Here is a 57,671-nt window from a genome sequence, read left to right on the forward strand (position 1 = left end):
CGGGAGAGGTCCTCGGCCTGGTCGGTGAGTCGGGCAGCGGGAAGTCCACCGTCGGAAAGTGCATCCTGCGCCTGACCGAGCCCACCTCGGGGACCATCCACCTCGTGGGCCGCGACATCACGCACCTGTCCCGCCGGGCGCTGCGCCCGCTCCGGCGTGATGTCCACATCGTGTTCCAGGACCCCTACTCCTCCCTCAACCCACGTTTCACGATCGGGCAGATCGTCGGCGAGCCGCTGCGGCGGCACGGCATCGCCCGGGGCGGCGAGGCGTCGAGGCAGGTCGCGGCGATGCTGGAGCGGGTCGGGCTGAGCGCCGAGACGCTGAACCGCTTCCCCCACGAGCTGTCCGGCGGGCAGCGCCAGCGGGTGAGCCTCGCCCGGGCCCTGATCCTGGAGCCCAAGCTGGTGGTGGCCGACGAGCCGGTGTCGGCGCTGGATGTCTCCGTACAGGCCTCGGTGCTCAACCTGATCACCGACCTGCAGCGGGACATGGGTTTCTCCTGTCTGTTCATCACCCATGACCTTTCGGTCGTGGAGTTCCTGGCCGATCGGATCGCCGTCATGTATCTCGGGCGGATCGTGGAGACGGGGCCGACCGCGGAGATCTTCGCCGAACCGCGGCATCCGTACACCCAGGCGCTGCTGTCGGCCGCGCCGATCCCGGACCCGGTCAAGCAGAGACAGCGGCGTCGCGTCGTGCTCGGAGGCGAGGTGCCGAGCCCGCTCGACCCGCCGCCCGGCTGCCGCTTCCACACACGCTGCCCGGTCGCGGTCGACCGGTGCCGTACGGAGGTACCCGAACTCCGGGACCTTCGCCTCGGCGATCACCCGGTAGCCTGCCACCTCGTCACACCCGACCACGTGCCCGACGCCACCGCCACCGCGAAATGAGGCCGGCGGAATCGCGGCAGAGGTCTTTGAATACCATTGAATTGAGAGGATCCGACGTGTTCACGACCAGACCCGAGCTGACAGGTGACTTCGGAATGGTGGCCAGTACCCACTGGCTGGCCTCGGCTACCGGGATGAGCGTGCTGGAGCGCGGCGGAAACGCCTTCGACGCGGCGGTGGCCGCCGGTTTTGTCCTCCAGGTGGCCGAGCCGCATTTGAACGGCCCCGGCGGTGAGGTGCCGATCCTGTTGTGGAACGAGGCCGAGCAGAAGGTCTCGGTGGTCTCCGGCCAGGGAGTGGCACCCGCCGCCGCCACGGTCGACCGTTTCACCGGCCTCGGGCTGGACCTCGTGCCCGGCACCGGCCTGCTCGCCGCAACGGTGCCCGGGGCGTTCGGCGCCTGGATGCTCATGCTCGAACGCTGGGGCACCTGGACGCTGGCCGACGTGCTGGAGCCCGTGATCTCCTACGCCGAGAACGGCGTCCCGGTCCTGGACCGCGTCGCCGGCACGATCGAGGCCGTGGAGCAGATGTTCACCGAGGACTGGCCCACCTCCGCCGCGACCTGGCTGCCGGACGGCCGCGTTCCCGAGGCCGGATCCCGGCTGGCCAACCCCGTGCTCGCCGCCACCTACCGGCGGCTGGTCGCCGAGGCCGAGGCCGCCTCCCCCACCCGGGAGGGGCAGATCGCCGCCGCCCGCGACAGCTGGTACCGCGGCTTCGTCGCCGAGGCGATCGCGAAGTTCTGCGCCGAGACGGCCTGGAAGGACACCTCGGGGAAGGTCCACGGCGGCCTGCTCACCGCCGAGGACCTCGCGGGCTGGGAGGCCACCGTCGAGGATCCCCTGACCTTCGACTACCACGGGCACACCGTGTGCAAGACCGGGCCGTGGGGGCAGGGTCCCGCCTTCCTGCAGCAGCTCGCGCTGCTGTCCGGGTTCGACCTGTCCGGCATGGGGCATCTCAGCGCCGACTACATCCACACGATCATCGAATGCTCGAAGCTCGCGTTCGCCGACCGTGAGGCCTGGTACGGCGACCCCGATCACGCCGACGTCCCCGTCGAGACGCTGCTCGGGGAGGCCTACAACGCCGAGAGGCGGGCCCTGGTCGGTCCCCTGGCCGATGCCGGCGCCCTGCGGCCCGGCTCCCCGGACGGGCGGGCCCCCCGGCTCACCACGCGGGCTCCGGGCGACACGGCGCCCGCCGGAACCACCTCGTTCGCCGGCGCCGGCGAGCCGACCGTCCGTTCCGACGGGCGGGTCCGCGGCGACACCTGCCACCTGGACGTCGTGGACCGGCACGGCAACATGGTCTCGGCGACTCCCAGCGGCGGCTGGCTGCAGAGCTCGCCGACGATTCCCGACCTCGGCTTCTGCCTCGGCACCAGGGCTCAGATGTTCTGGCTGGAGGAGGGGCTGCCGAACTCCCTGCGTCCGGGCGCCCGTCCTCGCACGACCCTGTCGCCGTCCTTCGCCCTCCGCGACGGCAAGCCGTGGATGGCCTTCGGCACCCCGGGCGGCGACCAGCAGGACCAGTGGAGCCTGAACTTCTTCCTGTCCGTCGTGCACGGCGGCCTGAACCTCCAGGAGGCCGTGGACGCGCCCATGTTCCACTCCGAGCACTTCCCGAGCTCGTTCTTCCCCCGTGAGTCCCGGCCCGGCGTGATGATGATCGAGGATCGGGTGGACCCCGCCGTCGTGGAGGAGCTGCGGCGGCGCGGGCACCAGGTGGAGGTCCAGGAGTCCTGGTCGCTCGGCCGCCTCAGCGCCGTCACCAGGGACGCCGAGCCCTCCGGCTTCCTGCGGGCCGCGGCCAACCCGCGAGGCGCTCAGGGCTACGCGGCGGGACGCTAGCGGGTCTTCTCCTCGCCGAGGCTCCGTCCTCGGCGAGGAGATCGCTCACGGCTCGCGGCCGCGTCCGGTGGACGGGCTCACGCGAGCGGTGGACAGGCTCACGCGAGCCGGACGGCGAGAGGCCGTGGCGCCGCGCGAACTCCGGGCTCTCAGTCCCGGTCGTTCACATACGCACGACCACGGTGTTCGCCGCGCGGTCGTGCAGGCCTCGCTGGTCACGGTCCCAGATGAGAGCCGGTACGGCCAGGCACAGCAGCAGGGTGCGGATCAGCACGAAGACGAACCCGGGTTGCCCGCCGTCGAGCGCGGCGACCCGGACGCGGAGCAGGCGCATGCCGAAGGTCATGCCCATGGTCCCGACCAGCAGGACGTATTCCGCCGCGAAGATCAGGATCGGAACCCAGACGTTCTGGACGGGATTGATTTGCAGGAGTCCCTGGGTGATGGCCCAGGTGCAGATCAGCCAGTCGATCACGATGGCGCCGATCCTGCGGCCGAATCCGGCCACCGAACCGCTGCCCTCCCGGGGCAGCCCGAGCCGCTCTCCGGGATAGCCCAGGTCGACTCCTGCCGATCTGACGCCCCCGAGCCAGGTCTGGGTCCAACGGGGCTGCTGACTGCTGCTCATACCTCCAACCGTAGCCGCCCCGGGGCTCGCCTTCGCATTCACCCGAACCATTACCGAACCGGGAAAAACCGGAGATCATGGTCGTCTGACTTTTCGCCATCTGCTTTCACCGGAGAACCCCCCAGTGTCCGATATCGACGACATCGATAAGCGATTCAACACGCTCAGCGCTCAGATCGGCCAGGACGAACAGCGGAGGGCGAGTAAAGCCGCCGCCAAGGAGTGGGCGCGCCTGCCACGCGTCAGGCGTCGCCGCAGGCAGCGGATCGCGGCCGTCGCCCTGGTCGCCGCCGTGGTGGGTGCCGGGGTGCTCGTCGCCTACCGGCCCGAGCTCGTCAGCCGGATCCCCGGCCTCGTCTCCGAGCGGTTCGCCGACCTGAACACCGCCCTGCGCCTCGGCCCGCTTCCCGAGGAGACCATGCCGGTGGACGTGAGGCCCTGGAAGCTCTCCCCCTTCGAGGGCTCCCCCGCCATCGACTACGCCGACGGCGCCAAGGGACTGGTGATGCCGGCGGCCAAGGCGACGGGCGGGCTGAGCCGCAAGGACGTCGCCACCGCCCTGAAACACACCCGGGACATGCTGAAGGCCTCCCACCTCGACCGCAAGACCCTCATGGGCGGCAGGCCGGCGGCACTGATAAAGGTCCTGCAGCCGCAGGCACGCGCGGATTTTCTGAAGGATCTGGATCGCAGGAAGAAGAACGCCTTCAACAGCAGGTACTGGGTCACCAGCTTCGCCCCGAAAACAGCCGAGCTCGCCACAGACGTGATCAAAGTCAAGGGAAAGACGAAATACGCGGCCTTCCGCGAGGGCGGCAGGTCCGGGGTCCGCGTCACGGTGAACTACCTCTTCGTCTACGCCGTACACCGCCCCGGACGGCCGGAGCCCACCGAGCGGATCATCGCGCACAACCTCGGCGAGATCCTCGTCTACCGCGAGAACGGCGAGCTGGTGATCTGGCCCGTCAGCTGGAACGCCGACGGCGCAGCGAACGCCCGCTGCGACGTCGACGACGGATTCGTCCACCCGTTCTACCCCGATTCCGTCCCCGACAAGGAGGCCCCCAAGGCCACCGGCGCCCTGGTGGACCCCTACGACCTCGACCGCGAGGTAAAGGCGGAAGAAGGCTGCAGACTTGTCTCCCGCACGTGAAACTCGGGCAAAGGAAGCGTTTCCATGACAGGTTCAGCCGCACCGCGAGACTAATGTGGAGGCAGCTTTTCCTTAACATGAGTGAAACAAACGAGACACGGGGCGGTAACGGCGAAGACTTAGGTTTGGTTTATAGCCATGCCCCTTGGGAGGTTCGCGTGTTCAACTCCGCTGAAGACGTCCTGAAGTTCATCGCGGACGAAGGAGTGCAGTTCGTTGACGTCAGGTTCACCGACCTGCCGGGGACGACGCACCACTTCACGTTCCCCACGGAGAACTTCGGCGCCGGTGTCTTCACCGAAGGTCTCATGTTCGACGGCTCGTCGATCCGCGGTTTCCAGGCGATTCACGAGTCGGACATGCTCCTGCTCCCCGACCCGTCCACGGCCGTGCTCGACCCCTTCCGGCAGCACAAGACGCTGAACATCAACTTCTTCGTGCACGACCCGCTGACCGGTGAGGCCTACAGCCGCGACCCGCGCAACGTCGCCCGCAAGGCCGAGGAGTTCCTCAAGGGCACCGGCATCGCCGACACGGTCTACTTCGGCCCCGAGGCCGAGTTCTACATCTTCGACGACGTGCGCTTCGAGACCAACGCGCACTCGAGCTACTACCACATCGACTCGATCGAAGGCGCCTGGAACAGCGGTAAGGCCCAGGAGGGCGGCAACCTCGGTTACAAGCCGCGCTTCAAGGGCGGCTACTTCCCGGTTCCGCCGATGGACCACTTCACCGACCTGCGCTCGGAGATGGTCCGCAAGCTCATCGAGGCGGGCATCGACGTCGAGATGCAGCACCACGAGGTCGGCACGGCCGGTCAGGCCGAGATCGACTTCCGGTTCAACACGCTGCTCAAGGCAGCCGACACCCTGATGCTGTACAAGTACATCGTCAAGAGCACGGCTCAGAAGTACGGCCACACGGTCACCTTCATGCCCAAGCCCATCTTCGGCGACAACGGTTCCGGCATGCACTGCCACCAGTCGCTCTGGAAGGACGGCGCGCCGCTCTTCTACGACGAGGTCGGCTACGCGGGCCTGTCCGACACCGCCCGCTACTACATCGGCGGCCTGCTCAAGCACGCCCCGTCGCTGCTGGCGTTCACCAACCCGACCGTGAACTCCTACCACCGCCTGGTCCCCGGTTACGAGGCCCCGGTCAACCTGGTCTACTCCCAGCGCAACCGCTCGGCGTGCATCCGCATCCCGATCACGGGCTCCAACCCGAAGGCCAAGCGCATCGAGTTCCGCGTCCCGGACCCGTCGTGCAACCCGTACTTCGCCTTCGCCGCCCAGCTCATGGCCGGCATCGACGGCATCCGCAACAAGATCGAGCCGGTCGAGCCGGTCGACAAGGACCTGTACGAGCTTCCCCCCGAGGAGGCCCGTAACATCCCGCAGGTCCCGGGCTCGCTCCCCGAGGTGCTGGCCGCCCTTGAGGCAGACCACGAATACCTGCTGGAAGGCGGCGTGTTCACGCCGGACCTGATCGAGACCTGGATCACCTACAAGCGTGAGAACGAGATCGACCCGATCCGCCTGCGCCCGCACCCGCACGAGTTCGAGCTGTACTACGACGTCTGAGCCGCCACGCCTCTGATCTGCGGAGACACTCTGGCGGGTCGACCCACCAGATCACGCACAGGGCACTCGGGCATCTCGCGAAAGGCCGTTGACCGTACCTCCACCGGGGGCGCGCTCGACGGCCTTTCGCGTGCGCCGCCCCCGGCGACGACGCGGCCCCGGTTCGAGCTCCGCGACGCGGGCCCGGGGCCTCGGCCCCGTTCCAGCGAACCGCCGCTGGCAGGTGCGGGCAGGCGCCGGCACCTGCCCGGCCGTTAGATCTCCGCCGTACGGGACAGAGGTGACTCGCCGGACGCCGACGCGTCCTGCCGGAGCTCACCACCTGGAGGTTGTGCATGCTTGCTCAGACCACGCGGAAGGCGGCGCTGACCGCCGCGGCCATGGCGGCGCTCGTCGGCCTGGTCGGCGGTTGCGGTGGCGGCGGTGACGACGACGGTGACGACGGCCCGGACGTGGTCAACACGACGACCGCGCCCGGCGGTGACGACGGCGAGGGGGACGACGACTGACGGCCGCGGGGCGCGGGGGAGGACGGCCTCCCCCGCGCCCCGCTCCCGAACCACCACTGCCCGCGTGCTCCCCGCACGCGGGCAGTTTGCATGTCCCGGGCCTCCCCGCCCTCTCACCCGGGAGGACGCCGGGTCACGGACCCGGGACGAAGGCGACGGAGGCGGGACCGTCACGATCGCCGGCTTGGCCGGACGAGGTCCGCCCAGCGCGCGTCACCGACTTGTTGGGCAGACTGGCCATGACTTATGCCGACAAATCGAATGAGGTGACGTGGCAGAGGTTCTCCGGTACGAAGAGGCACGCCCCCGGCCTCCCCACACCGGGGAGCCGCGTCGCACCCCCCTCGGACATCATCGATTCACCGGACGCCGCGACCTTCCCCGACGCCGGCTGCGGTCCGCGGCGGCCGTGCTTGTGGGAACGTTCCTGCTCCTCAACGGCTCCGCCTCGGCTCCGGCCCTGCCCGCCCCGCCGAACCGGCTCACCGCCATCGCGTACGCCATCGAGGCCGGGCAGTACCAGCCGGGCTGGCGCGGCGGTGAGATCCCCTACTCCTGGGGCGGCGGCCACGGCGAAGTCCCCGGCCCCTCCTTCGGCACGTGTGAGGGATACAGCGGCTCGATCCGGCCGTGCCCGGCCACCAGGACCCGCGGCCTCGACTGCTCCGGGCTGGCCAGGTGGGTCTACCAGCTCGCCTACGGGCGGGACGTGCTGGGGCCGGGCAACACCAACGACCACGTCCGGCGGCTCACCAGGATCTCCGCCGCCATGGCCCGTCCGGGGGATCTCGTCTTCTACGGCAAGGTCGGCACACGCCCGTTCTACGGCAAGGTCGGCGCGCGTAAGGTGAGGACCCACCATGTGGGCGTCTACGTCGGTGAGGGCAAAATGATCAATGCACTCAGGACCGGCACCGGGATCCGGGTCGACCCCATCACGGCGGTCAAGGGTTTCGCCGGTTACTACCGTTTCCCATAGGAGATATATGCGTCTCGGCGTGATGTTCGACCGTGCCCTTCCCCCCGAGTCCCTCATCCCCTTCTGCCGTCACCTGGACGCGGCCGAGGTCGACGACGTCTGGGTGGTGGAGGATCTGGGCTGGACCGGCTCCGTCTCGTCGGCGGCCACCGCGCTCGCCGTCACCGAGCGGCTCCGCGTGGGCATCGGGATCGCTCCCGCGCCGCTGCGCAACCCGGCCCTGCTCGCCATGGAGTTCGGCAACCTGGCCCGGCTGCACCCGCACCGCCTCGCCGCCGGGATCGGCCACGGCGTCCAGGACTGGATGCGCCAGGTGGGCGCCCTCCCGTCCTCGCCGCTGGCGTTGCTGGAGGAGACCGTCGTGACCGTGCGCGCGCTGCTTCGCGGTGAGACGGTCACCCTCCAGGGCCGGGCCGTCCACCTCGACGGGGTGAGCCTGGTGCATCCGCCCGCCGTTCCGCCTCCGGTTCTCGCCGGAGTGGTACGGCCCCGCTCGCTGGAGCTGTCGGGGCGGGTGGCCCAGGGCACGATCCTGCCCGAGGGGGTCGGCGACGCGCAGATCGGGGAGGCCCGGAAGCTGATCGGCGGCGGCGATCACGAGCTGGTGGTGTTCACCCACCTGTACATCGGTGAGGACGCCGCGACGGTGGCGAGTCTGGCGGCCGACTCGGCGGAGTTCCTGCGCGTCGATCCGGGCGAGGTCGTGATGGCGACGGGCTCCCCCGAGGCCGCCGCCGACCAGGTCAGGTCGCTGTGGGAGGCGGGAGCCGACACGGTGGTGGTCCGCCCGTTCGGTCCGGACCCTCTCCCCCAGGTCGACCTGCTCCTGGCGGAGCTCCACTGACAGGCCGGCGGGCGGCTAGGAGCGATTGCCCCGGACACCGGTGAGCCTGCGCAGGACGTCCCACCAGAACGAGGCCCCGAACAGGAGCGCCACCATGGTGAGCAGGTAGCCGGGCCAGTGTCCGGGAGCGATCAGCCGGTCCCACCAGGCTCCGCCGTTCCAGTGGAAGGAAGGGTCGTCGGAGCCGTCGGGCGGGATGGTGACGCTCACGATGGCGTGGTCGAAGATCTTGACCAGTGCCGGGGAGCTGAGGGACTCGGTGACGCAGGTGTACGGCTCGGCGACACCGGCCTCGACACTGGCGCACTTGTCCTTCAGCGCGGCGTATCCGTCCCCCCCGCCGCCCACGATGGCGGTCACCCCGGTCCGGTAGGCGTTGTCGCGCAGGAGGGTCTTGCCGTACTCCAGCGAGTCCATGCTGAACAGCAGCGTCAGCACCACGCCCAGCGCGAACACCACCAGCTTGACGTAGCGGCCGTAGAGCACGGACAGCCGCTGCATCTCACCGTCGAACCAGTTCTCGACGCCCTTGCGGAACTTCCCCATGTCCCGCTGAGCGCCCTCCCACACACCCTTCAGGTGACCCGCCAGGGGGCTGTCGATGGCCTCCAGCTTGGCGAGCAGGCCGTCGATCCCGTTCTCCTCGGCGGCGGCCAGCTCCATCACCGCGCCGGAGAACCGCTCGGGCGGGATGTTCGCGATGCTGGTGCGAGCGCCCTTGGGGTGGTCGATCTCCTGGAGACGCTCGTACAGCCGCGCGGTCATGTCGATCGGCGCGGGCACCTCGGCGGCGAGCCTGTCGAAGGCCCCCTCGACGGCCCCCTCCGCCGCGAGCGCCCCCACGGCCTCCTCGACGACGAGGTCTTCGGCGGTGTCCGCGGTGGGCCCGTCGGCGGCCGGGACCCCCGCGGGCTCGACCCGCATCGGTTCGACCACCGGGGGCGCCGGATCGGGACTGTGCACCGGACGCGGGTCGTCCTTGGAGAAGGGCAGCTTCGCGAAGATGTCGGCGATCTTCGACGGGATCCACGACCTGCCCTCTCCGGGACCGCCGTCCAACGTGTCCCTGAGGTAGGCCCACAGAAACTTGCTGCGGATCCCGAGCAGCCGGACAAAAGCCTCGTTGATCCCGCTCACCAGGAGCGACAGGAGCAGGAAGGCCAAGATCAGACCGATGGCCAGATCTATATAAATCGATATCAATAGGATCACCCGGACCGTTGATACACGCCCGTCCCTGGCGGCGCAACGCGATCACGCAAAACAGGTCGGTTTCGTAACCGGTGGGCGGTCGTGTCCCGGTGATCCGGTGAACGCGCCCGAGCTCGCCCGGCCGGACCGGCCTTCGCGGGACGGGCGGCCTTCGCGGGACGGGCGGGTCAGCCTTCGTAGAAGACGCGCTCCACCACCCGGCGGGCACGACGGGTGGCGCGGCGGTAGTCGTCCACGAAGTCCTCGCTGCCGTCCGGGGGATAGCCGAGGACGCGGGAGATGAGCGCGCGTTCGCGGACGTCCACCGGGATGGAGTCGGCGGCGCGGCCCCGGACCAGGACGATGGCGTCGCGGATGCGCGAGGCGAAGGTCCAGGCCTGGCCGAGCATGTCCTCGTCGGCTTCGGACAGCAGTTCCTCCGCGACCGCCGCGCGCAACGTCTCCAGGGTACGGGTGGTCCGCAGCGACGGCAGGCGTCCCGCGTGACGGAGCTGGATGAGCTGGGCCACCCACTCCACGTCGGACAGTCCGCCGGGACCGAGCTTGGTGTGCAGGGCGGGGTCGGCGCCGCGGGGCAGCCGTTCGGCCTCCATCCGCGCCTTCAGCTTGCGGATGTGCAGCACGGCCGCGTCGGAGATGCCGTCGGCCGGGTAGCGCAGCGGGTCGGCCAGGTGCAGCAGTGCCACCCCGAGTTCGGCGTCTCCCGCGGAGAACCGGGCGCGCAGCAGAGCCTGGGACTCCCACGGCGACGACCAGCGCTCGTAGTAGGCGGCGTAGGAGGCCAGCGTGCGGACCAGCGCGCCCTGGCGGCCCTCCGGCCGGAGATCCGGGTCGATGAGCAGCGGCGGGTCGGAGGCGGGCAAGGCCAGCAGGCGGCGCAGCTCGTTGGCCACGGCGTAGGCCGCGTCGGTGGCCTCCCGCTCCGGCATCTCCTCCAGCGGCGAGTGCACGAACATCACGTCGGCGTCGCTGCCGTAGGAGCACTCGATCCCGCCCAGGCGGCCCATCGCGATCACCGCGAACCGGGTGCCCAGCGGGGCGCGCCTCTCCGCCTCGACCTTGCCGATGGCGGCGTCGAGCGCGGCCTGGATCGTCACGTCGTTGAGCGCCGACAGCGTCTGGCCGACCTCCTCGATGCCGATGTGCCCGAAGAGGTCGGAGATCGCCGTACGGAACAGTTCCCTGCGGCGCAGCCCGCGCGCCGCGACCACCCCCTTCTCGGCCTCCCCCGGATAGCGGCCCACCATGGCCCGCGCCTCCGACAGAAGCGCCGCGACCGGCCGAGGGTTCAGCTCCGCGTCCGAGCCGAGCATCGTCACCGCCTCGGGGGCGTCCATCAGCAGCCCCGTCGCGTAGCGGCTGGTGCCGAGCACCCGGGCCAACCGTGAGGCGACGGCGGTCTCGTCGCGGAGCAGCCGCAGGTACCACGGGGTGGCGCCGAGTTTGTCGGAGATCTGGCGGAAGCCGAGCAGGCCCGCGTCGGGGTCGGGGGCGTCGGCGAACCAGCCGAGCATGACCGGCAGGAGGGTCCGCTGGATCGCCGCGCGGCGCGAGACACCCGTGCTCAGCGCGCTGATGTGGCGCAGCGCCCCGGCCGGGTCGGTGTAGCCGAGCGCCTCCAGGCGCGCCTTCGCGGCGACGGCGGAGAGCCGGTCCTCCGACTCCGGCAGCCGGGCCACGGCCTGCAGCAGCGGCCGGTAGAACAGCTTCTCGTGCAGGCGCCGGGCCTCCATCGAGTGCCGTTTCCACTGCGTGGTGAACTCCCCCACCGGGTCGCTGGTCATCGCCAGTCCCCGGCCCAGCCGCCGCAGGTCGGCGGTGCCTTCGGGCACCACGTGGGTACGGCGCAGCCGGTGCATCTGGATCAGGTGCTCGATCTGGCGCAGGAACGTGTACGCCTCGGCGAGCGCCTTGGCGTCGTCCCTGCCGACGTAGCCGCCCCGGGACAGGGCGGCGAGCGCGGGAAGCGTGGCGCGACGGCGCAGCAGCGGGTCCATGCGGCCGTGGACGAGCTGGAGCAACTGGACCGCGAACTCGATGTCACGCAGCCCGCCGGGCCCCAGCTTGAGCTGGCGCTCGGCCTCGCTCGTGCGAACGTGGGCCTCCACCCGGCGACGCATGGCCTGCACGTCCTCGACGAACTTCTCCCGGGTGGCGGCCTGCCAGACCAGGTCGTTCATCGAGGAGACGTACTGCCCGCCGAGTTCGGCGTCGCCCGCGACAGGACGGGCCTTCAGCAGCGCCTGGAACTCCCAGGTCTTGGCCCAGCGCCGGTAGTAGGCCTGGTGGCTGGCGAGGGTGCGGACCAGGGGGCCGGCCTTGCCCTCGGGACGCAGCGCCGCGTCCACCTCCCACAGCGCCCCCTCGGGGGTGCTGGCCGAGCAGGCGCGCATCATGCCCTGGGCCAGGCGGGTGGCGAGCTGGATGGCCTTGTGCTCGTCGACGGGCCCGCCGACGTCCTCGCGGGGCTCGGCCACGAAGATGACGTCGACGTCGCTGATGTAGTTGAGTTCGCGCGCACCGCACTTGCCCATGCCGATGACGGCCAGCCGTACCAGGTCCGACTCCGGGTGCTCGGACCGTGCGACGGCGAGTCCCGCCTCCAGCGCGGCTCCGGCCAGGTCGGACAGCTCGGCGGTGACCTCGGACAGCGAGAGCTCGCCGGTGACGTCGCGGGCGGCCAGGTGGAGCAGGCGGCCCCGGTAGGCGACGCGCAGCGCGACCAGGGTGTCCGTGCCGGCGTCGCGCGCGCGTGGTTCGGGGTCTTCCGGTTCGGCGCCGACCGCGAGCAGCAACTCGGCGCGGAGCTCCCCCTCGGTCGGTCGCTGTAGGGCCTGCGCCCCGCCGAGAAGGCGCCAGTGCTCGGGATGCCTGACCACGTGGTCGCCGAGGGCGGCGCTGACGCCGAAGACGTGGAGCAGCCGGGTCCGCAGGCCGGGGTCGGAGCGGAGCGCTCCAAGAACGCTGGGGTCGTGCTCGGCCAGCCGGTTGAGCGAGGTGAGCGCCAGGTCGGGATCCGCCGCGCCGACCAGGGAGAGCAGCAGCTCGACGTCGCCGACCGCCTCGGGGCCCAGTCCGTCGAGCAGTCGCTCGGCTCTCGCCCCGTCGGCGAAGCCGAGCCGGGCCAGCCGCCCGGCGGTCGTCTGCATCCGGGGCACGAACTCCACCGCCCCTCCCTCATCTTCGATCACGGACACGGGTGACCTTCCTCAATCCCTACCCCGAGCGATCAAAGGTGCACGCTCCCCCGCGAACGGCGCTCGCCTCGATTCTCGGCGCGCGGGGAGGCGGTGTGCCTCTCCGCCCACCCTCTCAGGTCGGGCTCGCGCCCCCGGGTATCCGGAGCGTCGCCGCACACGCTAATCCTGAAAGCGTGCGGCGTCGTTAGCGGATTCGGAACGTAATCGCGCGGTCACGCGGATTGGACGACGGTGGCGAACCGCTCGGCTAGCGGCCGCCAGGCGCCGACGAGACTTTCCCGTGCCTCCTTCACCTGCGTGTTGAGCTCCTCGACCGAGTAGCCCCGCTCGGTCAGGTGATCGGCCGAATCCACCGTCCAGCCGATGAAGATCTCAGGGGTGGCCTCGGGGTGGAACTGCACCGCCCAGGCTCTGTCCCCCAGCCGGTAGGCCTGGTGGGGATAGGGGTCCCCGGTGGCCAGCGGCACCGCTCCCTCCGGGAGCGCCGTCATCGCGTCGCGGTGGTACTGGACGGCGAGAGCGGGGCCCAGCCCGCCGAACAGCGGGTCGGCTCCGGCGGCCGGGAGCGGGACGACCTCCCGCGCACCCACCTCCAGCCCGTGCCCACCGCGCTCGACGACGCCTCCGCAGGCGAGTGTCATGAGCTGGGCGCCCAGGCAGATTCCCAGGGTGGGCACGCCGCCGTCCACCGAGTGCCGGATCAGGTCGCGGGTGGCGGGCAGCCAGGGATACCGCTCGTCCTCCCAGGCGGCCGCCTCGCCTCCGAGCACGATCAGCCCGCCGGTGGCCCGCTCGGGGACGGCCTCTCCCAGGTAGGGCCGGACGATCTCGCACGCCGCCCCGGCATCGGCCAGCCACCCGGTCAGGAACCCCAGGCCCGCGCCGGCCTCATGCTCGATGACGGTAATCCTCATGGAGTAATTATGGGCTGGTATGGGGCGATGCTCGCTACCGGAGAGCGTGCTCCCAACCAGTGGAAGCCATCACAATTCCCCCCGATCGATCATCGGACATTGACCCTGGCCGGAGATACCCGCCACCATCGACGTGAACGACCCGTTCCTCACGGTCTCCCCGGACGGGCAGGCGGACGGAGGACGGGGAGACCGGGCCGCTCCGGCGGTCGCCGGCCGCTTCCCGGCCCGTTCCCGCCCCCCGCCGGACAGGTCCGCGTCCTCCGGTACCCGAACGGCCACGGCCACCTCACCGAGAAAGAAGCCGATCACGATGACCAACCGATCAGGGCCCGCTCGGGCCTCGGCGGCCCTCCCGCTCCCGGCCGCTTCGCGCCCCGAAGGCCGGGACAACCCCGGGAGGACTCGGTGAACCCCGTCTTCAGCGATGTCGAGGTCCCCGGCGGCGCGCTGCGCGTCGCCCGGTTCGGCACCGGGCCGCGCCTGATCGTGGCGGTGCACGGCATCACCGCCTCGCTCATGGCCTGGAACGCCGTCGCCCGGCGGCTGCCCGCCGAGTGGTCGCTGGTCGCGATGGACCTCCGGGGCCGCGGCCACAGCGCCGGACTTCCCGGCCCGTACGGCTTGCGGAGACAGGCCGAGGACGTGAACCTGGTCGCCCGGTCCGTGGGCGCGGAGTCCGACCTCGTGCTGACCGGCCACTCGATGGGCGCCTACGTGGCGGTCCTCGCCGCGGCGGGCCACGACTACGCCAGGGTCGTGATGATCGACGGGGGGCTCCCGCTGCCTCTGCTTCCCGGCCTGGACCCCGACGAGACCCTGAACACCACGCTCGGCCCGGCTCTCGCCCGGCTCAGCCAGACCTTTCCGAGCACCGGCGCCTACGTGGACTTCTTCAAGGCCCACCCGGCCTTCGCCGGCAACTGGAACGACGAGGTGGAGGAGTACGTCCTCTACGACGCGGTCGGCCCCGAGGGCGAGGTGCGCTCACGGGTGCGGCAGGAGCCGATCCGACAGGACGGGCGTTGGCTGCTCACCGAGGGCGAGGCGGTCGCCGCCGCGCTCCACGCGGTGAAATCACCGCTGTCACTGCTCCGGGCCCCTCGCGGATTGCTCGACCAGCCGGTCGGCATGATCCCCGACGAGCTCGCCGCCGCCTGGAGGGAGCAGTTGCCCGCGCTGGAGGACGACCTGGTCGAGGATTGCAACCACTACACGATCCTGTTCCAGGACCGCTGCGCCTCCCTGGTCGCCCGGCACCTCACCCGGTAGGAGCGTCCCGCTCGATGTCCGGGAACGCCCGCGCGTCCTCGGGGCGGATCGACCGGGCGTACGGCACGCCGTACGCCCGGTCCTGAGCGGCCAATCGACCGCCCTGCGCGTCTAGGCCGGAGCGATCCAGACGGCCTTGGCCGCGGCGACCAGGGTGCCGTCGACCTCGTAGACGGCGCTCTCGCCGAAGAGCTTGCGGCCCTCGCGGCCGGTGGCGCGGGCGACCACGGAGTAGGTGCCGCCGGGGTAGACACGGCGGTGGATCCGTGAGGTCAGCCTGCCGAGCAGGGCCGACTCCCCGGGCTGGAAATGCGCCCAGCCGGTGGCGCAGTCGAGCGCGGACCAGATGATCGCGTCGGGAACGACGCCGTCCTCGTCGGTGACGGTCATCGGCACCCGCCAGCCGGCGGCGACCAGGTCGCTGCCGGAGACCCGGCCAGGGAAGATCCTCATGCCGTCACCGGGGTCGCGCGTGCCGCAGACGAAACAGCCGGGGAAGGGGTGGTCGACGAACCCGACGAACCCGCCCTCGGCGAGAGCCGCCTCGTTGAAGGGCACGAATTCCGGGGCGTCGAGCTCCTCGGTGACCGTGATGGCCTCGACGAGCAGTCTCTCCCCGTGGGTGAGGGTCGCGGTGTTGGCGAGATGGCGTAGGTGCAGTTGTGTGTCCAGCGGCGTGGGCGCGTGCAACGTGACCTCGACGGCCGAGTCGTGCTGGGCGCCGTGCAGCGCCTCGGAGACCGTACCCGCGATCCACCCGCCATTCGCGACACCCTCGGGCCCGCGGAAACGCGCCGGAACGGTCACCACGGTCTGCAGCTCGGCAGCCGTCGTCATACCGCACCTCCTGTCGCCTTTACGGCGATTAATACTAGAAAATACCTCTAAACGGACGGGCCGATTTTACGGAGTCGTTGCACACACAGCCAACTCGGGGTCGATGACGCCGCCGTTGATCACGGGTAACGCCCGCGTGACGTTCGGCGGTCCACCGCGAAGTAAGCGTTGTGACACCCTCCGCTGTCGCGGCCGGCCGTCCGTGAACCGCCCCGCCGCGTCCGGGGAGGCGGGTCATCGTGGTCTTTCCGGCCCGCGGACGGGCGACGATCGCTCTCTGAGTTCGGAGGCGAGGGGGGCCACAGCGTCTTCGTAGAGCGGGAGGCACAGGACGAAACGGGCCCCACGAGGGCTGTCCTCGATCCGGAGGGTGCCCCCGCCGGCCTCGGCGATCTGCCGGGCGATCGGCAGGCCCAGCCCGGTGCCTCCGGTGTCCTTGTTGCGGGCGGCGTCCAGCCGGGCGAATCGCTGGAACACCAGCTCGCGCTTGTCCGGATCGATGCCCGGCCCGTCGTCGACCACCTCCAGCACCGCGACGCCGCGCGGGAAGCGCCGGCCGTCGCATTCGTCGCCCGGCGCATGCCGCACGGTGACGGTGACCGTGCTGTCGGCGTGCCGTTCGGCGTTGTCGAGGAGGTTGGTGAGGAGACGCCCCAGCCGCAACCGGTCGCCGATCACCATCACCCCTGGCTCAAGCGAGAACTCGCACCTGGCCCTCAGGTGGTGGCGCATCCGGCACTCCGTGGCGACGAGCTCGGCCAGGTCGACCGGGTCGTGGGCGCCCGGACTCCCCGCGTCCAGCCGGGCGATGGTCAGCAGGTCGTGCACGATCGCCTGAAGCCGCTCCAGACCACCCAGAACGGTGCGCCCCAGTTTGGTCACGCTGGTCTCCTGAGGCGCGAGCAGGGCGTCCTCCACCTCGGCGCGCATGGCGGCGATGGGGCTGCGCAGGTCGTGGGAGGCGTCCGAGGCGAACTGGCGCTGCTGTTCCACCGCGCCCTGCAGGCGGCCCAGCGTGTGGTTGACGCTGACGGCCAGGTCGTGGATCTCGTCGTCGCTGGACGGTACGGGCACCCGGCGGCCGAGGGAGGTCGAGTTGATCTCGTCGAGTTCCGCCCGGATGGCGGTCACCGGGCGCAGGGACGCGGTGGCGATCCGGCGGCCGATATAGGTGATGGCCGCGGCGAGCAGCACCGTGCCCCCGCCCACCAGCGCGGCCAGCCGCGGGTCGACCCATGGGGCGATCACCGGGGTGGCACCGTAGACGATCGAGTTCCCCTCCGGCCGGTGGGCCCACTGCGCGACCACGATGTTGCACTCGCCGGCGGGAAAGTCCCCGCCGCACACGACGGAGGTGGCGACCTTCCTGCTGCCGGGGGTGAACGTCGCCATGGGCGGCCTGCCCCGCATTTTCGGGGTCGCGGCGACGACCCGGCCCTGTGAGTCGATGACCTGGAGGTTGCGGAACGGGTTCTGCGCGAGGGGGTAGGCCACCCGGCCCCGCTCCACTTGCGTGGACACGCGACCACCGTCCGCGGTGATCTCATCGATGAGAGACTCCGTGGCGAACCGGTGGATGGCGATCATCAGCACGATGGCCACCAGGCCGCACAGCAGGCTCACCACCACGGCGGTGAACAGAGTGATACGGGTTGTAATCGAGATTTGGCGTCTCTCGTTCATCCTTTAGCCCCCATTGGCCAGTTGAACATACGGGCCTCAGGACCTGGTGAAAGGGGGCGGGTGTTGGCCGGAGGCCGGTGTCGGCCCTGCTGTCCGCGAAAGGGACCGGTGCCGCGCCGAGGGTCCCTACGGTCGCCGAGCGGGCGGGATCGGCTCCCCACCGAGCCGAAGGCGTCCTAGCGCCAAGGGACCCCCACTCCCTCGAGCAGGAGCACACCCGACACGACGGAGAACCACCCGGCGAAAGCGGCCACCGTACCGGTGAGCATCGCCGAGCGCACCCGGCTCACCGTCATGACGGCCAACGCCACCAGCGATCCGGGCAGACTGACAAGCAGGAACAGCACACCGATGATCACGGCGAACAGGAGGATGTCCGTATTGGACGTCCTCCAGCACTCCAGCGTCTTGGCGGTGCACGCCCGGACCGGTTCAGCCTGGTCGTTCCCCCCTGCCAGCAGGAAGAGACCGGCAACCGCCATCGCCACCGCGAAGGCTCCCGCATACCAGGCGGCCATGACCTTCAGCCCTCGACGCACCGGGGCGGGTCCCGTCGTTCCACCCTGCCGAACCCGTGCGTCAGCCATGGCGGTCAACGTATCAACCGGTCACGCCGGCGGTTCATCGAGGTCGTCGGCCCTCTTGGCGCCGCATGCGACGTGGGCGCGGCCGGAGTCCTCGGCGCTCCCGATTTCGGCCGGGGCCTTTCTCACGCCCGGGTGAGACGCCTGGGAGATCACCCCTCCCGGCGAGCGTTCCCCGGCCACCGGGGAACGCTCGCCGAGAGTGATCGGCTCAGAGGATCGGCAGGTAGCGGCCCAGCTCGAACTCGGTGACCTGGCGGCGGTAGTCGTTCCACTCGTTGCGCTTGTTGCGCAGGAAGTAGTCGAAGACGTGCTCTCCGAGGGTCTCGGCGACGAGCTCGCTGCGTTCCATGACCGCGATGGCCTCGTCCAGCGACTGGGGCAGCGGCTGGATGCCCAGCGCGCGGCGCTCGGCCGAGGTCAGCGCCCAGACGTCGTCCTCGGCGCCGGGGGGCATCTCGTACCCCTCCTCGATGCCCTTCAGCCCGGCCGCGAGGATCACGGCGAAGGCCAGGTAGGGGTTGCACGCGGAGTCCAGGGAGCGGAACTCGATGCGGGTGGAGCCGCTCTTGTGCGGCTTGTACATCGGCACCCGGACCAGGGCCGAGCGGTTGTTGTGGCCCCAGGAGATGTAGCTCGGAGCCTCGCCGCCGGCTCCGGCGATCGCCTCCGCGCCGCCCCACAGCCGCTTGTAGGAGTTCACCCACTGGTTGCAGACCGCGGTGATCTCGGCGGCGTGCGTGAGCAGACCTCCGATGAAGGAACGGCCGACCTTGGAGAGCTGGTAGTCGGCGCCCGGCTCGTAGAAGGCGTTGCGGTCGCCCTCGAACAGCGACATGTGGGTGTGCATGCCGGAGCCCGGGTATTCGGTGAAGGGCTTGGGCATGAAGCTCGCCCAGATGCCCTGCTCCAGCGCGACCTCCTTCATGACCAGGCGGAAGGTCATGATGTTGTCGGCGGTGGTGAGCGCGTCGGCGTAGCGCAGGTCGATCTCCTGCTGGCCGGGACCGCCCTCGTGATGGCTGAACTCGACCGAGATGCCCATCGACTCCAGCATCATGATCGCGTTACGCCGGAAGTCGTGACCGGCGCTGTGCGGGGTGTGGTCGAAGTATCCGCCGTCGTCGATCGGCTCGGGACGGTCGCCCCGCTCCGGCCGGTCCTTCAACAGGAAGAACTCCACCTCGGGGTGGGTGTAGAAGCTGAAGCCCATGTCGGAGGCCTTCGCCAGGGTGCGCTTGAGCACCCAGCGCGGGTCGGCGTGCGAGGGTGAGCCGTCCGGCATGAGGATGTCGCAGAACATCCTGGCCGCGCCCGGCGTCTCGCTGCGCCAGGGCAGGATCTGGAACGTCGACGGATCCGGCTTGGCCAACATGTCCGACTCGTAGACCCGGGCGAAGCCCTGGATCGCCGAACCGTCGAATCCGATGCCCTCGGCGAATGCGCCCTCAAGCTCTGCCGGGGCGATGGCCACCGACTTGAGGAACCCGAGCACGTCGGTGAACCACAGCCGGATGAACCGGATGTCGCGCTCCTCGAGAGTGCGGAGAACGAACTCCTGCTGGCGGTCCAAGGCTTCTCCTTCATTGCCGACGTGGTGCGACACGCCTGGTGGTCTACCAGTTTGCCCGCTCCGTGTTTCGCGCACGTTACGGGGAAGAGCGGTGAGATGCGGCATCGGGCACGTCGTGCCTCCGCACTCTCCGCACCGTCTCCTCTTACAGTGTGCGACCGGAGCCGTTGAAGTGCTATCCGGGGGGAAGACGACGATGGGCACCGAACTTCGCAGACCGCCGTATGCCGCCACGCCGCCGGCCCAGCTCACCGAGCGGCTCGCGGCGATGGCGATACCGTGCCCCGTGCACCCGTCGGTGTACCAGGTCGAGGCCGCGGTCATCGACTGGTGCCGTGAGGTCGGCCTGGACGCCGATCCCGGCGCCCACCGGCTGGCCGGGCGGGCGTTCGCCGGATACGACACGGGCACGGCCACGCTGTTCGCCCGCTGGCTGACGTGGATGTCCCGCTTCCGCGAGGACCCGGCGGCACTCGCGGGGGTGCTCGCGGTGGCCGAGGGCGGCGAGCCGGGGCCGCTGCCGCTGGAGCGCGCCTTCGCGGGCCTGTGGCAGGTCTGCGCGCCCGGGATGAGCCGGGAGTGGCGCGGGCGGTTCCTGGCCGGGCTGACCGCCCAGCACGCGGCGCTGCTCGCCACCGGGACGCCGGCCGGGAACCGGCCGTCGATCCGGGAGCGGCCGCCGGCCGGGGAGGACCCGCCCGCCGGTGCACCTCCCTCGATCGAGGGCTACCCCGCGCTGGGCAGGAACGCCTTCGGCAGGTACCTGTTCGACCTGGTGGAACCCTGCGCCGGGGTGGAGGTGCCCGCCCCGGTCCAGGGGAGCCCGCGCTGGCGGGCGGTCGTCGAGGCGAGCGGTGACGTGGCCGCCTGGTGCGACGACCTGGCCACCGGGCGCGGCTACGTGGCCGCCGCCTCCGCCTGGCTGGGCCGCACGGACGACGCGGCCGTGGAATGGGTGGCCGACCGGGTCGTGGCCCGGATGGAGGAGCTGTGGACGGCCGCCCGCGCGATTCCCGTCCTTCTGGAGCGGCACGGCCTCGGATTCGACGCCTCCCGCGAGGTGACCCGGGTGGCATGCGCTTTCTTGACCATCCCCAGGGCTTACCTGGAGTGGTTCCTGGAATCGTCTCGCTATCGTCACTTAGGGTAACGATCTGAGTTCTTCACGTAACGCGGGAGTCAAAATGAGCCTCGAGCTCCTCAATCATAAATTGGATCGCGCCTTCGGGCACATGGACGTCGACGGCAACGGCTCGATCGAGCGCAGCGACCTTCTCGGTCTCGGCGCCCGGATCCTCGTCGGCTTCGGCGAGGCCCCGACCTCGGCCACCGGCAGCAAACTCGTCCAGGGCTTCGGGTCGATCTGGCAGGCCCTGTCCACGGAGATCGACACCGCCGGTGACCGCGCGATCTCCTCGGAGGAGTTCCGGGCGGGCATGACCTCGGCGTTCATCGAGGGCGACCGGTTCGACACGGTGTTCGGGCCCGCGGCCGAGGCGTTCGCCGAGCTGTGCGACACCGACGGGGACGGCTCCGTCGGACCGGACGGGTTCCAGGTCATGCTGGCCGCGTTCGGCACCCCGCACGAGGACGTGGAGGCGGCCTTCGACCGGCTCGATCTCGACCGAGACGGCAACATCTCGGTCACCGAGCTGGTCGAGGCGACCCGGCAGTACTACACGAGCACCGATCCCGACGCCGCCGGCAACTGGCTGTTCGGGCCGATCCGGTGACTCCGACCCTCACCCAGTTTTTCGTTCGAGCTTCGATCTGGCCGTACGTCCCGGCGACCGGCGGAACGGGAGTGCCCTCACCACCGGAGCAGGCCACCGGGGTGGCCGCGGCCCTGCTGCTCCCTCTCACCGACTTGGTGCCGGCGATGGCCGCACGATGTCAGATGCACCCCTCGACAGACCGTATCGGGGCCGAACTCGCCATCTGGTCCCGCGAGATGGGACTGGAGACACCGGCCCGGGCCGGCTTCGAGCGGATGGCCGGCCGGGCCTTCGCCGAGTCGGGCACGGACGCGGCGTTCCTGTTCGCCAAGTGGCTGACCTGGCTGTTCCACTTCGACGACGAGTGGGACGAGAAGCCCGCGGGACGCGCGACCGAGATCGTGACCGCCGCCTTCGAACGGCTTGAGCTCATCGCCCGCGCCCGCCTGCGCGCCTCCTCCCCCGTCGAGAGAGCCTTCGAAGACCTCTGGAAGGCGACCGCCGGGCGGATGAGCCCGCCGTGGCGCCGGCGGTTCCTCGCGGGACTGGCGGCCCAGGGGGCGGCCTGCCGTACGGAGGCCGACAACCGGTGCACGGGGCGGGTGCCCTCGGTGGCCGAGTACCCGGCGCTCCGGAGGGGGACCGCGGGGCCCTACCTGTTCGACCTGGTCGAGCCGTGTCTGGGAGTGGAGGTGCCGGTGGAGCTGCGCGAGACCCCGACCTGGCAGACGCTCATGGACGCCTGCAACGACGTCACCGCGTGGTGCAACGACGTCGCCTCCCATCACAAGGAGCGCGCGAACGGCGACGTGCACAACTACGTGACGGTCGCCGCCACCGCCTTCGGGCTCTCGGACGGCGACGCCGTCACATGGGTGAACGACCGGATCGCCGCCCGCTCCAACGATCTGCGGACCGCCACCAGGCGGCTTCCGGGACTGTTCGACCGGTTCGGGATCTCGACGGGCCAGGCCAGAGACCTCAGCAGGGTGGCGTGCGCGTTTCTCGCCGCGCCCAGGGCCCAGCTGGAATGGCTCCTGGAGTCCAGCCGGTACGACGTACCGTAACCGCACGGCCCCCGCATGTGATCACGAGGACATGCGGGGAAGGGCCGTACCCGCCGCCGGGCGAGGGGCGTGGAGCAGGCAGACGATCACGAGGCCGCCTCCCGTGTCACGACCGGAGGCAGGCCGCGCCCCGCGCTCCCCTACGAGACGCCCGCCAGGGAGTCGCCCATCGGGGTGCGGCCGTAGACGACCTCGCGGCCGACACGGCGGCCGGTGGCCAGGCCGCCGTCGGCCAGGACGCTCAGGTGCTGGCTGATCGCGCCCGGGGTGAGGGACATCCGCCGGGCGAGCGCCGAGGTGGTCATGGGGTCGGCCAGGGCGGTCAGGATCTGCGCCCGGGTCCGGCCGATCAGCGCGGCGAGGGCGCCGGGGGCGGGCGGCGGGCCCGAGATCCACAGCGTGCCGACGCCCGTCGCCGGATAGACGAGCATCGGCTGGTACGGCTCGACCATCACGGCCACGTCCGGCCAGTAGAAGGCGGTCGGCACGAGCACCAGGCCGTCGCCGCCCAGCGGCTCGGAATACTCCCAGTCACGGGTGACGGTGAGCCTGTCGCCGCGCCAGCGCACGTTCGGGTGCAGGTCTCCGAAGAGTTCCCGGGCCCCGCCCACGGCGAGCTGCCGGGAGCGCCGCAGCACGTCGCCCTCCAGCAGACCGTAGATCCGCGGCCAGAACTCGGCGAACCCGGCCTCCCAGTAGCGCTCCAGGGTGTCGGCGACCCGGGCCACGCCCGCCTCGGGGTCGTCCAGGAACCGCTCGATGATCCGGGGGTCGGCTCCGGTCACCCAGGTCGCCTCCTCGGCCGCGCGCTCGGGGGGCGTCCGCCGTACTCGATCGAGGTCGGCGGCGAAGTCGGGCATCGGGGTCTCGGGCGTCGGGGTCACGAAGTCCACCAGGTACCCCCGGAGCGGGACCAGCGCGAACAACTCCGACAGGTCGAGGTCCGCCAGACGGGGCCGTACGGCGCGCAGCCAGGGCAGGTGGAGGGAGTGCCTGGCCGGGTCGCGCAGGGTGCGCAGGCTCGCCACCAGCTCCCAGATCGGCGAGAAGGCGAATCGGACCCCGGCCACGTCGTCCGCGGCGAAAATCCACTCGACATGGCAGGACTTTTTAGGCACGGCTAAAAGATTCGCGCATGACCTGACGCCTGTCCACCCTTGACTCATGAGCACCGCGACCCTCCCGAAACCCACCTTCCTGCAATCCAAGATCGGCGGCCTGCCCAGGGCGTTCTGGGCCCTGTGGGCCGGCACGCTGGTCAACAGGGTGGGCATGATGATCGAGCCGTTCATCGGCGTCTACCTGACCCAGGCGCGCGGCATGTCCTACGCCGCGGCGGGCGTGGTGATGGCGGTCTTCGGCGTGGGCTCGCTGCTCTCTCAGATCCTGGCGGGATGGCTGGCCGACCGGTTCGGCAGGCGGATCACCCTGACGGGCGGCATGGTCGCGACGGCGGCGACCATGGTGGCGCTGGGCTACAGCACCTCGCTCCCGGCGATCGTCGTCAGCATGTTCGTGCTCGGCATGACGATCGACGCCTACCGGCCGGCGTCCAACGCCCTGGTGGCCGACCTGGTCCCGCCCCACGACCGGCCGCGCGCCTACGGGCTCCTCTTCTGGGCGCTGAACCTGGGCTTCGCGGTGGCGATGGTCACGGGCGGCTGGCTCGCGCAGGCCGGGTACGGCTGGATGTTCGGGATCAACGCCGCCACCGCGGTGGCCTTCGGCCTGCTGGTGTGGCGGGCGGTGCCCGAGACGCTGCCCGCGCGGAACGGCTCCGGGGCGGCGGGCGGATCCGGCGGGCGGGCGCTCGGCGGCTTCGCCGAGGTGCTCAAGGACCGGCTGATGGTCGTCTTCACCTTGATCACCGTGCTCTCCACCCTGGTCTACGTCCAGGCGTTCACCACCCTGCCGCTGGCGATGACCCACGAGAGGTTCTCCACCGGTGACTACGGCGTGATCATGGCGGTCAACGGCATCCTGATCGTGCTCCTGCAGCCGCTGACCGGCGACTGGCTCGGCAGGCGCGACCCCAGCACGGTCCTCGCCATCGGCATGGCGATCATCGGCGCGGGCTTCGCGCTGACCGCGTTCGTCTCCGACATCGCCGGATACGCGACCACCGTGGTCGTGTGGACCCTGGGAGAGATCGTCACCGCGGGCGTCGCGGGCGCCATCGTGGCCGCGCTCGCCCCCGTTCACCTGCGCGGGCGCTACTCCGGCCTGTACGGCCTGGCCTGGTCGTGCGGGACCATGCTCGCCCCGCTGCTCGGCACGCGGCTGCTCGAGGTGAGTCCCGTCGTGCTGTGGCTGGTCGTCGGCGCCCTCAACCTGGTGGCCGCCGGGAGCATCCTCGCGATCGGCCCGGCGCTGCGGCGCCGTATGGAGCCGGCCCCGCGATCGGCTTCCGCCGATCTCGGCTGATCGGAGGTAAACCTTTTCGGCTCTTCGGCTCTCTAATCATCTGTTGACCCGTTGATCCGAGGAGCCCCCATGAAGCGCCGTGCCCTGACCCTAGGCACCGCACTCGCCGTGTCCGCCGCCACCGCCACCGTCGTCACGACCCCGGCACGGGCCATGGTCCCGGCGCCGGCCGCGGCTCCCGCGCGGACCTCGGCCCCGGCGCCGCTGACCGGCAAGGCGGTCTACCTGAGCGACAAGAACGGCATCCAGGTGCTCACCTACAACGGCCGCTGGACCAGCCAGACCGTCGGCGGCGCGTCCTTCGCCGGCCAGTTCTCGGTCGCTCCGGACGGCAGGCGAATCGCCTGGATCGACGGCAAGAACCGCCTGCACGTCCTGAGCCCCGCCGGGGACAAGGTCGTCGCGAGGAATGCCGCCTACATCGGCCCCTGCCTCACCCCCGCCTGGAGCGCGGACGGCAGGCGGATCGCCTTCCCGCTGAAGGGCCAGAGCGAGACCAGGTTCGTCAACGCCGTCGACGCCGACGGCAAGAACCTGACCCGGATCGGCAAGACCCTCGGCCCCTGCCACCTGACCTGGTCGGCCGACGGCAGGACCCTCGCCGGGTACGCCGGGACCACCGACGGCGTCCACCTCCTCGACACGAGGCTCCACGTCTCCCGCCGGGCCCCGGGCATCAAGCTCGCCAACCACGTGGAGAGCGTCTCCCCCGACGCCCGGCGGATCGTGGTCAACACCATCGGGCGGAACGCCCCCGGCGGCGACGGTTCCTGGCCGACGTCCTTCACGCCGTCGATCTACGACACCGTGACCGGCAAGAAGATCCCCATCCCGGTCGGGGGAAAGCTGCTCGGCGCCCGTTACCTGCGCGACGGCCGCCTCGTGGTCCGCGTCGCGGGCAGGACGGCCAACACGCTGGTCGTCCTCAACGCCTCCGGCAGGGAGATCCAGCGCCTGGCCGAACCGGCCAGGGCCCGCACCTTCGGCCTGCTCGGGATCCTCGGCTAGCGGCCCGGGCCGGGAGATCACCGGCGGGGAGCAGGCGCGCCGTCCCGGGGAAAACCGGCCGGGGTCCGGAGACGCCCCAGCGAAACCTCACCTCATTCACCCTATGAGGCGGCGCTCGTCGGGTGGTTCCGAACGCCGAGGGGCGACGGGCCCGTACCGGCGCCCGGAGAATCGCCTGGAGATGATCTCTGGACACGCCCGAATAAGATATGAAACGTGGCTCAACTCCGCATCGCCTTGGCCCAGACCGACCCCGTGGTCGGCGACCTGTCGGCCAACGCCGACAAGCTCGTCGAGTGGACCCGGCGCGCCGCCGATCGCGGCGCGCACCTGGTCGTCTTCACCGAGATGTTCCTGACCGGGTACCCGGTCGAGGACCTGGTGCTGCGCACCTCGTTCGTGGAGGCGTCGATCGCCGCCGTCGAGGGAGCCGCACGACGGCTGGCGGACGAGGGCCTCGGCGAGACCCCCGTGGTCGTCGGCTACGTCGACCGGGCGAACCTGGCCTCGCGCGTCGGGCAGCCCAAGGGCGCCCCGCTGGACGCGGCGGCGCTGCTCCACCGGGGCCGGGTGGTCACCAAGACCGCCAAACACCACCTGCCGAACTACGGCGTCTTCGACGAGTACCGCTACTTCGTACGCGGTGACCGGCTGCCCGTCTTCCGGCTGCACGGCGTCGACGTGGCGATCGCGGTCTGCGAGGACCTGTGGCAGGAGGGCGGGCCGGTCGCGGTGGTGGCCGAGGCCGGTGCCGGGCTGCTGGTGGTGCCGAACGCCTCGCCGTACGAGAAGGAGAAGGACGACGTACGGCTCGCGCTGGTCGCCCGGCGCGCCCGCGAGGCCGGCTGCGCCCTCGCCTACGTCAACCAGGTCGGCGGGCAGGACGAGCTGGTCTTCGACGGCGACTCGGTCGTCGTCTCCGCCTCCGGCGAGTTGATCGCGCGGGCCGCGCGGTTCTCCGAAGAGCTGCTGATCACGGATCTGGAGCTGCCCGAGGCCGGGACCGGCGGTCCCGGGACGTTCCAGGTGGACGCCGGGGACGGAACCATGATCACGGTGGAGCGGCTGGAGCTGTCGGCCCTCCCCGTCGAGCCGTACGAGCCCGAGACCCCCTCGATCGCCGAGCATCTCGACGACACCGCCGAGGTCTACTCGGCACTGGTCCTCGCCGTCCGCGACTACGTCGCCAAGAACGGTTTCCAGTCGGTCATCCTGGGCCTCTCCGGCGGCATCGACTCGGCCCTGACCGCCACGATCGCCTCCGACGCGATCGGCCCGGACCGGGTGCACGTGGTGCTGATGCCCTCGCGCTACTCCTCCGAGCACTCCGTGGGCGACGCCCAGGAACTGGTGAACCGGCAGGGCGTCAACGCCCGGATCGTGCCGATCGCCGACATCGTGACCGGCTTCGAGAAGGAGATCGAGCTGTCCGGCCTGGCGGCGGAGAACCTCCAGGCCCGGGTGCGCGGCATGATCCTGATGGGTCTGTCCAACCAGCACGGTCACCTGGTTTTGACCACCGGCAACAAGAGCGAGCTGGCCACCGGGTACTCCACCCTCTACGGCGACTCCGCGGGCGGCTTCGCCCCCATCAAGGACGTGCTGAAGACCCTGGTCTGGGACCTGTCCCGCTGGCGCAACGCCCAGGCCGGAACCTCCGGCGACTTCCTGTACGGCTTCGCGGTGCCCCCGATCCCGGAGGAGTCCATCGAGAAGGAGCCGAGCGCGGAACTCCGCCCCGACCAGCGGGACACCGACTCCCTGCCGGAGTACGAGGTACTGGACCGCCTGCTGGACGACTACGTCGAGAAGGACATGGGCTCCGCCGAGCTGATCGCCGCCGGCCACGACCCGGCCTTGGTGGCCAGGGTCATCCGCCTGGTGGACCTCGCCGAGTACAAGCGCCGCCAGTATCCCCCGGGCCCCAAGATCACCCCCAAGAACTTCGGACGCGACCGCCGCCTCCCCATCACCAACCGCTGGCGCGAGACCACCACCTGACGAATCATTCCCGAAAGGCCCGTACCGGCCATTTTTGATTGTCGTCTCGCAGGACGGAGGGGCGATCAGTAAAGTCGGCAGGACGTCGCAGTGATGTGATCGCCGATCTCGCGAAGGTCCCCGGAGCGGGCTCGGCACCAGACAGGAATCCGCGATGCCCCCGTGCGAGCCCGACGGCGAGGCCGGCTCACTCGCCTTCCCCGCCTCCGAGTTCCCCCGCCCGCGCGGGCCGGTGCCGACCTCATAGCGAAGGTGATGAAGGAATGGCAGCAGACCTGATCGGCGCAACCTGGCGTAAATCCTCCCTTAGCAGCTCAAATGGCGGCGACTGCGTCGAGGTCGCCGTCGTGGACGCCCTTGTCACCGGGCACAAAGCAGGCCTCGGTTCCCTGCACGTCCTCCGCGACTCCAAGGACCCCCAGGGGCCCGAGCTCTTCTTCACCCAGATCGAATGGGACGTCTTCATCGCCGGCGTCAAGCTCGGCGAGTTCGACCATCTCGGCGGCTGACGCGGAAAAGCCCCCGTCCGGGCGGACGAGGGCTTTGTCATGTCTCACACCCCGGTGTCACGACGCCGGTGTCACGACCCCGGCGGAGCCGAGGCCGACCAGGAGCTGGTCGACGACCCGTTCGGCGAGCTCCCTTGAGGCCTCGGCCGCGCCCTCGCTTCGGACGTACCACATCATGGTGCCGATCAGCGTGGCCATCGCGATGGACGGGTCGAGGTCGGCCCGGAGCTCGCCGCCGGTCATACCGCGCCGCAGCAGGGCGGTGATCGCCGCCCTGCGGGGTTCGATGGTCGCCTGGCGGATCCGCTCCACCAGGCGCGGATGCCGCTCGGCCTCGTTCATCGCGATGTTCATCACACAGCGCTTGCGCGCGTCACACGCGTCGCGATGGAAGACCTCCACATATGTGACGAGATCCTCACGGACCGAGCCTCCCTGGAGCGGGGGCAGCGGCGCCTTGAGGGTCGCCAGCGCATCGACGAGCAGGTCCTCCTTGTTGGACCAGCGGCGGTAGATCGTGGTCTTGCCGACCCCCGCGCGAGCGGCGATGGCCTCGATCGACAGCTCGGCGATGCCGACGTTCTCGCCGATCAGATCGAGGGTCGCCTCAATGATCGCCTTCTCTGCCCTGGCGCTGCGGGGACGGCCCGCGGGGCGGGCCGTCTGCGTCTCGTCGGTGGTCGTCATCGCGTGCCTACACTACCGCCGGTTCCTCGTCACGATCCCGGCTCTCCGGAACGGTTGCCTTGGCGTCCTTGCCGGGGAGCCACCTGAGCACCACCAGGGCCCCGACGAGTGCGATCGCGGCCGCGACCAGGGCCGTGATGTGCATGCCGTCGACGAACGCCAGCTTGGCGGGCTCGATCAGCGCGGCGCCGCGCTCGCCGAGTCCCTGGGCCGCGCTGAGCGTGCCGGTGATGGACTCTCCCGCGAGGTGCCTGACCGGCTCGGTCAGGCCGGTCAGCGCGGGGGCGATCTCGTCGCGGTAGGTGGCCGAGAGCAGCGAGCCCAGCAGCGCCACGCCGAGGGCGCCCGACACCTGGCGGACGGTGTTGCTCATGGCCGAGCCGACGCCGGCCTTCTCCCTGGGGAGCGACTCCATGATCGCGGTGGTCGCGGGCGGCATGATGTTGGCCATCGCCGCGCCCTGGACGAAGAACACGACCTCGATCAGAAGGATGGGGGTGTTCGCGTCCATCGTCGCGTAGGAGGCCAGCGCGCAGGCCACGATGACCATGCTGACCGTACCGGTCAGCTTGCCGCCGAAGCGCCTGGTCATCTGCTGGCTGAGCGGGGCGAAGATGAGCTGCGCGGCGGCGAAGGGGATCATCAGGGCACCCGCCTGCAGCGGGCTGAAGCCCAGCACGATCTGCAGGTAGAAGACCAGGAAGAACATCGCGCCCATCATCGCGAAGAACACGACGCCGATCATGCCGACCGCGGTGGCGAAGCGGGGGTCGCGGAAGTAGGTGACATCGAAGGCCGGGTGGTCGATCCGGCGTTCGTACCAGACGAAGGCGGCCAGGACGAGCACGCCCAGGATCGTCGGGGCGAGCACCTGGACGTCGGCGACCGTGGCCAGCTCCCCGCCCCGGATGATGCCGTAGGTGATGGCGACGAGACCGATGATGGACAGGATCACGCCGACGGGGTCGAGCTTGGAGGGCTTGGGGTCACGCGACTCGGGCACGACCAGCGAGATGAGCACCAGGCTGACCAGCACGATCGGCAGGTTGATCAGGAAGACCGAGCCCCACCAGAAGTGCTCGATGAGCAGGCCGCCGGTGATCGGCCCGATCGCCACGGCCAGCCCCACGCCACCGGCCCAGACACCGATCGCCTTGCCGCGCTCCTGCGGGGGGAAGACGTTGGAGATGATCGCCAGCGTGGCCGGCATGATCGCGGCGCCGCCGATCCCCATGAACGCGCGGGCGACGATCAGTTGCGTGGGGTCCTGGGCATAGGCGCTGGCCAGTGAGGCCAGGCCGAAGAAGATCATGCCCACCACGAGCATGCGCTTGCGCCCGGTCCGGTCGCCGATCACTCCGAAGGTGAACAGCAGGCCCGCGAACACGAGCGTGTAGGCGTTGATCGCCCATTCCAGCTGGCTCTGGGTGGCACCCAGTCCCTCGACGGGATCGGCGATGGTCTTCAGGGCGACGTTCAGGATTGTGTTGTCGAGCACGACCGCCAGGAGGCTGAATACCAGCACTCCCAGGATCTGCCATCGCCTGGGGTGACCAAGCTGCTGTTCCATACAAAGCCCCGTTTTTCGATACTGTTGCGTTTCGAAAACCATCGTAGGGCTGATCATTTCGATACGCAACAGTATCGTTTCGTATTTACGTCATGTTTACGCGCCCGACCCACACGGGCGGCCGGAAGATCAGACGGTGACCGGCACCGGCGCTCCGGCCGGGGACCCGCTCCGCCGCCAGAACGGCAGGGCGATCAGCACCATCACCACGCTGAACGCTCCCGCGACGGTGAAGGCCCAGCCGGGACCGGCGCTGTCGATGATCGCCCCCGCGATCGGCGCCGAGGAGGCTCCACCGATCAGAAGCGCCGTACCGTGCAGGCCCATCGCCTCGCCCCGGGCGGCGGCGGGAACCCAGCGGCTCACGGTGTCGACCGTGGAGGACAACGCCGGGGCGCACAGCACACCGGCCGGGAGCAGGGCCAGCAGCAGCCAGTGCCAGCCCCCGCCCACCAATCCCACGGGGACGGTGAGCGCGCCCATGGCGCCGACCAGGACCAGCGGCGACAGCCCTCGGGGCAGCATGCCGTACACAAAGCCCCCGGTCAGCGAATAGGCGCACCACAGACCGATCGCCAGCCCCACCCAGGCGGTGTCGCCCGACGTCTTCATCGTCGCCACCAGCGCCAGCTCGGTGGCCGTCAGCACGAAGGTCGCCGCGGACACGGTGCCCAGCACGGTGAGGAGGCCGGGGGTGAGCCACTGGCGCCGCGAGACCTTCTCGCCGGAGGCCTGGAGCTCCTCCGTCGAACGGACGGGCGGGTTCAGCAGGATCAGCGTCGTCCCGGAGCCGACCAGACCGGCCGCGAGGATGCACATGGTCCAGACACTGCCGAACGCGACCACCCCGGCGACCGCCAGGGCGGGCCCGACCATGTAGGAGAGCTCGACGATCATCGAGTCGAGGGAGAAACCCATCCTGCGCTGGTCGGCCGGGACCAGGGCCGCGAGGCACTGCCTGATCACGCTGAACACCGGGAGGCTCAGCAGGCCCGCCAGCACGGAGGCGACGAGCAGCACGGGGAACGACATCGCCCACGCGGTGGCCCAGAAGACGAGCTGGGCGAGGGTCGTCACCGCCAGCACCGGGCGCAGGCCGACCCTGTCGATGAACCGCCCGGTCAGAGGCGAGCCGACGGCCATCCCCACCGTGCTGGTCAGGGTCACCAGACCGGCCGCGCCGAAACCGAGGCCGAGCCCGGTGACGTGCAACGTCAGCGTGATGCCGACAGCGGTCGAGGGGACCCGGGCGACCAGGCCCACCAGCAGCAACGACCGCACGCCCGGGATGGCCAGCAGCCGACGGTAAGGTTCTATAACCATTTGATTGCTTACCTCCGCATGCATTGTGTCGTATACCCCCGTCTGTTCCGCCACTGGATTACCGGGTGGGCCGGGGCTGTTGAACAACCCGAACGCATGCAATCATCGGAAATGTCCGGGGACGCCACTGGGGCGCCTCGAGACTCTCTGGAGGGTTCTCATGTCCTCTTCCGTCACCAGTCGGCCGACCGCTCTCTACGGCGGCCAGACTGGACGAAGGATCACCGTCCGCGACATCGCCTCCGCGAAGGAGCGAGGCGAGAGGTGGCCGATGGTCACCGCCTATGACGCGATGACCGCCAAGGTCTTCGACGAGGCCGGCATCCCGGTGCTACTCGTCGGCGACTCGGCCGCCATGGTCGTGTACGGGTACGACTCGACGCTTCCCGTGTCGGTGGACGACCTCATGCCGCTGACGGCGGCCGTGGTGCGGGGCTCGTCCCGCGCGATGGTCGTCGCCGACCTGCCGTTCGGCTCCTACCAGTCCTCGCCTCAGCAGGCCCTGGAGACGGCCGCCCGCTTCATGAAGGAGGCCGGCGCCCACGCGGTCAAGCTCGAAGGCGGCCGCAGGGTGCTTCCCCAGGTCGAGCTTCTGGTCTCGGCGGGGATTCCGGTGATGGCCCACCTCGGCCTGACCCCCCAGTCGGTCAACACCCTCGGCGGCTACCGGGTCCAGGGACGCGGCCAGTCAGGCGACGAGCTGATGTCCGACGCCAAGGACCTCGAGTACGCCGGAGCCTTCTCCGTGGTCCTGGAGTGTGTCCCCAGCGATCTCGCCGAGCGGGTCACCACGTCGCTGTCGATCCCCACGATCGGCATCGGCGCCGGCCCCTCCACCGACGCCCAGGTTCTCGTGTGGCAGGACCTCATGGGCCTGACCGCCCGCCCCGCCAAGTTCGTCAAGAAATACTCCGACCTGGCACAGGAGATGGACAGGGCCGTCCGCAGCTTCGCCGACGAGGTGGCCACCGGTGCCTTCCCCACCGCCGAGCACAGCTACCGCTGACCCCGGCGCCGGGCACAGCCACCGCTGATCCGGTGTTCCGGCCCACCGTCGAGCACGACGGGCCGAAGGACGGCTGCCACCGTCCCTCGGCCCGTCCCGCCCACACGCGCGTCCGGCCGCCCCCGTGCCCAGGGAAGACTCCTGGCGGTACGGCGAGCGGCTCCGGCGTGAGGTCAGACCAGGTCCGCCGGGTCGGTGTTGGAGCCGCACACGATCACGGCCACCCGCTCTCCGGGGGCCGGGACGTAGGCACCGGAGCGCAGTGCCGCGAAGGCCGTCGCGCCCGCGTGCTCGGCGACCACTCGGTAGGACCGCCACAGCTCCCGTCGCGCGTCGACGATGGCCTCCTCGGAGACCAGGACGCTCCGCACTCCCGCGGCGCTGGTGAGGTCGTAGGCGATCGCACCGATCTGGCTGGCGCCCAGGGAGTCGGCCGCGACCCCGCTGACCCCGACCTTGACCGGCCCTCCGGCCTCAAGGGCCCGGTTCAGGGTCGGAATGAGCTCGGGCTCGACCGCGACCACGCGGGCCCGGCCGTCAAGGGCGGCGACGATCCCGGCGATCAGCCCGCCGCCTCCGACCGCGACGAGGACCGTGTCCACTCCGCCCGTCTGCTCCAGCACCTCCAGCCCGACCGTGCCCTGCCCGGCGACCACCTCGGCCTGGTCGTAGGCGTGAACGTCCAGGGCGCCGGTCTCACTCGCCCGCTTGACCGACGCCTCGTACGCCTCCGCGTAGACGGCCCCGACCTGGGTCACCTCCGCGCCCAGCGCACGCAGCCCCGCGACCTTCACCGGGCTGGACACCGTCGGCACGAAGATCTCCGCCCGGACGCCCAGGGTTCGGGCCACGTGCGCCATCGCCAGACCGTGGTTGCCGCCGCTCGCCGCGATCAACCCGGCCTCGGGCAGTTCCCCCGTCGTCAGTGCCCGGTTGAATCCGCCCCTGGCCTTGAACGACCCCGAGCGCTGCATCCCCTCCAGCTTCAGGAACAGCCCGGGTGACACCTCCAGCACCGGCGTACGGCGAACGTACCCGGCGATACGTTCGGCGGCTCGTCGCACATCCCCGATTGACACGCTCACTCGCAACATCCTTCTCAAAAAGTGATCGTCCAGCCCTCCAGCCGGGCCTGAGCCGCAGTGTAGGAGACTCCGTGAACCTTGAGCCCGGCGACGTCCAGCAGAGTGATCGCGCCTCCGCCGTCACCCAGCTCGAAGGGGGCGCCGACGGTGAGCGCCAGAGTGTCTCCGGAGGCCAGCGGACCGGCCGGAAGGGGGAAGGGATTCTTCTGCCTGTCCACCAGACACCAGCCCGCGAGCTCGACCGGCTCGGGAGAGGCGTTCAGCAGGGTGACCACTTCGGGCCCGGCCCCGGCCGGATCGGGGAGGGCGGCGATGATCCGGATCGGCTCCTCGCCCTTGCCCGGCCGTACGGGAGCCTCCGGCACGGTGTGCCCGGTGATGTCATCGGTGTGCCAGGACTGCGACTGGAAGGCCAGGAAGATCGCGACCCAGCGCGACTCGGCGGGGAAGTGCAGGAGCACACCGCCGTCCTGCCACACCCCGTCGTCACCGCGGAACCGCTGGGAGTTGCCCTGGTTCATGTGGATGTCGTGCACGCCGTTGCCCGGCAGGAATCCGAAGACCTTGTCGGGGGTGCGGGACTCGGGGCCCCAGCGCTCACCGAAGGCGTGGACGACCGCCGTGGGATCGGCGATCGCCCTCCGGACGTAGTGGTCGAGCTTGTCGGCCAGGTCGTTGTCCACGCCGGGAAGGTCCGGCGGGAGCGTGCGCATCCCCGCCGGGTCGAACAGGTTGCCCCGGATGTAGTCGAGGGCGGCACCACCGGGACGGGACGGCAGGGCCGTCCAGCCTCCGGCGGCCTGGGGAAGCGCCTGCGTCGCCGGGTGCCGGAAATCCTCGTCGGCGAGGTACAGCAGCTCGGAAGGAGCCTGCTGGGACTCGACGTTGACCGCGACCCGGTAGGAGGTCCCCGCCTCGTCGACGAGGTGGATCTGGTAGTGCGGGGAGTCCGTGGACCCCTCGCGACGGCTGTCGACGGCCCGGCCCGCAAGGACCCCGTAGCTCTTGAGCGGCATTGACCCCACCCTTCGGAAGGCGAACCCTGCGGACCATGTCTACGCCCTATCGTCCGGACGGGGAACCACCGAAGGCGATCACGGCCACAATCATGAACCGCCGAAGGCCGTGACCGTCGAAATCAGGAACCGTCGAAAGCGGCCACGGCCACAATCATGAACCGTCGGGGCACCGGAATGTTCAGGAGAGCGCCTGCTCGAAGTCCGCCCACAGGTCCTCGACGTGCTCGATGCCCACCGCCACCCGGATCGTGCCCTCCCCGATGCCGTTCCGGACGAGTTCCTCGCCCGTCAGCATGCGGTGGGAGGTGCTCGCCGGGTGCAGGATGAGCGTCTCGACGCCTCCGAGGGACGGGGCCAGCAGCGCCAGCCGTACCGAACTCATGAACCTCTCCCCCGCCGCGCGCCCGCCGGCCAGGTCGAAGGAGAAGACCCCGCCGAAATCGGGCAGCAGCTTCGCCGCCAGCTCGTAGGAGGGGTGCGAGGGCAGGCCGGGCCAGTGCACGGCGGAGACCGAGGGATGGTCGTTGAGACGGACGGCCAGCTCGCGGGTGTTGAAGCAGTGACGCTCCATCCGCAGCGGCAGGGTCTGGATGCCGCGCAGGGTGAGCCACGCGGCGAACGGGTCGGCGGTGGCGCCCAGCCCCACCGCGAAGGACCACACCTTGCGGTAGAGCTCGTCCGAGGCGAAGACCGCGATCCCGCCGAGCACGTCGGTGTGCCCGCTCAGATATTTGGTCGTGGAGTGGACCACGACGTCGGCTCCGTGCTCCAGCGGCCTGCACAGGATCGGCGAGGCGAAGGTGTTGTCCACCACCGAGATCAGACCGGCCTCGCGGGCCGCCGCGCACATGCCGGGCAGGTCGGCGACCTGGGTCACCGGGTTGGCGATGGTCTCCAGGTAGACCAGCTTGGTCTCGGGCCGCACGGCCGCGCGCAGGGCCTGCGGGTCGGCCTCGGAAACATAGGAGACGGTGATCTGGAACCGCTCGATCAGATCGTTGATCGTTCCGGCGGTGCCGCCGTAAAGAGGCTTCTGCGCGATCAGGTGATCACCGGGCTTGAGCAGGCCCAGCAGCACGGAGTTGATGGCCCCCATGCCCGAACCGGTGGCCACGGCGCCGACGCCGCCCTCCAATCCGGCGACGGCCTCCTCAAGTGAGCGAACGGTCGGATTCGACAGCCGCCCGTACACGAAGGCGCCGTCGGGCCGCCCCATCCCGTCGGCGAACACGGCCGGGTCGTCGAAGACAAAGCCTGAGGTCTGGTAGATCGGCACCGAGATGGGACGGCTGCCGTTCAGCGGCGGGTGAGGAAGATGGACGGTGCGAGTCTCAGGGCGAAATTCAGTCATGCGTCAAGAATGTCCGCTTAACCAGGCGTTTGTCAGATCCAAATGGTCGAGCGTGGCCTACGTCCTGCTCCAGCGGGAGAAAAATCACACGCGGACAGGACGGCGGCGCCGGGTTCGCCCGCCGTCCGCACCCCGCCGCCGGTATGAGCACCCCCGCGGACGATCCGGGTACGGCTGCCGCACACCGGCGACCTCGGACGATCCCCCGTCACAGATCGCGGCACCGACCAGGCGAAGTCGTGAATTTCTCACTGTCATCGGACTTCTCCTGCCTTCAAGCTCTGAACCATGACAGCGATTCAGGTGGACGGGCTCAAAAAGAGCTACGGGGACTTCGCGGCCGTCAAGGGCGTCTCCTTCACCGTCGCGCCGGGCGAGATCTTCGCCCTCCTCGGGCGCAACGGAGCGGGGAAGACCACGACGATGGAGATCCTGGCGGGATTCCAGGCTCCGGACGAGGGCAGCACCCGAGTGCTCGGGCTCGATCCGGTCAGGGACCGGAGCAAGGTGCGCGCACGCATCGGCATCATGCTCCAGGAGGCGGGTTTCTTCCCCGACCTGACGGTGGCGCAGACCGTGGACGCCTGGCGCGACTTCGTCGCCGTCCCCCGGCCGCGCGACGAGGCCCTGGAACTCACCGGGCTGAGCGCCAAGACCACGACCAAGGTGCGCCAGCTCTCCGGAGGGGAGAAGCGCCGCCTGGATCTGACCCTGGCCGTCCTGAGCCGCCCCGACGCCCTGTTCCTCGACGAACCCACGGCGGGAATGGACCCCGAGGCGCGCAAGAACACTTGGGAGGTCATCCAGGGGCTGGCCCGGCAGGGCACCACGATCCTGCTCACCACTCACTACCTGGAGGAGGCCCAGCGCCTGGCCTCCTCCATGGCGATCATGGACCAGGGGTTGATCGTCGCCGGCGGCGGCATGGCCGAGACCCTGTCCGCCGAGACCGGCAGGGTCGCCTTCGAACTGCCCCCCTCGGTCACCCCTGAGGAGTTGCCGGTGCCCGTCGTCACGATGGAGGGCCGCACCGCGGTCTGCCGCGTCGCCGACCCCGACCTCGCCGCGCAGACCCTGCTGAGCTGGGCCGGTGAACGCGGCCTGCGCCTGCGCGGGCTGGAGGTCCGTACGGCGACGCTCGAAGACCTGTTCCTCGACCTCGCCTCTGGCGAGAAGAACGAGAAGAAAGAGGTGGCGTGACCGTGTCCGTGCGCGATCTGGCGGTGGTGACCCGCTTTGGAGGCCGTCTCTACTGGCGCGACAAGGTGGCGCTGAGCACCTCGGTGACGCTCTCTCTGGGGCTCGGCATCGGGCTCCCGTTCCTGATGGACAGGGTCAGGCCGGGAAACCCCGAATTCCTGCTGAACCAGCACCTGGGGGTGCTCGCGATGATCCTCGTCATCGCGACGCTCAACCAGATCGCGGTGACGCTCACCGCCCGGCGCGACCAGCTCGTCCTCAAGCGGATGCGGACCACGGGACTCAGCGACCGCGACATCCTCGGCGGGGAGATCGGCAACCTGGTCGTCCAGACGACGCTGCTGACAGGCGTCGTCTCGGTGGCGCTGTACTCGCTGACCGATCTGCCGGTGCCGCGGAATCCGCTGCTGTATCTGGTGTTCGTGGTCGCGGGCGCCACCGTTCTGTGCCTGCTCGGGGCCGCGATCACAGCGATCATCCCGCGCACCGAGGTCTCCGCCGTCATGACCATGCCGTTCTTCCTCCTGGCCGGTTTCGGCGCGGGTGGCTTCGGCCCGCTCCTGGAGATGCTCCCCGGCTGGGCCGGCACGGTGTTCGGCCTGCTGCCCACCGCCGCGGTCGTGGAGGTGGCGCGGGTGGCCTACGCGGCGGACGGCACGATCGTCGGTGACCTGCGGGCCGCCGCCCCGCCGGCGCTGAACCTGGCGATCTGGGCCGTCATCGGGATCGTCGTGATCATTCGCTGGTTCCGCTGGGAGACGAGAAAGTCATAGGTTCACCGACATGCGGATAACCCCCCGGCGCCTGGCCATCGGCGTGATCACACTGCTCTCCGTGGGCTTCACGATCTCCGCGGTCATCCTGGTCGTCCAGTACGGCGGGCCCGCCGGGATCGCCGTACTCTCGGTCGCGCTCCCCGGCTTCTTCGTCCCCCACTTCCTGCACATCCGAGCCGCCCTGCGCGGTGCCGAGCCCGGCGGCCCGACTCTCGGGCTGCTGATCCAGGCGGTCGCCGCCTACGCCCCGATCATGCTCCTCCCCGGCCCGCTCGGAGGGTACTGGTGGGGCATACCGTCCATTCTGCTCGGCTCGGTGCTCCTGCGCCTGCGCCCGCCGCTCGCCCTCGGCTGTCTGGTCCCGATGGCGGGGGTCCATTTCACCGCCGCATGGAACGCCGTGGCACCGGAGTTCGCGCCGATACAAGCCATCTACGCCGTCAGCACCCTGTTCGTCACCGGATTTGTGATCTACGTGGTGGTGCGACTGGTGATCGTCAGCGACGATCTGGCGCAGGCCAGGACGGAGCTGGCGGAGGCCGCGGTGCTGCGGGAGCGACTGCGGATCTCCCGGGACCTGCACGACGGGCTGGGCAGCAACCTGGCCGCCATCGCGCTCAAGGGCGACCTCGCGCGCAAACTGGTGGGGCACGACCCCACCGCGGCCGCGGGGGAGCTCGCCGAACTGATCCATGTGGCCAGGGACGCCGCCCAGGACGTGCGGCAGGTGGCGCGGGGCTACCGGGAGATGTCGCTGGCCGACGAGGTGCACCGGGCGACGGCCCTGCTGGAGGCCTCCGGGGTGAGCTGCCGGACCGATCTCGCCCGGCTGGAGGTGCCTCGGCACATCGACGAGGCGCTGGCCTGGGCGGTGCGCGAGGGAACCACCAACGTCGTACGGCACAGCCGCGCGACGAGTTGCTCGATCAGCACCTCCACGCAGGCCGGCTCCGTACGGCTGGAGCTGGTCAACGACGGCGCTCAGGAACGTTCCGCCGACGGCGGCGGGCTGACCGGCCTGAAGGAGCGGGCCGCCGGCCTGGGCGGCTCGGTGAGCGCGGAGCGGACCGGCGACGACGGATTCCGGTTCACGATGGAGGTGCCCACATGATCAGCGTGCTGCTCGCCGAGGACATGCACATGATCAGGGCTGCGCTCAGCGCGCTGCTGAGGCTGGAGCCCGACATCGAGGTGGTCGCCGAGGTCACCCGCGGCGACGAGATCGTCCCCGCGGCGCTGCGCAGCCGGCCGGACGTGGCGGTGCTGGACATCGACCTGCCCGGGGTCGACGGCATCACCGCCTCGGTGGAACTGCGCGAGAAGCTGCCCGGCTGCCGGGTGCTGGTGCTCACCGCCATGGGCCAGCCCGGCCAGGTGCGCCGGGCCCTGAACTCCGGCATCGAGGCGTTCCTGGTCAAGGACGCCCCCGGCGACCGCCTGGCCGACGCGATCCGGCGCACCGCCCGGGGCCTGCGGGTGCTGGATCCCGAACTGGTCGCCGCCGCCGTCGAGTACGGTGCGAGCCCGCTGACGCTCCGCGAGGCCACCGTGCTCAAGGAGGCCGCGCGCGGCGCCCCGGCGGAGGAGATCTCCAGACGGCTGCATCTCTCCACCGGAACCGTGCGCAACTACCTGACCGGCGCCATCACCAAAACCGGCGCCCGCAACAAGATCGATGCCATCCGCATCGCCCAGGACGCCGGCTGGATCTAGCCGATGTCAGATGTCGGTGACGCGCAACCCGGCGTGGGCCTTGTAGCGGCGGTTGATGGAGATGAGGTTGGCGGTCAGCCCCTCGATCTGGTGGGCGTTGCGAAGGCGCCCGCCGTACACGCCGCGCACGCCCGGGATCCGGCCCGCCAGCGCCTGGACCGTGTCGGTGGCTTCGCGGTCGTCGCCCAGGACGAGCACGTCCAGGTCGATCTCCTTGACCTCCGGGTCGAGCAGCAGGACGGCCGAGACATGGTGGAAGGCGGCGACCACGCGGCTGTCGGGCAGGACCTCGGCCGCCTGCTGGGCGGCGCTGCCCTCCTCGACCTGGAGCGCGAAGGCGCCCTGCTTGTCGAACCCGAGCGGGTTGACGCAGTCGACGACGATCTTGCCGGACAGCTCGGCCCGCAGGGACTCCAGGGTGGATCTGTGCCCCTCCCACGGGATCGCCACGATCACCACGTCGGCTTCGGCGGCCACGGTCGAGTTGTCCGCGCCGCTCACCGTCGCGCCGACGCTCTCCGCCGCCTCCTGTGCCCGCTCCGCGCTCCGCGATCCGATCAGCACGGAGTGGCCCGCGAGAGCGAACCTCCGGGCCAGCCCCTTACCCTGATCGCCGGTACCGCCCAGGATCCCGATCGAGAGTCCGCTCACGTCCGGAATATCAGTGCTCACTCGTTGCTCCTCGTCGTCCTCGGTGCCCAGGGCCTCAACCGACCATATCGCCTGTCCAGATCATGTCAGGGCCGCATTATGGGGACCATCAGGGGGTGACTGGGGCACGATGGTACGCATGGACGCTGGGGCTGTGACACTTCTGCGCGAGATCCTGGCCTCGACCGGCTGGATCGAGCGCACCCGTGAGTTCGGTCTCGCCCTCCGTTCGACGCGTTCCCCCGGAGGCCTGCTGGTGGTCGGCACTCCCGAGGAGGAGCCCTGGCATCTGACCGCGCATCTCAGCGACGAGGCCCGGCTCTCCGACCTGCCGCAGCTCGCCCCGACGCTGGTCCGCTGGGCGCCCGCCCCCGGCGCGCCCGCGCACCTGCGGGTCGGGCTGGAGCGGATCGAGCGGGCCGGGCGGGGCGAGACCCTGTTCGTGGTGACCGAGGAGCGGGCCCCGGAGGCGCTGCTCGAACGGGTGAGCGACGCCCGGCGCACCGGAGCGACGATCCTGGCCCTGGACGGCGGCGACCGGGAGCTGGAGGGGCTGGCCCACGACGCGCTGACGGTCCCCGGTCACGCGCCGCTCTCCTTCGACGGGGCCCAGCACCTGGTGAGCGCGGCGGCGGGCGAGGTGACCAACCGGCGTCCCGGGCTGCGCGACCGGCTGGCGAGGCTGCTGGAGCGGGTCAACGGTCCGCACCTCGACGACTAGCCCGGCCCGTGACACCCGCGGCCCGGCGACCGGACCACGGGAGGCACCCACCGTCCCGCGCCCGGCGACCGGACCACCGGAAGACACCGGCCCGCACCCGCCGACCGGACCGCCGGGAGACACCGGCCCGCGCCCGGCGACCGGGCCACCGGCGGGCTAACGCGCCTCGCGACGCTCGTCCAGCCGTGCCGCCAGGCCGTCCGCCGCCTCCCTGAGCGCCGCGATGACCACGGCCTGCACCGGGTCGGGCTCTCCCGAGCGGGTACGGCTGAGCCGCGTCACGGCGTCCAGCCGGCGGGAGCCCACGTCGGGGATGCCGGTGACCACCACCTCGCCGACCGGGACCTCCAGCAACGCCATCGACGGCACGATCGCCACCCCGTGCCCCGCCGCGACCAGAGCGAGCGTGGGGGGAAACTCCTCGATCACGTGAACCCGGCGCGGGGTGAAGCCGCCCGCGGCGGCGAGCCGCTCAAGCGCGTGCCCGCAGGCCTGGTCGGGCGGGCCCGCCACCCAGGGCACCTCTCCCAGATCCGCGAGCCCGCGTGGAATTCTCTTCCAGTCCGGGGGCGCCACGATGCGGTACTCGTCCACGTGGAGGGGGTGGGCGACGATCGACGGCTGGGGCGCGAAGGGTTTGTCGGCGTCCCACTCGGTGACCGCCAGGTCCACCCCGCCGAGCCGAAGCTCCTGGAGCGCGGGCGGGCCGTACAGCTCGTGAATGCGCGGCGTGATCTGGGGATGGTGCTCGGCCAGGACGCCCAGGGCGGGCACCAGCAGGTGCCGGATGACCGTGGGGAAGGCCGCGATCGTCACCGGACCGGCCAGGCGCTCGGTGAAATGGATCAGCTCTCTCCGGGCCTCGGCCAGCTCCTCCTCGATCCGCTCGGCGTAGCCGGCGAGGACGCCGCCCGCGGGGGTGAGGGAGACCCTGCGCTGCGACCGGTCGACGAGTGCGAGCCCGACCTCCCGCTCCAGCAGCATGAGCTGCTGGGAAACCGCCGAAGCCGTCAGGTGGAGGGCCTCGGCCGCACGCATGACGCCACCGCGCCGGGCGACCTCGTGAAGGATCCGCAGTCGCCGGGGATCAATATCCATATAGCTCAGCTTACGTCGGAATTAAGGAAACTTAATTTGCCCTTCAGTGAAGGGAGGAGAAACCATGAGGACATGAGCCCCATCTCCACCGGCGCGTGACGCCGGTGTCCCTCTTCGTCGATCTCCTCGGCTGGATCGGAGCCGGGATCATGCTGTACGGCTACGTCATGGTGACCACGTCCCGCATGGCCGGGGACGGCGTGCCGTACCAGGCGATCAATCTCGCCGGGTCGATCGCCCTGATGGTCAACTCGGCCTACCACTCCGCCTGGCCCTCGACGATCCTCAATGTCGTCTGGGGCGTCGTCGGCGTCGTGGCCGTCACCAGGATGGTGGCGGCCCGATCCAGAAAGAAGACGGTGAGCGTCCCATGACCCGGCTGATCGAACTGAGCCACCGCATCACCGAAGGCATGCGCACCTATCCGGGGGTGCCCGGCCCCCGGCTCGGCGTGCACCTGAGCCGGGAGGCCTCGCGCGAGGTCTACGCCCCGGGCACCGAGTTCCACATCGGCAGCATCGAACTGGTCGCCAACACCGGCACCTACCTGGACACCCCGTATCACCGCTACCCGGAGGGACCCGACCTGTCGGGGGTGCCGCTGGAGGCGATCGCCGATCTCCCCGGTCTGGTCGTGCGGGCCGAGGGACTGCGCTCGGTGGGCCGGGAACTGTTCGAGGGAGGCGACGTACGGGGGAGGGCGGTGCTCGTCCACACCGGCTGGGACCGGCACTTCGGCACCGAGGACTACTTCCACGGCCATCCCTACCTCGAACCCGAGGCTGCCCTGTGGCTCGTGGAACAGGGGGCCGCGCTCGTCGGGATCGACACCCTGAACATCGACGACACCCCGCCTCGCGGCGAGCGGCCCGCGCACACGCTCCTGCTCGGCGCGGGCATCCCGATCGTGGAGCACATGACCGGCCTGGCCGCGTTGCCCGACACCGGTTTCCGCTTCCACGCGACCCCGCCGATGGTGGCGGGCCTGGGGACCTTCCCGGTCCGCGCCTACGCCGTCGTCGACGGTTAGGCGCGGCCCTCACCCGTCACCGTCCACTCGTCACCGTCTAGTCGTCACCGTCCCAGTCTTGGTCTTCCCTCTTCCAGTCCTGGTTACGATCGGCCGCGGTCTTCAGCGCGTTGGCCGCGGCCTCCCGAGTCTCGTAGGGGCCCATCCGGTCCTTGTTCGGGCAGCCCTCGTCGGGCTCGACCGCCATGTGCTTCAGGCAGAACCACCATCGATCACTCATGCGGCAATCCTGCCCAGTGAGAAGCGCAACTAGACTGGGGAACCATGACGACACTGCTCCAGCCCGGGCGAATCTCGCCCCTGCGCAAGGTTCCCGCCCACATCGAGCGGCCGGAGTATGTCGGGAAGAAATCTCCGAAGACCGGAGAGCCCGACGTCAAGACCCCAGAGATCATCGAGCGCATGCGGATCGCGGGCAGGCTGGCGGCTCAGGCGCTCGAAGAGGTCGGCAAGCGCGTGGAGCCCGGCGTCACCACCGACGAGCTCGACCGGATCGGCCACGAGTTCCTCTGCGACCACGACGCCTATCCCAGCACGCTGGGCTACCGGGGGTATCCCAAGTCGCTGTGCACCTCGATCAACGAGGTGATCTGCCACGGCATCCCCGACGACACCGTGCTGCGCGAGGGCGACATCGTCAACATCGACATCACCGCCTTCATCGGCGGCGTGCACGGCGACACCGACGCCACCTTCCTGGTCGGCGAGGTGGACGAGGAGTCCCGCCTGCTGGTCGAGCGCACCCGCGAGGCCACCAACCGGGCCATCAAGGCCATCGCCCCCGGCCGCCAGCTCAACGTGGCCGGACGCGTCATCGAGGCCTACGCCAAGCGATTCGGCTACGGCGTGGTCCGCGACTTCACCGGCCACGGCATCGGCACCACGTTCCACTCCGGTCTGATCGTCCCGCACTATGACGATCCGTCGCTGGCGGTCACGCTCGAGCCGGGCATGACGTTCACCATCGAGCCCATGCTGACGCTCGGCACCATCGACTACGACATCTGGCCGGACGGCTGGACCGCCGTGACCAAGGACCGCAGGCGGACCGCGCAGTTCGAGCACACCATCCTGGTCACCGAGACCGGCCACGAGGTCCTGACCCTGCCCTGAACCCGGCCCCCGACCGGGTCGCCTCGACGGACGGCCTCGCCCCCGTCGTGGAAGACCCGGCCGGCGTCGTGTACGGGAGCAGGGCCGGAAAGAAAGCCCCTACCCCCGCCTAGCTCCGATGGGGCACCGCCCCGCTGACGGTGGTGCCCTCACCGAGGACGCCGTTGATGCTGAGCGTGCCCCCGACCTGGTCGAAGTGGGTCCGCATCGCGGTGACGCCCCGGCCCGTGAGCGGACCGATGAAGCCGACGCCGTTGTCGCTCACCGTCATGCGCAGACCGCTGGGCCCCAGGGTGACGGCGACCGAGACGACGCGGGCCCCGCTGTGCGACTCGACGTTGGCGAGCGCCTCACCCAGCGTGGCGAGGACGGCCCTGGCCGTGCTGGGAGGCACGTCGTGCGCGGGCAGCGCCCATATCTCGACGGCGATCTCGGTGCGCTCGGCCCATTCGGCGAGATGTTCCTCCAGAGCCTGGGCGAGACTCCGGCTTCGTCCCTCGTGTAAGCGCAGTTCTTCGGACACTGCCCACCTTTCCTCATACACATGAAATTCACCGGTCCCCCGACCGGACATGTGATTGGGCGTGGCACGCGACATACGAGGCGCCGTCCACCGCGGTGAGCCCATGTCCCCTTTTGTCAGGCTACTGGAGGTGCCTGTGTTGGGCCACCTGGACGCACCCGCCGCGGGGCTCGAAGACAGGTGGCCGTAACCGTCCGGCTATTGCTCGCTGTCTCGTTTGCTGAGTTTGGCCAGGTAGTCGTTGTAGGCGTCGAGCTTCGCGTCACCGGTGCCGCCCGTGCGGGCCGCGATGGCGTCGGCCCGGCGGTCGGCGCGGCGGGCCTGGCGCTCGTCGTCCCGCCACCACTGGAAGGTCAGCGCGATGAGCACGATCAGCGTCGGAACCTCCCCGAAGCCCCAGGCGATGGCGCCGCCGGTCTGCTGGTCGTGAACCCCGGAGACACCCCAGGTCCGGCCGAGCTGGTCGTACCACTCGCTGGCCAGCACGGTGCCCATGCTCATCAGCGCGAGGCCGAAGAAGGCGTGGAACGGCATCGTGACGAACAGCAGGATCAACCGGCCCACGTGCGGCAACTTGTAGGGAGCCGGGTCCACTCCGATGATCACCCAGAAGAACAGGCAGCCGCTGAGCAGGAAGTGCATCGTCATGACGATGTGGCCGAGGTGCTCTTCCATCGCGGCGGGGAACAGCGGGGTGAAGTACAGCGCGTAGGTGGAGACGATGAAGATCGTGGTGGCGATCGCGGGGTGACCGATGACGCGGAGGAACCTGCTGTGCAGGATCGTGGTCAGCCACTCGCGCGGGCCGCGGTCGCCTCTGCGGACGGCGGGCTTGAGCGCGCGCAGCGCCAGGGTGACCGGGGCGCCGAGCACCAGGAAGATCGGCACCAGCATGGACAGCGTCATGTGCTCGGCCATGTGCGCGCTGAACAGCACCTTGGCGTAGCGGGCGACGCCGCTCTGGGTGGCGATGATCAGGATCAGGATGCCGACGAACCACGCGGCGGTGCGGCCCTTGGGCCAGGAGTCGCCGCGCCGGGTGAGCCGTACGACCCCGGCGAGGTAGAGGCCGCCGAGTAGCGCGATCAGGGTCGCGGAGAACAGGTCGAACCACCACAGCGAGGCCAGGTTGGCCAGCGAGATCTCCGGCGGCATGAGGTAGCCGAGCAGGTCGAAGGCCTGGTCGACCGGCAGGATCGGCGGGGGCGGAGCGGTGCGGGAGAGCGCGACGGCCAGCCCGACGGCCACGAACATGACGATGAGCTCGCCGGAGGCGAACCGGACGAACGTGCCCTGGTTGCCGGCGGCGAGCAGGGGCAGGGTCCGCTTCCGATGCCACCAGCCGATGAGGCCGAGGATCACGAACGCGGCGGTCTTGGCCAGCAGCAGCAGGCCGTACGCGGAGGTGTAGAGCTCGGAGATCGAGGTGAGCCTGGCGAGGATGCTGAACCCACCCGACAGACCCACACCGATGAAGCACCACAGCGCCAGCGCGGAGAACCGGGTGGCGGCGATCTCCAGTTGCGGCTGCCTGCGCAGCGCGTGCGCGCAGAGCACGGCGAGCCCGCCCACCCAGAGCGCGAGCACCAGCAGGTGCACGGCGACACCGGTGGTGGCCAGGTCGTGGTTGGGCGAGGAGGCGGAGTGCCCGGTCAGCGCGGGAGGAAGCAGGGTGGCCAGCGCGAGCACCAGCAGCCCGCCCGCCGTGCCCACCGTGATCGCCCCGCGGGCGAACAGCGCGATCGCCACCGTGAACAGCACGACCAGGGTGAGCGCGATGCCCTGGGAGACCTGGCTGGCGAAGCTGGTGAGCTCGTTGCCGCCGAGCACGTCGGTGATGGGCAGGCCCAGTGCCTCGGACAGGCTGAACACCATCGTGGCGGCCGCCGCGCAGGCCCAGACGAGCGCGATCCAGGAGGCCGCCCTGACGTAGGAGAGCGCGGTCTTGCCCAGCAGACCCTTGTCGCTGGGCAGGAAGATCGTGGCGGCCAGCAACGTGCCGACGGTGAGCACGCCCGCGGCGTCCATCGTCAGCTTGGCCAGCGGCAGCCCCCAGCGGGTGAACGCGCCCTGGTCGGGCAGGCCGGGGATGATGCGCGGGGTCGCGGCGCCACTGGCGATCATGGCGATCACCAGGGCGACGACGGCGGCCCCCGCGCCCGCCAGCGCGAGCTTCACGGTCCGGCCGCTTTTCACCTGCTCGGCCTGTACGGCCTGCCCTGGTTTGTTCACGGCTGCTTCTTTTTCCGCATGCTGAGGAACATACCGATGCCGACGCCTGCCAGGCCGCCGACGACGAGCCACATCCAGCCGGGCACGCCGCCCGATGAGGCGGGCTCGGCCACGTCGTCGGCCGCGAGAGCCGGTTCGGCCGTGACGGTGGCCGTGCCGTCCGCGGGCGCCGGGGAGGTGGGGGCGCTTTCCGCGGCGGACGGCGACGCCTCCCCCGAGGCGGAGGCTGAGGCTGAGGGCTCCGATGAACCGACCAGGGTGAAGGGGATCTCCCCTTCGATCGGGTGGCCGTCGGAGGAGACCACCCGATAGGCGATGACGTATTCGCCCGGCGGGAGGTCGTCCTTGACCTTCTGGGTGACCACCGGGCCGTCGACGACGGGTTTGCCGTCCTGGTGGACGCCGCCGTCCGAGGCGCGCACGACGACGTTCGGGAAGCGCGTGCCGGCGCTGAACGTCAGCCGCACCTCCTTCAGGCTCTCGACCTTGGCGCCCTTCGCGGGATCGCTGCTCTTGAGCGCGTCGTGGGCGAGGGCGGGCGCGGCGAAGGCCGTACCGAGGACGAAGGTGGCGAGGAGCGCGAGGGCGACCGCGACAGGGGAAGTCTTCATGACATCCACAAGGCTACCGACGCCCTCACCCGGTCTCTACTCCCCCGTCCCCGATCTACAGTCCGACACAGGCCAGCGCGCGTTTGTAGGCGTCGACGCTGCGGTCCGGCTCGTCGATCCTGTCCAGGACCTGCGCGGCGGTCAGCCATGTGTGGGCGGTGTAGCGGGTGATCGGGGACTGCGCCAGGCACTCCGCTCCCGCGAGCAGCTCGTCCGAGGCCTCCTGCTGCCTGCCCAGCTCCGCGAGAGTCTGTCCGTACAGGATCCGGGCCTCCGCCTGCATGGCCTGCGGCATTCCGTCGAGCATGTCGCAGACCCCCTTCATGTGCTCTCCGGCCTGTTCGGACTTGTCGAGCAGCAACTCCACCCGGGCGAGATTCATCGCGCAGCGCATCTTGTCCATCGGGTTGGCCGAGCTCTCGGCCAGCTCGGCGTCCACCTTGAGCAGCACGTCGCGCCAGGCGCCGGCCTCCATGGGCCGCACCCTCAGCAGGACCTGCGCGTAGTCGCCGCGAAGCCGCGCCAGCCGGCGGGGATCCCCGTACTCGGACTGGATGGCGAAGGCCCGCTCGACCTGGGTGACCGCCTCCTCGCCACGCCCGCTCTCGACGGCGACGATCGCCGTGCCCCAATGCGCCAGGGTGAGCGAGAGCGGCGTGCCGAGGATCTCGGCGCCCGCGAGCACCTCCGCGGAGAACTGACGGGCCCGGAGCAGGTCTCCCCGGTCGATGTAGGCCATGGTGAGCTGGCTGCCCAGTCTGATCAGGCTCTCGGTCCAGGCCGGTCGCACCGCCTGACCCAGGATCCGCTCGGCGACCTTCACCGCCTCGGTGAGGTTCCCCTTCTCGCGGTAACACCGCGAGAGCGCCACGGCGACGGCGACACCGCGCTCGGAGGCCACCGGCGCCGACTCGTCCCGGCGCAGCCTGTCGAGCAGGGCGATCGCCTCGTCCAGATCTCCACAGGCCTCGGTCGCCAGGGCCAGGCCGTACTCGGCGTCCTGCTTGAGCTGGGGCAACCCCGCGAGACCGCTGTCGGCGAGAAGCTCCGCGTAGCGCGTGCGCGCCTCGGCCACATCGCCGTTGTCCATGACCAGCTGCGCGTAGCTCAGGGCACGCTCGATCTCCTGCATCTGCTCGGCCGTCACGCCGTTGATGAGATAGGTGAGCGAACAGTCGAGCTTGACCGCCAGAAGCTCCAAAACCGCGGGCGTCGGAGTACGCTTGCCACTTTCAATCAAGGAAACGTAGCTGTCTGACAGTTCTGGGTGGGCGAGTTGCGCCTGGGAAAGCCCGCGTTGCCGACGAACGGTCTTGATGCGCTGCCCGACCAAGTCTTGACCAGTCACGTTGCCCCTTGAAAGATATCGTTGAGCAGCAGAACCTACGACAGGAGTCTTCCCCGTGCGCCGACGCCTTACCTTGTCTGCCCTCGCCACTCTGTTTGCGGCTGCTTTGGCCGTCACCGGCAATGCTACGACTGCCAGCGCTGATTCGTCTGCCCCTCCGCTGTCCGCCACCAAGTATTCTTTGCACGAAGCGGGTCTCAGCGCGGGCGGCTGGAACGGCCCCGACTCCGCGTCCACCCTCGGCTGGAACGGCCCCGACTTCGCGGGCGGCTGGAACGGCCCCGACGTCGTGTCCAGTCTGGGTGGCTGGAACGGCCCCGACTCCGCATGACCTGGGCTGGGGCAGCCCCGGTCACCTGAGGATCCGACTCACCCGCTCCTTCGGCGCGTAAAGGCGTATCGACTGGTTCGGCACGATGGAGGACCACCGTCCGGTGAGCCTCTCCACCGGCGGACGCCGACGTCGCCGCTACGGCACGTGAAGTAGATCATGGTCAGGGATCGCCCCATCTCGTCCCCGACCACACGTGATCACCAGAACGAACCGATCTTGAATCTGAGGTTGTTCGGCGCGTTTCTCAGCCACTTGTGGTCGAGAAACGCGCCGGCGCTTCTCCGGCAAGCGCGTTCGCCTCATTCGGGGTAATGCAGACCACCCCTGAAGCACATTACCGGCCGGTTCAGCACCGAATGCGTTTTGAGAAAACCATACTTTAATGCCAATCGCAAGGGCAAGATGGTTCTCGGTTAACGCGCTTACTCGATATACGCGGTGATCCGATGACGAAGTCGCGATCCATGCCTTTCTTCAAGACCCGATCCGGGGATTTCGAACCGGGCGCCGGACGAGGTGCGCCGACCACGCCACGGACGATTCGGCCACGGAGCGAACGGCACACCCGGGTTCGCCGGCGAGTGGTGCCCCCGCGCTTCACCTCGACACGTCCTCCCCCGTCTGAACAGGGGCCGAAGGAGCGTCCGGGAAGCCGGCGGGGCCGGAGACGGCGGGCCTCGTCGTTCCCCCGGCGGCCGGGCACGGGGCCCGGCCCGGGACCCCTCGGCGACGCCGCCGGACCGCCCGGACCGGTTCGGCGCCGCCTCGATTTCCCGCCGCGGCAGCCGGAAGAGGCGCCCCCGAACCGAATGAAGAGCGACCAATACACTCTTGATACATTACAAGTGAATAAATCCCTGAAAAAAGACTTGAGACGACGATCAGGTATGACCACCCCCACAAAGCTCGTTCCACAGCATGCGAGACGGACCGAGGCCGCGAGCATTGGGATTCGCCCGTGATATTTCTACTGCTCGGTAGCCTGACGGTTCGCGACGCCGGGAACAACACCATTCCCATCCCTCGTCTCAAACACCGTCAGCTACTGGCGACGCTCCTTCTGCGGGCCGGTACCCCGACCTCCGTCGAGCATCTGGTGGGGTCGCTGTGGTGCGACGACCCCCCGCCCTCCGCCGAGCGGAACGTCAAAACCTACGTGCACGCCCTCCGCAAGCTCCTCTCCCCCGATGATCTGCGGTCGGCTCCGATCGAGACCCGGGCGAACGGCTACCTCATCGCCCCGGGGCCGGAGGATCTCGACCTGCTCACCTTCCGTGACCACGTCCGGCGAGGAAGGCAGGCCTCCCGCGAACGCGACCCGGAGACCGCCTACCGCCACTTCGAGCGGGCCCTCGGCCTGTGGCGCGGTGAGGCCCTCCTCGACTCCCGAGGAAGCCGGCCTCTGGACGACGCGGCGGCTCACCTCTCCGAAGAACGTCTCGCCTGCCTGGAGGAGCTCTCGGAGGTACGGATCGGTCTGGGCAGATACGCCGAGGCGGCGTCCGGCCTGCGCCCCGCGGCCCTCGCCAATCCGACGCATGAGCGGCTGTGGGCACAGCTCATGCTCAGCCTGTACGGGGCGGGAGACCGGACCGCCGCCCTGCGCGCCTACCAACGGTTCAGAAGGGTCGTCGCGGAGAGGACCGGCCTGGAGCCCTGCCGGCCGATCCAGGATCTCCACCAGCGGATGCTCGCCTCCGGCAGCGTCTTCGATCTGAGGCTTCCGGCGAAGTCGATCCATCTCGTCGAAGCCGCCCCGCATGATCCGATACCCCGCCAGCTGCCGCGTGACCCCGCCGGCTTCGTGGGGCGCGCGGAGGAGCTGGTGACGCTGAGGTCGTTGCTCTCCCCGTCGGACGACGGCCTGCCCCAGCATGTCGTCGCCATCACCGGACCGCCGGGATCGGGCAAGTCGACCCTGGCCACCCGAACCGCGCACCTGGTCCGCGACCGCTTTCGGGGCGGGCAGCTCTACGCCAATCTGCACGGGGCGACCCCGGGCATCCGGCGGCTGGAGCCCCTGGAGGTGCTCGGCAGGTTCCTGCGGGCCCTGGGGGTCGCCCCGCACGCCGTTCCCACCGACGTCGACGAGGCCGCGGCCCTCTGGCGCAGCCTGCTCGACGGCAGGGACGTCCTCATCGTGCTCGACGACGTCGTCGACCTGGCCCAGGTCCGTCCGCTGCTCTCCGTGCCGAAGGGGAGCACGATCCTGGTGACCAGCCGGCAGACCTTCGCCCTCGTCGACGACTGCGCCCACGTGCAGATCAACAGGATGAGCCAGGCGGAGGCGGCCACCATGCTCGCGCGGCTGGCGGGCGCCGAGCGGGTCGCCAGGAACGCCCGGGCGACGGCACGTCTGGTCGACCTCTGCGGAAACCTGCCGCTGGCCGTGGGGATCGCGGGATCCAGGCTGGCGAACCGGCCGCGGTGGGAGGTGGCCGATCTGGTGGAACGGCTGGAGGACGAACGGAGACGGCTGCACGAGCTGGAGGCGGGCGATCTCGCGGTCGGCTCCAGCCTGGCGGTCAGTTACGACCTGTTCCTCGGCGGCGCCCACCCCCTCGACCGGATCGCCGCCCGCGCGCTGTGCGCGCTCGGTGTGCTTCAGGTGCCCGACGTGACCTCACCTGTCGTCGGCGCCCTCCTGGACGTGCCCGCCGACCTGGCCGAACGCGCCATGGAACGGCTGGTCGACGGCCACCTCGCCGAAGGAGACGAGACCGGGAGGTACCGGCTGCACGACCTGATCCGGCTGTTCGCCGGCGAGCAGGCCGTACGGCAGCAGACGCGGGAGGCCCGCGGCGCCATGCTGGACCGGGCGCTGAGTTCGTACGTCGCGACCACGCGCCTGGCGGTGAAACTCTCCGGCTACCAGCGCACGGCGCCGACGAAGGCCGACCTCAGCGCGGGCCCCTTCCCGCTCGCCTCCGGGGAGGAGGCTCGCGAGTGGCTGGAGCAGGAGCTGGCCAACCTCCTGTCCGCCGCCTTCCAGGCGATGGCCGCCCCCGAGGAGCGGACCGCCCGTCTCGGAGTCTCCCTCGCCCTCTCGCTCTTCTGGCACCTCCAGCGCTCCGGTCTGCCCTCGCGCCTTCTCACGATCAACCGGCGGGTCCTCGAAGTCGGACAGCGGCTGGGCGATCGCAACGTCCAAGCGTACGCGCACGGCTACATGAGCGTGGCCCTCAGCGTGACCGATCACCGCGACGAGGCCCTGGCCCATGTCCATGAGCAGCTGGCCCTTTTCCGCGAGCTGTCCGACCCGCACGGCGAGCAGATCGCCCTGGGCAGCCTCGGTGAGATCCATCTCGTCCTGGGGCGCTACGAGGAGGCGATCGGCTACGCCGAGGCTCAGCGGAGAGTCGCTAAGACGATTGGCCACAAACCGGGCGAACACTACGCCGCTACCGTAATCGGTGCTGCTCGCCACAAACTACGGCAGTTCGATCAGGCGCTGAAGGTGCTGGGCGACACGCTGATCCAGACCCGCAAGGACGGCAACCTCTATCAGGAGACGGCCGTGCACGAGAAGCTCGGCGACATCCATCTCGACCTCGGGGATCCCGCGTCGGCCAGGACCTGCTACGAGACCGCCCTGGCCTGCGCGCACACCGCGAAGCTGAGCATCGCCGAACCCTACATGCTCCTCGGCCTCGCCCGATCCTGCCGCCTCCTGGGCGAACTCGACAAGGCCGCGACCTACCTGACGCGTTCCGTCGCGACCGCCCGGGCGATGGGCACCGAAGAACTGAAGGGCAGGCTCGCGGAGGAGGAAGCCGTTCTGGCCGCCTACGGCCGGCCGATCACGGTTCTGAACGGGGCCGGGGCCCCCTGAGAGCCGGAAGCGGGTCGGCCGGCCGTCATCCGGGTTCCTCGATGATCGGGTGAAGCCACAAGAATCGCCAACGGCCCCGGACCTCGTTTCGTCGTGTCTGCCCTGTCCGGTGTCCGGCCCTGCTGATGTACTGCTGTGGTGAGCGACATCGAGACCCGGCAGAGCCGGGACGACCTGACCCGGCAGCGCCAGGGCGTCGGCGAGAGCGTTCCGCGCCCCGACGGAACCCTGAAGGTGACGGGCGAGTTCGCCTACTCCTCCGACCTGTATCTCGCGGACATGATCTGGGGCGTGACCCTGCGCAGCCCGCACCCCTCCGCGTGGATCCGTTCCATCGACATCGGCCCCGCGCTCGCCATGCCCGGCGTGTTCGCGGTGCTCACCCACGAGGACGTGCCCGGCGAGAAGTTCTACGGGCTGGAGCACAGGGATCAGCCGGTGCTGGCCGTCGACCAGGTCCGCTACCAGGGCGAACCGGTCGCACTGGTGGCCGCCGACCACCCCGAGCGCGCCAGGCGCGCGGCCGAGGCGATCGTCGTGGAGTACGAGCTCCGCGAGGCCGTCACGGATCCCCGCAGGGCCGCCTTCGACCCCTCCTACCCGAAGGTCCACGACCACGGCAACGTGCTGCGCCACCAGCCGGTCCGGGTCGGCTCCGACTTCGAGGCCCCCGTGGTCGTCACCGGGGAGTACGAGGTCGGCATGCAGGACCAGGCCTTCCTCGGCCCCGAGTCCGGCCTGGCCGTACCGGCGGAGGACGGCGGGGTCGACCTGTTCGTCGCCACCCAGTGGCTGCACGTCGACCGCGACCAGATCGCGCCGTGCCTCGGGCTCCCCCAGGAGAAGGTACGGCTGTCGCTGGCCGGGGTGGGCGGCGCGTTCGGGGCTCGTGAGGACCTGTCCATGCAGGTGCACGCGTGCATGCTGGCGCTGCGCACGGGCCGCCCCGTGAAGATCGTCTACAACCGCGAGGAGTCGTTCTTCGGTCACGTTCACCGGCACCCGGCCTGGATGCGCTACGAGCACGGCGCGACCCGCGAGGGCAGGCTGCTCTACGTCAGGGCGGAGATCCTGCTCGACGGCGGCGCCTACTGCTCCTCCTCCCCCGCCGTCGTCGGCAACGCCGCCTCGCTGGGGGTGGGACCGTACGAGGTGGGCAACGTCTGGATCGACGCCTACGGCGTCTACAGCAACAACCCGCCCTGTGGCGCCATGCGCGGCTTCGGCGCGGTGCAGGCCTGTTACGCCTACGAGTCGCAGATGGACAGGCTGGCCGAGGCCTGCGGGATCTCCCCGGTCGAGGTCCGCGTCCGCAACGCCGTCTCCCAGGGCTCGACGCTGGCCACCGGGCAGGTGATCGACTCCCCCGCCCCGCTGGCCGACATGCTCCGCGAGCTCGCCGCGATGCCGCTGCCCGCCGTCGCCGACGACCCCGGCCTGCTGGACATGCCGGGCGGCGTCTCACAGACCACCCACGGCGAGGGCGTACGGCGGGGCGTCGGGTACGGCGTCGGTATCAAGAACATCTGCTTCTCCGAGGGCTTCGACGACTACTCCACCGCCAGGGTCAGGGTGGAGCTGCTCGGCGGCGAGCCGCACGTCCTGGTGCACACGGCGGCGGCCGAGGTGGGCCAGGGCCTGCTGATGGTCCAGGCGCAGATCGCCAGGACGGAGCTCGGCATCGACAGGGTGACGGTCGCGAAGGCCGACACGACGGTGGGCTCGGCCGGGTCCTCGTCGGCCTCCCGCCAGTCGTACGTCACCGGCGGTGCGGTCAAGACCGCCTGCGAGGCCGTGCGGAAGCGCCTGGACGAGCTGAGGGCCGACGGGTCGTCACTGGTCCAGGCCCTGGAGCGGGCCGGCGCGGTCGAGGAGACCCGGGAGTACCGTCACCGGCGCACCTTCCCGATGGATCCGGTCACCGGTCAGGGCGACTCCCACACCCAGCTCGCCCTGTGCGTGCACCGCGCGGTCGTGGACGTGGACGTGGAGCTCGGCCTGATCAAGGTGGTGGAGCTGACGGCCGTCCAGGACGTGGGCAGGATCATGAACCCGCTCGCCCTGGAGGGCCAGATCCACGGCGGCTCCGCCCAGGGACTGGGACTGGCGCTGATGGAGGAGATCCAGGTGCGCGACGGAAAGGTGCTCAACCCGTCCTTCACCGACTATCTGATCCCCACCATCCTCGACATGCCTCCCATGAAGGTGTCGATCCTGGAGAACCCCGACCCGCACTCCCCCTACGGCCTGCGCGGCGCGGGCGAGCCCCCCACTCTCTCCTCCACCCCGGCCGTGGCCGCCGCCGTACGGGCCGCCACCGGCCTGCCGCTGTCCCGCGTGCCCATCCGTCCCCACGACATCGCACCGAACGGGTAGGAGCCGATCGCCCGGCTCGCCGCGTCGACCGTCCTCGCGGCCTCCTTCACCACAGGCGGCATCGAGCGGCCGAGGTTCTAGGTCGTGTCGCCGGAGTCACAGGCGACGCCGTCCCCGTCCTTGTCGACGTACCACTCGTACTCCTCGTGGGTCTCCTTGTAGTAGGGCCCGTAGCCGTCGAGGAGCGCGGCCTTGCAGTTCGGATACCTGGGGTCGAGTTCGGAGCCGGCGGCCCCCGTCGAGGACGGGGCATCCGGCCGGCGCGTCGTACCGGGCCCCGCGGCCGGTGCGACCGTCGCGGACCGACCCGCCGGCTGCGAGGTGTTCGCGGCCGGCGGAGTCGAGGGCGGGGTCACGGGCTGGTTCGAGGACGGGGCCGAGGGCGGGGTCACGGGCTGGTTCGAGGACCCGGACGTGACGGACGGCGCCGTCGGCTGGGGCTGGCCCGTCGGCTGGGGCTGGCCCGTCGGCGCCCCGGTCGTGCCGGCCCCTCCACCGAGCAGTCGCACGACCATGGCGTCCGCCTGCTCCTTGGTGAAGGAGCCCGCGATGCTGAGGCTGTCATCGGTGATCACTTGGGCGACCCGGGGAGCCGCCACCACCTTCTCCCCCACGACGATCGCGATCGGCTGGTCGACCGTCTCCTGCGTCAGGTCGTTGATCTGATCGCTGAACGCGGGCGCGAACGCGATCCTGACCGAGTAGGCGCCGCTCTTCTCCCTGATGGCCTCGATCTTCCGTACGGCGTCCACGTTCACCCCGGCGGCGATCATGTAGCAGGCCTGTCCCTGCTCGTCGGGAACGCCGTCGGGGGTTGTGCAGGCCCCGGCCTGCGTCCCGGTCACCGGGGCGAAGTGGATGGGGATCGACAGGCGCCTGGGCGGCGTGCCCCCGAGCGGCATGTCGGGGTTCCTGGTCATGAGGACCGCGATGGTGCCGAGCACCCCGGTGATCAGTACGACGACGACCAGGGCGGCGACCAGGATCGCGGTGGTGGCCCGGCTCGCCCTGGGGGCGCCCGGCACGCCACCGGGCGGACTCGCCTCGGGCGCGCTCGCCCTGTGCTTGCCGCGTGAGGTTCCCGACGGTCCCTGCGGGCTCCCGGGCTCCTGCGGACCGGGCGGGCTCCCGGCGCCCTGCGAGCTCTCGGCACCCTGCGAGCTCCCGGCGCCCTGCGAGCTCTCGGCACCCTGCGAGCCGGGCGGACCGCCGGGCAGCCCCGGGGGGCCGGGCGGAGGCTCGGGCGACCCCTGCGAACCGGGAGAGGACTCGGGCGGCATGGATCCGTAGGACCCGGTCGGCTCCGAAAAAGGATCACGGGGCCCGGCAGGAGGCCCCTGGGGGCTCAGGGGATGGTCGTGGGGCCCGGCCGGCGGCACCTGCGGATCCGGGGAGGGGGCCGGCGCCGACTCGAACCAGGATCCCTTCGAATCCGAGGATTCCTGCGCCCCGGGAGGGAGGCCGTGTGGCTCGGGGAAGGTCTCCCGCGTCCACGGAGAAGGCTCGCGAGACCCGGCCGGAGGTCCCTGCGGCACGGGCGGCCCACCCGGACCCTCGTGCATCTCCATGTCACATCCTCATATTCCTCGCATTTGCTCGCGGCGAGCCTACCGATCAGCACAGGAAGG

At 70.3% G+C, this 57,671-nt stretch carries 50 protein-coding genes (1 of these 50 cut by a window edge); 27 read left to right on the top strand and 23 right to left on the bottom strand.

Translation table 11 applies throughout. From position 1 onward, the window contains the following. Nucleotides 1–893: the 3' portion of an ABC transporter ATP-binding protein gene (locus J2853_RS22000; RefSeq protein WP_307560835.1), read on the top strand. 115 nt of this gene lie to the left of the window's left edge; the window shows 893 of its 1,008 coding nt (coding positions 116–1,008); its start codon lies beyond the left edge, outside the window; the stop codon is at nt 891–893. A gap of 95 nt (nt 894–988) precedes the next feature. After that, entirely contained in the window at nt 989–2,749 is a 1,761-nt protein-coding gene (locus tag J2853_RS22005) for a gamma-glutamyltransferase family protein (RefSeq protein ID WP_307568766.1), read from the top strand. Nucleotides 2,750–2,912: 163 nt separating this feature from the next. Here the strand turns inward: J2853_RS22005 and J2853_RS22010 are convergent, their stop codons facing one another. After that, the gene (locus J2853_RS22010; protein ID WP_307560836.1) at nt 2,913–3,377 is read right to left on the bottom strand and encodes an RDD family protein; all 465 of its coding nucleotides are present in this window, start codon (nt 3,375–3,377) and stop codon (nt 2,913–2,915) included. Nucleotides 3,378–3,501: 124 nt separating this feature from the next. On the opposite strand from J2853_RS22010, the gene J2853_RS22015 reads away from it, so the two are divergent. The 5 genes from J2853_RS22015 to J2853_RS22035 all read left to right on the top strand — a co-directional run bounded on the left by J2853_RS22015 (nt 3,502) and on the right by J2853_RS22035 (nt 8,445). Then, nucleotides 3,502–4,530 (top strand): hypothetical protein, encoded by a 1,029-nt coding sequence (locus tag J2853_RS22015; protein WP_307560838.1) that lies wholly within the window; start codon nt 3,502–3,504, stop codon nt 4,528–4,530. Between the two features lie 158 nt (nt 4,531–4,688). Beyond that, nucleotides 4,689–6,113: a type I glutamate--ammonia ligase gene (gene glnA / locus J2853_RS22020; protein WP_307560840.1), complete on the top strand. Its 1,425-nt coding sequence runs from the start codon at nt 4,689–4,691 to the stop codon at nt 6,111–6,113. Nucleotides 6,114–6,448: 335 nt separating this feature from the next. After that, nucleotides 6,449–6,622 carry a hypothetical protein gene (locus tag J2853_RS22025; RefSeq protein WP_307560842.1) on the top strand — a complete coding sequence of 58 codons (174 nt, stop codon included), beginning with the start codon at nt 6,449–6,451 and terminating at the stop codon, nt 6,620–6,622. Between the two features lie 409 nt (nt 6,623–7,031). After that, on the top strand, nt 7,032–7,601 hold the full coding sequence (locus J2853_RS22030; RefSeq protein ID WP_307560844.1) for a C40 family peptidase: 570 nt from the start codon (nt 7,032–7,034) through the stop codon (nt 7,599–7,601). A 7-nt stretch (nt 7,602–7,608) separates the two neighbouring features. Continuing rightward, a complete protein-coding gene (locus J2853_RS22035; protein WP_307560846.1) occupies nt 7,609–8,445 on the top strand; it encodes an LLM class flavin-dependent oxidoreductase in 837 nt (278 codons plus the stop codon). A 15-nt stretch (nt 8,446–8,460) separates the two neighbouring features. On the opposite strand, the gene J2853_RS22040 is transcribed toward J2853_RS22035, so the two are convergent. From J2853_RS22040 to J2853_RS22050, 3 genes are all read right to left on the bottom strand, one after another. Next, nucleotides 8,461–9,657: a hypothetical protein gene (locus tag J2853_RS22040; protein ID WP_307560848.1), complete on the bottom strand. Its 1,197-nt coding sequence runs from the start codon at nt 9,655–9,657 to the stop codon at nt 8,461–8,463. A 167-nt stretch (nt 9,658–9,824) separates the two neighbouring features. Next, the gene (locus tag J2853_RS22045; protein WP_307568767.1) at nt 9,825–12,806 is read right to left on the bottom strand and encodes a bifunctional [glutamine synthetase] adenylyltransferase/[glutamine synthetase]-adenylyl-L-tyrosine phosphorylase; all 2,982 of its coding nucleotides are present in this window, start codon (nt 12,804–12,806) and stop codon (nt 9,825–9,827) included. Nucleotides 12,807–13,069: 263 nt separating this feature from the next. Further along, a complete protein-coding gene (locus tag J2853_RS22050; RefSeq protein WP_307560850.1) occupies nt 13,070–13,771 on the bottom strand; it encodes a type 1 glutamine amidotransferase in 702 nt (233 codons plus the stop codon). 408 nt (nt 13,772–14,179) lie between these two features. Between J2853_RS22050 and J2853_RS22055 the strand changes: the two genes are divergently transcribed. Further along, nucleotides 14,180–15,043 carry an alpha/beta hydrolase gene (locus tag J2853_RS22055; RefSeq protein WP_307560852.1) on the top strand — a complete coding sequence of 288 codons (864 nt, stop codon included), beginning with the start codon at nt 14,180–14,182 and terminating at the stop codon, nt 15,041–15,043. 111 nt (nt 15,044–15,154) lie between these two features. On the opposite strand, the gene J2853_RS22060 is transcribed toward J2853_RS22055, so the two are convergent. The 4 genes from J2853_RS22060 to glnA2 all read right to left on the bottom strand — a co-directional run bounded on the left by J2853_RS22060 (nt 15,155) and on the right by glnA2 (nt 19,720). Further along, nucleotides 15,155–15,880, bottom strand: coding sequence for a hotdog fold domain-containing protein (locus J2853_RS22060; protein WP_307560854.1), 726 nt, complete (start codon nt 15,878–15,880; stop codon nt 15,155–15,157). Between the two features lie 234 nt (nt 15,881–16,114). Further along, on the bottom strand, nt 16,115–17,563 hold the full coding sequence (locus J2853_RS22065; RefSeq protein WP_307560856.1) for a sensor histidine kinase: 1,449 nt from the start codon (nt 17,561–17,563) through the stop codon (nt 16,115–16,117). A gap of 176 nt (nt 17,564–17,739) precedes the next feature. Beyond that, nucleotides 17,740–18,150, bottom strand: a complete 411-nt coding sequence (locus tag J2853_RS22070) for a hypothetical protein (protein ID WP_307560858.1) — start codon at nt 18,148–18,150, stop codon at nt 17,740–17,742. 208 nt (nt 18,151–18,358) lie between these two features. Continuing rightward, entirely contained in the window at nt 18,359–19,720 is a 1,362-nt protein-coding gene (glnA2, locus tag J2853_RS22075; RefSeq protein ID WP_307560860.1) for a gamma-glutamylpolyamine synthetase GlnA2, read from the bottom strand. Between the two features lie 196 nt (nt 19,721–19,916). Between glnA2 and J2853_RS22080 the strand changes: the two genes are divergently transcribed. From J2853_RS22080 to J2853_RS22090, 3 genes are all read left to right on the top strand, one after another. After that, complete coding sequence (locus J2853_RS22080) at nt 19,917–20,870, top strand: terpene synthase family protein (protein WP_307560862.1); 954 nt, start codon at nt 19,917–19,919, stop codon at nt 20,868–20,870. 34 nt (nt 20,871–20,904) lie between these two features. Further along, the gene (locus tag J2853_RS22085; RefSeq protein WP_307560863.1) at nt 20,905–21,453 is read left to right on the top strand and encodes an EF-hand domain-containing protein; all 549 of its coding nucleotides are present in this window, start codon (nt 20,905–20,907) and stop codon (nt 21,451–21,453) included. Nucleotides 21,454–21,524: 71 nt separating this feature from the next. After that, nucleotides 21,525–22,502 carry a terpene synthase family protein gene (locus J2853_RS22090; RefSeq protein ID WP_307560865.1) on the top strand — a complete coding sequence of 326 codons (978 nt, stop codon included), beginning with the start codon at nt 21,525–21,527 and terminating at the stop codon, nt 22,500–22,502. Between the two features lie 140 nt (nt 22,503–22,642). Here the strand turns inward: J2853_RS22090 and J2853_RS22095 are convergent, their stop codons facing one another. Continuing rightward, complete coding sequence (locus tag J2853_RS22095) at nt 22,643–23,620, bottom strand: DUF5937 family protein (protein ID WP_307560867.1); 978 nt, start codon at nt 23,618–23,620, stop codon at nt 22,643–22,645. Nucleotides 23,621–23,666: 46 nt separating this feature from the next. On the opposite strand from J2853_RS22095, the gene J2853_RS22100 reads away from it, so the two are divergent. The 4 genes from J2853_RS22100 to J2853_RS22115 all read left to right on the top strand — a co-directional run bounded on the left by J2853_RS22100 (nt 23,667) and on the right by J2853_RS22115 (nt 28,444). Beyond that, complete coding sequence (locus J2853_RS22100; protein WP_307560869.1) at nt 23,667–24,926, top strand: MDR family MFS transporter; 1,260 nt, start codon at nt 23,667–23,669, stop codon at nt 24,924–24,926. A gap of 69 nt (nt 24,927–24,995) precedes the next feature. Next, a complete protein-coding gene (locus tag J2853_RS22105; protein ID WP_307560871.1) occupies nt 24,996–25,934 on the top strand; it encodes a TolB-like translocation protein in 939 nt (312 codons plus the stop codon). Between the two features lie 216 nt (nt 25,935–26,150). Beyond that, on the top strand, nt 26,151–27,935 hold the full coding sequence (locus J2853_RS22110) for an NAD+ synthase (protein ID WP_307560873.1): 1,785 nt from the start codon (nt 26,151–26,153) through the stop codon (nt 27,933–27,935). A gap of 263 nt (nt 27,936–28,198) precedes the next feature. Then, nucleotides 28,199–28,444 (top strand): DUF397 domain-containing protein, encoded by a 246-nt coding sequence (locus tag J2853_RS22115; protein ID WP_307560875.1) that lies wholly within the window; start codon nt 28,199–28,201, stop codon nt 28,442–28,444. A gap of 57 nt (nt 28,445–28,501) precedes the next feature. On the opposite strand, the gene J2853_RS22120 is transcribed toward J2853_RS22115, so the two are convergent. The 3 genes from J2853_RS22120 to J2853_RS22130 all read right to left on the bottom strand — a co-directional run bounded on the left by J2853_RS22120 (nt 28,502) and on the right by J2853_RS22130 (nt 32,024). Then, nucleotides 28,502–29,131 carry a TetR/AcrR family transcriptional regulator gene (locus tag J2853_RS22120; protein WP_307560877.1) on the bottom strand — a complete coding sequence of 210 codons (630 nt, stop codon included), beginning with the start codon at nt 29,129–29,131 and terminating at the stop codon, nt 28,502–28,504. Between the two features lie 7 nt (nt 29,132–29,138). After that, on the bottom strand, nt 29,139–30,701 hold the full coding sequence (locus tag J2853_RS22125) for an MFS transporter (RefSeq protein ID WP_307560879.1): 1,563 nt from the start codon (nt 30,699–30,701) through the stop codon (nt 29,139–29,141). Nucleotides 30,702–30,830: 129 nt separating this feature from the next. Further along, the gene (locus tag J2853_RS22130; RefSeq protein WP_307560881.1) at nt 30,831–32,024 is read right to left on the bottom strand and encodes an MFS transporter; all 1,194 of its coding nucleotides are present in this window, start codon (nt 32,022–32,024) and stop codon (nt 30,831–30,833) included. A gap of 160 nt (nt 32,025–32,184) precedes the next feature. Here J2853_RS22130 and panB point away from each other — a divergent pair, with 160 nt between their 5' ends. Next, on the top strand, nt 32,185–33,030 hold the full coding sequence (panB, locus tag J2853_RS22135) for a 3-methyl-2-oxobutanoate hydroxymethyltransferase (protein WP_307560883.1): 846 nt from the start codon (nt 32,185–32,187) through the stop codon (nt 33,028–33,030). A gap of 173 nt (nt 33,031–33,203) precedes the next feature. Here panB and J2853_RS22140 read toward each other — a convergent pair whose 3' ends face one another. From J2853_RS22140 to J2853_RS22150, 3 genes are all read right to left on the bottom strand, one after another. After that, nucleotides 33,204–34,115, bottom strand: a complete 912-nt coding sequence (locus J2853_RS22140; RefSeq protein ID WP_370879314.1) for a threonine/serine dehydratase — start codon at nt 34,113–34,115, stop codon at nt 33,204–33,206. A 14-nt stretch (nt 34,116–34,129) separates the two neighbouring features. Beyond that, a complete protein-coding gene (locus tag J2853_RS22145; RefSeq protein ID WP_307560888.1) occupies nt 34,130–35,131 on the bottom strand; it encodes a DUF2278 family protein in 1,002 nt (333 codons plus the stop codon). A 181-nt stretch (nt 35,132–35,312) separates the two neighbouring features. After that, nucleotides 35,313–36,485 (bottom strand): trans-sulfuration enzyme family protein, encoded by a 1,173-nt coding sequence (locus J2853_RS22150; protein ID WP_307560890.1) that lies wholly within the window; start codon nt 36,483–36,485, stop codon nt 35,313–35,315. 288 nt (nt 36,486–36,773) lie between these two features. Between J2853_RS22150 and J2853_RS22155 the strand changes: the two genes are divergently transcribed. The 4 genes from J2853_RS22155 to J2853_RS22170 are packed head-to-tail and all read left to right on the top strand — an operon-like array spanning nt 36,774 to nt 40,174. Then, nucleotides 36,774–37,685, top strand: coding sequence for an ABC transporter ATP-binding protein (locus J2853_RS22155; protein ID WP_307560892.1), 912 nt, complete (start codon nt 36,774–36,776; stop codon nt 37,683–37,685). Continuing rightward, nucleotides 37,682–38,458: an ABC transporter permease gene (locus tag J2853_RS22160; protein WP_307560893.1), complete on the top strand. Its 777-nt coding sequence runs from the start codon at nt 37,682–37,684 to the stop codon at nt 38,456–38,458. Before J2853_RS22155 ends, J2853_RS22160 begins: the two co-directional genes overlap by 4 nt. Before the next feature lie 10 nt (nt 38,459–38,468). Further along, complete coding sequence (locus J2853_RS22165; RefSeq protein ID WP_307560895.1) at nt 38,469–39,572, top strand: sensor histidine kinase; 1,104 nt, start codon at nt 38,469–38,471, stop codon at nt 39,570–39,572. Next, nucleotides 39,569–40,174, top strand: a complete 606-nt coding sequence (locus tag J2853_RS22170; RefSeq protein ID WP_307560897.1) for a response regulator transcription factor — start codon at nt 39,569–39,571, stop codon at nt 40,172–40,174. Before J2853_RS22165 ends, J2853_RS22170 begins: the two co-directional genes overlap by 4 nt. Nucleotides 40,175–40,180: 6 nt before the next feature. On the opposite strand, the gene npdG is transcribed toward J2853_RS22170, so the two are convergent. Beyond that, nucleotides 40,181–40,846: an NADPH-dependent F420 reductase gene (gene npdG, locus J2853_RS22175; RefSeq protein ID WP_307560899.1), complete on the bottom strand. Its 666-nt coding sequence runs from the start codon at nt 40,844–40,846 to the stop codon at nt 40,181–40,183. 118 nt (nt 40,847–40,964) lie between these two features. On the opposite strand from npdG, the gene J2853_RS22180 reads away from it, so the two are divergent. Next, the gene (locus tag J2853_RS22180; RefSeq protein ID WP_307560901.1) at nt 40,965–41,546 is read left to right on the top strand and encodes a hypothetical protein; all 582 of its coding nucleotides are present in this window, start codon (nt 40,965–40,967) and stop codon (nt 41,544–41,546) included. 156 nt (nt 41,547–41,702) lie between these two features. On the opposite strand, the gene J2853_RS22185 is transcribed toward J2853_RS22180, so the two are convergent. Next, the gene (locus J2853_RS22185) at nt 41,703–42,644 is read right to left on the bottom strand and encodes a LysR family transcriptional regulator (RefSeq protein ID WP_307560903.1); all 942 of its coding nucleotides are present in this window, start codon (nt 42,642–42,644) and stop codon (nt 41,703–41,705) included. 95 nt (nt 42,645–42,739) lie between these two features. Between J2853_RS22185 and J2853_RS22190 the strand changes: the two genes are divergently transcribed. Next, complete coding sequence (locus J2853_RS22190) at nt 42,740–43,018, top strand: CBU_0592 family membrane protein (protein ID WP_307560905.1); 279 nt, start codon at nt 42,740–42,742, stop codon at nt 43,016–43,018. Further along, entirely contained in the window at nt 43,015–43,674 is a 660-nt protein-coding gene (locus tag J2853_RS22195; RefSeq protein WP_307560907.1) for a cyclase family protein, read from the top strand. Before J2853_RS22190 ends, J2853_RS22195 begins: the two co-directional genes overlap by 4 nt. Before the next feature lie 37 nt (nt 43,675–43,711). Here the strand turns inward: J2853_RS22195 and J2853_RS22200 are convergent, their stop codons facing one another. After that, nucleotides 43,712–43,894 (bottom strand): hypothetical protein, encoded by a 183-nt coding sequence (locus tag J2853_RS22200; RefSeq protein WP_307560909.1) that lies wholly within the window; start codon nt 43,892–43,894, stop codon nt 43,712–43,714. A 44-nt stretch (nt 43,895–43,938) separates the two neighbouring features. Here J2853_RS22200 and map point away from each other — a divergent pair, with 44 nt between their 5' ends. After that, nucleotides 43,939–44,787 carry a type I methionyl aminopeptidase gene (gene map, locus J2853_RS22205; RefSeq protein WP_307560911.1) on the top strand — a complete coding sequence of 283 codons (849 nt, stop codon included), beginning with the start codon at nt 43,939–43,941 and terminating at the stop codon, nt 44,785–44,787. 109 nt (nt 44,788–44,896) lie between these two features. Here the strand turns inward: map and J2853_RS22210 are convergent, their stop codons facing one another. The 4 genes from J2853_RS22210 to J2853_RS22225 form a co-directional block, all read right to left on the bottom strand. Then, nucleotides 44,897–45,310, bottom strand: a complete 414-nt coding sequence (locus tag J2853_RS22210; RefSeq protein WP_307560913.1) for a sensor histidine kinase — start codon at nt 45,308–45,310, stop codon at nt 44,897–44,899. A 198-nt stretch (nt 45,311–45,508) separates the two neighbouring features. After that, nucleotides 45,509–47,542: a bifunctional copper resistance protein CopD/cytochrome c oxidase assembly protein gene (locus J2853_RS22215; protein ID WP_307560915.1), complete on the bottom strand. Its 2,034-nt coding sequence runs from the start codon at nt 47,540–47,542 to the stop codon at nt 45,509–45,511. Then, the gene (locus J2853_RS22220) at nt 47,539–48,153 is read right to left on the bottom strand and encodes a copper resistance CopC family protein (protein ID WP_307560917.1); all 615 of its coding nucleotides are present in this window, start codon (nt 48,151–48,153) and stop codon (nt 47,539–47,541) included. The genes J2853_RS22215 and J2853_RS22220 overlap by 4 nt, the downstream gene beginning before the upstream one ends. A 55-nt stretch (nt 48,154–48,208) precedes the next feature. Continuing rightward, entirely contained in the window at nt 48,209–49,501 is a 1,293-nt protein-coding gene (locus J2853_RS22225; protein ID WP_307560920.1) for a helix-turn-helix domain-containing protein, read from the bottom strand. Between the two features lie 181 nt (nt 49,502–49,682). Here J2853_RS22225 and J2853_RS22230 point away from each other — a divergent pair, with 181 nt between their 5' ends. From J2853_RS22230 to J2853_RS22240, 3 genes are all read left to right on the top strand, one after another. Continuing rightward, nucleotides 49,683–49,832 carry a hypothetical protein gene (locus tag J2853_RS22230; protein ID WP_307560922.1) on the top strand — a complete coding sequence of 50 codons (150 nt, stop codon included), beginning with the start codon at nt 49,683–49,685 and terminating at the stop codon, nt 49,830–49,832. Nucleotides 49,833–50,793: 961 nt separating this feature from the next. Beyond that, nucleotides 50,794–53,667 carry an AfsR/SARP family transcriptional regulator gene (locus J2853_RS22235; RefSeq protein ID WP_307560924.1) on the top strand — a complete coding sequence of 958 codons (2,874 nt, stop codon included), beginning with the start codon at nt 50,794–50,796 and terminating at the stop codon, nt 53,665–53,667. 138 nt (nt 53,668–53,805) lie between these two features. Further along, nucleotides 53,806–56,043, top strand: a complete 2,238-nt coding sequence (locus J2853_RS22240) for a xanthine dehydrogenase family protein molybdopterin-binding subunit (RefSeq protein ID WP_370879315.1) — start codon at nt 53,806–53,808, stop codon at nt 56,041–56,043. Between the two features lie 77 nt (nt 56,044–56,120). On the opposite strand, the gene J2853_RS22245 is transcribed toward J2853_RS22240, so the two are convergent. Next, the gene (locus J2853_RS22245) at nt 56,121–57,323 is read right to left on the bottom strand and encodes a SecDF P1 head subdomain-containing protein (RefSeq protein ID WP_307560927.1); all 1,203 of its coding nucleotides are present in this window, start codon (nt 57,321–57,323) and stop codon (nt 56,121–56,123) included. Nucleotides 57,324–57,671 lie beyond the last annotated feature (348 nt).

It is taken from the genome of Streptosporangium lutulentum (assembly GCF_030811455.1).
Taxonomy (GTDB): domain Bacteria; phylum Actinomycetota; class Actinomycetes; order Streptosporangiales; family Streptosporangiaceae; genus Streptosporangium; species Streptosporangium lutulentum.

Coding starts and splice junctions, on each gene's coding strand:
- map (WP_307560911.1), top strand. CDS start 43,939: ATGACGACACTGCTCCAGCCCGGGCGAATCTCGCCCCTGCGCAAGGTT.
- J2853_RS22105 (WP_307560871.1), top strand. CDS start 24,996: ATGAAGCGCCGTGCCCTGACCCTAGGCACCGCACTCGCCGTGTCCGCC.
- panB (WP_307560883.1), top strand. CDS start 32,185: ATGTCCTCTTCCGTCACCAGTCGGCCGACCGCTCTCTACGGCGGCCAG.
- J2853_RS22185 (WP_307560903.1), bottom strand. CDS start 42,644: ATGGATATTGATCCCCGGCGACTGCGGATCCTTCACGAGGTCGCCCGG.
- J2853_RS22150 (WP_307560890.1), bottom strand. CDS start 36,485: ATGACTGAATTTCGCCCTGAGACTCGCACCGTCCATCTTCCTCACCCG.
- J2853_RS22245 (WP_307560927.1), bottom strand. CDS start 57,323: ATGCCGCCCGAGTCCTCTCCCGGTTCGCAGGGGTCGCCCGAGCCTCCG.
- J2853_RS22115 (WP_307560875.1), top strand. CDS start 28,199: ATGGCAGCAGACCTGATCGGCGCAACCTGGCGTAAATCCTCCCTTAGC.
- J2853_RS22125 (WP_307560879.1), bottom strand. CDS start 30,701: ATGGAACAGCAGCTTGGTCACCCCAGGCGATGGCAGATCCTGGGAGTG.
- J2853_RS22200 (WP_307560909.1), bottom strand. CDS start 43,894: ATGAGTGATCGATGGTGGTTCTGCCTGAAGCACATGGCGGTCGAGCCC.
- J2853_RS22065 (WP_307560856.1), bottom strand. CDS start 17,563: ATGAACGAGAGACGCCAAATCTCGATTACAACCCGTATCACTCTGTTC.
- J2853_RS22145 (WP_307560888.1), bottom strand. CDS start 35,131: ATGCCGCTCAAGAGCTACGGGGTCCTTGCGGGCCGGGCCGTCGACAGC.
- J2853_RS22085 (WP_307560863.1), top strand. CDS start 20,905: ATGAGCCTCGAGCTCCTCAATCATAAATTGGATCGCGCCTTCGGGCAC.
- J2853_RS22045 (WP_307568767.1), bottom strand. CDS start 12,806: ATGCAGACGACCGCCGGGCGGCTGGCCCGGCTCGGCTTCGCCGACGGG.
- J2853_RS22120 (WP_307560877.1), bottom strand. CDS start 29,131: ATGACGACCACCGACGAGACGCAGACGGCCCGCCCCGCGGGCCGTCCC.
- J2853_RS22155 (WP_307560892.1), top strand. CDS start 36,774: ATGACAGCGATTCAGGTGGACGGGCTCAAAAAGAGCTACGGGGACTTC.
- J2853_RS22100 (WP_307560869.1), top strand. CDS start 23,667: ATGAGCACCGCGACCCTCCCGAAACCCACCTTCCTGCAATCCAAGATC.
- J2853_RS22080 (WP_307560862.1), top strand. CDS start 19,917: ATGGGCACCGAACTTCGCAGACCGCCGTATGCCGCCACGCCGCCGGCC.
- J2853_RS22010 (WP_307560836.1), bottom strand. CDS start 3,377: ATGAGCAGCAGTCAGCAGCCCCGTTGGACCCAGACCTGGCTCGGGGGC.
- J2853_RS22195 (WP_307560907.1), top strand. CDS start 43,015: ATGACCCGGCTGATCGAACTGAGCCACCGCATCACCGAAGGCATGCGC.
- J2853_RS22025 (WP_307560842.1), top strand. CDS start 6,449: ATGCTTGCTCAGACCACGCGGAAGGCGGCGCTGACCGCCGCGGCCATG.
- J2853_RS22220 (WP_307560917.1), bottom strand. CDS start 48,153: ATGAAGACTTCCCCTGTCGCGGTCGCCCTCGCGCTCCTCGCCACCTTC.
- J2853_RS22170 (WP_307560897.1), top strand. CDS start 39,569: ATGATCAGCGTGCTGCTCGCCGAGGACATGCACATGATCAGGGCTGCG.
- J2853_RS22070 (WP_307560858.1), bottom strand. CDS start 18,150: ATGGCTGACGCACGGGTTCGGCAGGGTGGAACGACGGGACCCGCCCCG.
- J2853_RS22060 (WP_307560854.1), bottom strand. CDS start 15,880: ATGACGACGGCTGCCGAGCTGCAGACCGTGGTGACCGTTCCGGCGCGT.
- J2853_RS22180 (WP_307560901.1), top strand. CDS start 40,965: ATGGACGCTGGGGCTGTGACACTTCTGCGCGAGATCCTGGCCTCGACC.
- J2853_RS22005 (WP_307568766.1), top strand. CDS start 989: ATGGTGGCCAGTACCCACTGGCTGGCCTCGGCTACCGGGATGAGCGTG.
- J2853_RS22035 (WP_307560846.1), top strand. CDS start 7,609: ATGCGTCTCGGCGTGATGTTCGACCGTGCCCTTCCCCCCGAGTCCCTC.
- J2853_RS22165 (WP_307560895.1), top strand. CDS start 38,469: ATGCGGATAACCCCCCGGCGCCTGGCCATCGGCGTGATCACACTGCTC.
- J2853_RS22050 (WP_307560850.1), bottom strand. CDS start 13,771: ATGAGGATTACCGTCATCGAGCATGAGGCCGGCGCGGGCCTGGGGTTC.
- J2853_RS22130 (WP_307560881.1), bottom strand. CDS start 32,024: ATGGTTATAGAACCTTACCGTCGGCTGCTGGCCATCCCGGGCGTGCGG.